Annotated in this window: 48 protein-coding genes and 1 pseudogene (1 of these 49 running past the window's edge); 33 read left to right on the top strand and 16 right to left on the bottom strand. The window is 68.7% G+C overall.

The annotated features are described in order from the left end of the window. A protein-coding gene (locus tag ACIHFD_RS35945) for a GntR family transcriptional regulator (RefSeq protein WP_397370752.1) crosses the window boundary here: on the bottom strand, window positions 1-19 show its 5' portion. 752 nt of this gene lie to the left of the window's left edge; only the first 19 of its 771 coding nucleotides appear in the window; the start codon lies at window positions 17-19; the stop codon falls past the left edge of the window. Window positions 20-166: 147 nt separating this feature from the next. On the opposite strand from ACIHFD_RS35945, the gene ACIHFD_RS35940 reads away from it, so the two are divergent. The 10 genes from ACIHFD_RS35940 to ACIHFD_RS35895 all read left to right on the top strand — a co-directional run bounded on the left by ACIHFD_RS35940 (window position 167) and on the right by ACIHFD_RS35895 (window position 11,855). Further along, complete coding sequence (locus tag ACIHFD_RS35940) at window positions 167-1,450, top strand: ABC transporter substrate-binding protein (protein WP_397370751.1); 1,284 nt, start codon at window positions 167-169, stop codon at window positions 1,448-1,450. An 83-nt stretch (window positions 1,451-1,533) separates the two neighbouring features. Further along, window positions 1,534-2,394: a carbohydrate ABC transporter permease gene (locus ACIHFD_RS35935; protein WP_397370750.1), complete on the top strand. Its 861-nt coding sequence runs from the start codon at window positions 1,534-1,536 to the stop codon at window positions 2,392-2,394. Continuing rightward, a complete protein-coding gene (locus tag ACIHFD_RS35930) occupies window positions 2,391-3,212 on the top strand; it encodes a carbohydrate ABC transporter permease (RefSeq protein ID WP_397370749.1) in 822 nt (273 codons plus the stop codon). The genes ACIHFD_RS35935 and ACIHFD_RS35930 overlap by 4 nt, the downstream gene beginning before the upstream one ends. Then, entirely contained in the window at window positions 3,209-4,129 is a 921-nt protein-coding gene (locus ACIHFD_RS35925) for a BadF/BadG/BcrA/BcrD ATPase family protein (RefSeq protein WP_397370748.1), read from the top strand. The genes ACIHFD_RS35930 and ACIHFD_RS35925 overlap by 4 nt, the downstream gene beginning before the upstream one ends. Before the next feature lie 164 nt (window positions 4,130-4,293). Further along, a complete protein-coding gene (locus ACIHFD_RS35920) occupies window positions 4,294-5,364 on the top strand; it encodes a hypothetical protein (RefSeq protein WP_397370747.1) in 1,071 nt (356 codons plus the stop codon). Next, a complete protein-coding gene (locus ACIHFD_RS35915) occupies window positions 5,351-6,100 on the top strand; it encodes a sugar isomerase domain-containing protein (protein ID WP_397370746.1) in 750 nt (249 codons plus the stop codon). Before ACIHFD_RS35920 ends, ACIHFD_RS35915 begins: the two co-directional genes overlap by 14 nt. 384 nt (window positions 6,101-6,484) lie before the next feature. Beyond that, window positions 6,485-7,612, top strand: coding sequence for a sensor histidine kinase (locus tag ACIHFD_RS35910; protein WP_397370745.1), 1,128 nt, complete (start codon window positions 6,485-6,487; stop codon window positions 7,610-7,612). Then, a complete protein-coding gene (locus ACIHFD_RS35905) occupies window positions 7,605-8,714 on the top strand; it encodes a hypothetical protein (protein WP_397370744.1) in 1,110 nt (369 codons plus the stop codon). Before ACIHFD_RS35910 ends, ACIHFD_RS35905 begins: the two co-directional genes overlap by 8 nt. After that, window positions 8,696-9,373, top strand: a complete 678-nt coding sequence (locus ACIHFD_RS35900) for a response regulator (protein WP_397370743.1) — start codon at window positions 8,696-8,698, stop codon at window positions 9,371-9,373. Before ACIHFD_RS35905 ends, ACIHFD_RS35900 begins: the two co-directional genes overlap by 19 nt. A gap of 508 nt (window positions 9,374-9,881) precedes the next feature. Then, window positions 9,882-11,855 (top strand): BTAD domain-containing putative transcriptional regulator, encoded by a 1,974-nt coding sequence (locus ACIHFD_RS35895; RefSeq protein WP_397370742.1) that lies wholly within the window; start codon window positions 9,882-9,884, stop codon window positions 11,853-11,855. Between the two features lie 241 nt (window positions 11,856-12,096). Here the strand turns inward: ACIHFD_RS35895 and ACIHFD_RS35890 are convergent, their stop codons facing one another. Continuing rightward, window positions 12,097-12,750: a hypothetical protein gene (locus tag ACIHFD_RS35890; protein ID WP_397370741.1), complete on the bottom strand. Its 654-nt coding sequence runs from the start codon at window positions 12,748-12,750 to the stop codon at window positions 12,097-12,099. 758 nt (window positions 12,751-13,508) lie between these two features. Next, the gene (locus tag ACIHFD_RS35885; RefSeq protein WP_397370740.1) at window positions 13,509-14,093 is read right to left on the bottom strand and encodes a tyrosine-type recombinase/integrase; all 585 of its coding nucleotides are present in this window, start codon (window positions 14,091-14,093) and stop codon (window positions 13,509-13,511) included. 147 nt (window positions 14,094-14,240) lie between these two features. On the opposite strand from ACIHFD_RS35885, the gene ACIHFD_RS35880 reads away from it, so the two are divergent. Both ACIHFD_RS35880 and ACIHFD_RS35875 read left to right on the top strand, forming a co-directional pair. Further along, window positions 14,241-14,669: a hypothetical protein gene (locus ACIHFD_RS35880; protein WP_397370739.1), complete on the top strand. Its 429-nt coding sequence runs from the start codon at window positions 14,241-14,243 to the stop codon at window positions 14,667-14,669. Continuing rightward, window positions 14,666-17,581: a hypothetical protein gene (locus tag ACIHFD_RS35875; RefSeq protein ID WP_397370738.1), complete on the top strand. Its 2,916-nt coding sequence runs from the start codon at window positions 14,666-14,668 to the stop codon at window positions 17,579-17,581. Before ACIHFD_RS35880 ends, ACIHFD_RS35875 begins: the two co-directional genes overlap by 4 nt. A gap of 749 nt (window positions 17,582-18,330) precedes the next feature. On the opposite strand, the gene ACIHFD_RS35870 is transcribed toward ACIHFD_RS35875, so the two are convergent. Next, window positions 18,331-20,256, bottom strand: coding sequence for an FG-GAP-like repeat-containing protein (locus ACIHFD_RS35870; protein WP_397370737.1), 1,926 nt, complete (start codon window positions 20,254-20,256; stop codon window positions 18,331-18,333). Window positions 20,257-20,469: 213 nt separating this feature from the next. On the opposite strand from ACIHFD_RS35870, the gene ACIHFD_RS35865 reads away from it, so the two are divergent. Beyond that, complete coding sequence (locus ACIHFD_RS35865; protein ID WP_397370736.1) at window positions 20,470-23,259, top strand: BTAD domain-containing putative transcriptional regulator; 2,790 nt, start codon at window positions 20,470-20,472, stop codon at window positions 23,257-23,259. 199 nt (window positions 23,260-23,458) lie between these two features. Here ACIHFD_RS35865 and ACIHFD_RS35860 read toward each other — a convergent pair whose 3' ends face one another. Then, window positions 23,459-23,914 carry a hypothetical protein gene (locus ACIHFD_RS35860; RefSeq protein WP_397370734.1) on the bottom strand — a complete coding sequence of 152 codons (456 nt, stop codon included), beginning with the start codon at window positions 23,912-23,914 and terminating at the stop codon, window positions 23,459-23,461. A gap of 157 nt (window positions 23,915-24,071) precedes the next feature. On the opposite strand from ACIHFD_RS35860, the gene ACIHFD_RS35855 reads away from it, so the two are divergent. The 5 genes from ACIHFD_RS35855 to ACIHFD_RS35835 all read left to right on the top strand — a co-directional run bounded on the left by ACIHFD_RS35855 (window position 24,072) and on the right by ACIHFD_RS35835 (window position 29,610). Beyond that, window positions 24,072-25,709, top strand: a complete 1,638-nt coding sequence (locus ACIHFD_RS35855; RefSeq protein ID WP_397370733.1) for an FG-GAP-like repeat-containing protein — start codon at window positions 24,072-24,074, stop codon at window positions 25,707-25,709. 37 nt (window positions 25,710-25,746) lie between these two features. Beyond that, entirely contained in the window at window positions 25,747-26,370 is a 624-nt protein-coding gene (locus tag ACIHFD_RS35850; RefSeq protein WP_397370732.1) for a BTAD domain-containing putative transcriptional regulator, read from the top strand. 172 nt (window positions 26,371-26,542) lie between these two features. Next, window positions 26,543-27,538, top strand: a complete 996-nt coding sequence (locus ACIHFD_RS35845; protein WP_397370731.1) for a hypothetical protein — start codon at window positions 26,543-26,545, stop codon at window positions 27,536-27,538. Further along, the gene (locus tag ACIHFD_RS35840) at window positions 27,535-27,930 is read left to right on the top strand and encodes an HIT family protein (RefSeq protein WP_397370730.1); all 396 of its coding nucleotides are present in this window, start codon (window positions 27,535-27,537) and stop codon (window positions 27,928-27,930) included. The genes ACIHFD_RS35845 and ACIHFD_RS35840 overlap by 4 nt, the downstream gene beginning before the upstream one ends. Window positions 27,931-28,326: 396 nt before the next feature. After that, complete coding sequence (locus tag ACIHFD_RS35835; RefSeq protein ID WP_397370729.1) at window positions 28,327-29,610, top strand: FG-GAP-like repeat-containing protein; 1,284 nt, start codon at window positions 28,327-28,329, stop codon at window positions 29,608-29,610. Window positions 29,611-30,495: 885 nt separating this feature from the next. On the opposite strand, the gene ACIHFD_RS35830 is transcribed toward ACIHFD_RS35835, so the two are convergent. Then, complete coding sequence (locus ACIHFD_RS35830) at window positions 30,496-30,927, bottom strand: cation:proton antiporter (protein ID WP_397370728.1); 432 nt, start codon at window positions 30,925-30,927, stop codon at window positions 30,496-30,498. Window positions 30,928-30,929: 2 nt separating this feature from the next. Here ACIHFD_RS35830 and ACIHFD_RS35825 point away from each other — a divergent pair, with 2 nt between their 5' ends. Beyond that, window positions 30,930-32,030: an integrase core domain-containing protein gene (locus ACIHFD_RS35825; protein ID WP_397370727.1), complete on the top strand. Its 1,101-nt coding sequence runs from the start codon at window positions 30,930-30,932 to the stop codon at window positions 32,028-32,030. Here the strand turns inward: ACIHFD_RS35825 and ACIHFD_RS35820 are convergent. From ACIHFD_RS35820 to ACIHFD_RS35805, 4 genes are all read right to left on the bottom strand, one after another. Further along, a complete protein-coding gene (locus ACIHFD_RS35820; RefSeq protein WP_397370726.1) occupies window positions 32,016-32,387 on the bottom strand; it encodes a hypothetical protein in 372 nt (123 codons plus the stop codon). The two genes, ACIHFD_RS35825 and ACIHFD_RS35820, sit on opposite strands and share 15 nt — an antisense overlap. Next, the gene (locus ACIHFD_RS35815; RefSeq protein ID WP_397370725.1) at window positions 32,384-33,391 is read right to left on the bottom strand and encodes a permease; all 1,008 of its coding nucleotides are present in this window, start codon (window positions 33,389-33,391) and stop codon (window positions 32,384-32,386) included. Before ACIHFD_RS35815 ends, ACIHFD_RS35820 begins: the two co-directional genes overlap by 4 nt. A gap of 91 nt (window positions 33,392-33,482) precedes the next feature. Continuing rightward, entirely contained in the window at window positions 33,483-33,710 is a 228-nt protein-coding gene (gene rpsR, locus ACIHFD_RS35810) for a 30S ribosomal protein S18 (protein ID WP_185074864.1), read from the bottom strand. Then, window positions 33,707-34,849, bottom strand: coding sequence for a CobW family GTP-binding protein (locus tag ACIHFD_RS35805; RefSeq protein ID WP_397370724.1), 1,143 nt, complete (start codon window positions 34,847-34,849; stop codon window positions 33,707-33,709). The genes rpsR and ACIHFD_RS35805 overlap by 4 nt, the downstream gene beginning before the upstream one ends. 74 nt (window positions 34,850-34,923) lie before the next feature. Here ACIHFD_RS35805 and rpmG point away from each other — a divergent pair, with 74 nt between their 5' ends. Genes rpmG through rpmF form a run of 5 tightly spaced genes read left to right on the top strand, consistent with a single transcriptional unit; the run spans window position 34,924 to window position 36,035 of the window. Further along, window positions 34,924-35,088, top strand: coding sequence for a 50S ribosomal protein L33 (gene rpmG / locus ACIHFD_RS35800; protein WP_132630004.1), 165 nt, complete (start codon window positions 34,924-34,926; stop codon window positions 35,086-35,088). Continuing rightward, complete coding sequence (locus ACIHFD_RS35795; RefSeq protein ID WP_397370723.1) at window positions 35,085-35,330, top strand: type B 50S ribosomal protein L31; 246 nt, start codon at window positions 35,085-35,087, stop codon at window positions 35,328-35,330. Before rpmG ends, ACIHFD_RS35795 begins: the two co-directional genes overlap by 4 nt. Then, window positions 35,330-35,566: a 50S ribosomal protein L28 gene (gene rpmB, locus ACIHFD_RS35790; RefSeq protein ID WP_397370722.1), complete on the top strand. Its 237-nt coding sequence runs from the start codon at window positions 35,330-35,332 to the stop codon at window positions 35,564-35,566. The genes ACIHFD_RS35795 and rpmB overlap by 1 nt, the downstream gene beginning before the upstream one ends. Beyond that, window positions 35,566-35,865, top strand: a complete 300-nt coding sequence (rpsN, locus tag ACIHFD_RS35785; RefSeq protein WP_397370721.1) for a 30S ribosomal protein S14 — start codon at window positions 35,566-35,568, stop codon at window positions 35,863-35,865. Before rpmB ends, rpsN begins: the two co-directional genes overlap by 1 nt. 2 nt (window positions 35,866-35,867) lie before the next feature. Beyond that, a complete protein-coding gene (gene rpmF / locus ACIHFD_RS35780; RefSeq protein ID WP_397370720.1) occupies window positions 35,868-36,035 on the top strand; it encodes a 50S ribosomal protein L32 in 168 nt (55 codons plus the stop codon). A 57-nt stretch (window positions 36,036-36,092) separates the two neighbouring features. Here rpmF and ACIHFD_RS35775 read toward each other — a convergent pair whose 3' ends face one another. After that, entirely contained in the window at window positions 36,093-36,551 is a 459-nt protein-coding gene (locus tag ACIHFD_RS35775; protein ID WP_397370719.1) for a Fur family transcriptional regulator, read from the bottom strand. A gap of 209 nt (window positions 36,552-36,760) precedes the next feature. Here ACIHFD_RS35775 and ACIHFD_RS35770 point away from each other — a divergent pair, with 209 nt between their 5' ends. After that, window positions 36,761-37,831, top strand: coding sequence for a serine hydrolase domain-containing protein (locus tag ACIHFD_RS35770; RefSeq protein WP_397370718.1), 1,071 nt, complete (start codon window positions 36,761-36,763; stop codon window positions 37,829-37,831). 8 nt (window positions 37,832-37,839) lie between these two features. On the opposite strand, the gene ACIHFD_RS35765 is transcribed toward ACIHFD_RS35770, so the two are convergent. Continuing rightward, window positions 37,840-38,019 carry a hypothetical protein gene (locus ACIHFD_RS35765; protein WP_397370879.1) on the bottom strand — a complete coding sequence of 60 codons (180 nt, stop codon included), beginning with the start codon at window positions 38,017-38,019 and terminating at the stop codon, window positions 37,840-37,842. 326 nt (window positions 38,020-38,345) lie between these two features. Next, window positions 38,346-38,609, bottom strand: a pseudogene (locus tag ACIHFD_RS35760) (5-methyltetrahydropteroyltriglutamate--homocysteine S-methyltransferase); the annotation flags it as partial. On the opposite strand from ACIHFD_RS35760, the gene ACIHFD_RS35755 reads away from it, so the two are divergent. From ACIHFD_RS35755 to ACIHFD_RS35735, 5 genes are all read left to right on the top strand, one after another. Beyond that, on the top strand, window positions 38,550-38,918 hold the full coding sequence (locus ACIHFD_RS35755; protein ID WP_397370717.1) for a Tn3 family transposase: 369 nt from the start codon (window positions 38,550-38,552) through the stop codon (window positions 38,916-38,918). The pseudogene ACIHFD_RS35760 and the gene ACIHFD_RS35755 overlap by 60 nt on opposite strands. A gap of 48 nt (window positions 38,919-38,966) precedes the next feature. After that, a complete protein-coding gene (locus tag ACIHFD_RS35750) occupies window positions 38,967-39,338 on the top strand; it encodes a hypothetical protein (RefSeq protein ID WP_397370716.1) in 372 nt (123 codons plus the stop codon). Window positions 39,339-39,585: 247 nt separating this feature from the next. Beyond that, window positions 39,586-40,728 carry a hypothetical protein gene (locus ACIHFD_RS35745; protein WP_397370715.1) on the top strand — a complete coding sequence of 381 codons (1,143 nt, stop codon included), beginning with the start codon at window positions 39,586-39,588 and terminating at the stop codon, window positions 40,726-40,728. A 314-nt stretch (window positions 40,729-41,042) separates the two neighbouring features. Continuing rightward, window positions 41,043-42,176: a hypothetical protein gene (locus ACIHFD_RS35740; protein WP_397370714.1), complete on the top strand. Its 1,134-nt coding sequence runs from the start codon at window positions 41,043-41,045 to the stop codon at window positions 42,174-42,176. A 476-nt stretch (window positions 42,177-42,652) separates the two neighbouring features. Next, window positions 42,653-43,432: a hypothetical protein gene (locus ACIHFD_RS35735; protein ID WP_397370713.1), complete on the top strand. Its 780-nt coding sequence runs from the start codon at window positions 42,653-42,655 to the stop codon at window positions 43,430-43,432. Window positions 43,433-43,783: 351 nt separating this feature from the next. On the opposite strand, the gene ACIHFD_RS35730 is transcribed toward ACIHFD_RS35735, so the two are convergent. The 3 genes from ACIHFD_RS35730 to ACIHFD_RS35720 are packed head-to-tail and all read right to left on the bottom strand — an operon-like array spanning window position 43,784 to window position 54,529. Next, a complete protein-coding gene (locus ACIHFD_RS35730) occupies window positions 43,784-44,062 on the bottom strand; it encodes a hypothetical protein (RefSeq protein ID WP_397370712.1) in 279 nt (92 codons plus the stop codon). A 26-nt stretch (window positions 44,063-44,088) separates the two neighbouring features. Continuing rightward, entirely contained in the window at window positions 44,089-51,030 is a 6,942-nt protein-coding gene (locus tag ACIHFD_RS35725; RefSeq protein ID WP_397370711.1) for a polymorphic toxin-type HINT domain-containing protein, read from the bottom strand. 46 nt (window positions 51,031-51,076) lie between these two features. Continuing rightward, the gene (locus tag ACIHFD_RS35720) at window positions 51,077-54,529 is read right to left on the bottom strand and encodes a LamG-like jellyroll fold domain-containing protein (protein WP_397370710.1); all 3,453 of its coding nucleotides are present in this window, start codon (window positions 54,527-54,529) and stop codon (window positions 51,077-51,079) included. Between the two features lie 280 nt (window positions 54,530-54,809). Here ACIHFD_RS35720 and ACIHFD_RS35715 point away from each other — a divergent pair, with 280 nt between their 5' ends. From ACIHFD_RS35715 to ACIHFD_RS35705, 3 genes are all read left to right on the top strand, one after another. Further along, entirely contained in the window at window positions 54,810-56,054 is a 1,245-nt protein-coding gene (locus tag ACIHFD_RS35715) for a sensor histidine kinase (protein ID WP_397370709.1), read from the top strand. After that, window positions 56,051-56,737: a response regulator gene (locus ACIHFD_RS35710; RefSeq protein WP_397370708.1), complete on the top strand. Its 687-nt coding sequence runs from the start codon at window positions 56,051-56,053 to the stop codon at window positions 56,735-56,737. Before ACIHFD_RS35715 ends, ACIHFD_RS35710 begins: the two co-directional genes overlap by 4 nt. A 219-nt stretch (window positions 56,738-56,956) precedes the next feature. Beyond that, window positions 56,957-57,475, top strand: coding sequence for a hypothetical protein (locus tag ACIHFD_RS35705; protein ID WP_397370707.1), 519 nt, complete (start codon window positions 56,957-56,959; stop codon window positions 57,473-57,475). Window positions 57,476-57,671 lie beyond the last annotated feature (196 nt).

The following is a 57,671-nucleotide window of genomic DNA, read 5'->3' as shown; positions in this document are numbered from 1 at the left end:
CGTGTCGCGGCCTTGGCACCCGCTGGCTCCTTAACTGTCGCGTCAGACGCCCCATCTTACGAGCAGTTCCGTGCCTAAGGGTGGCCGGGGCGAGGCATTGACATTCGGTCTATACCAGTATTAGCGTCCGCGCCATGGTGCGATCAACCGATCCAGGGAGACCCGAATGCTTCGCACTCGTCCCGGCGTGGTGGCCGTCTTCGCCCTGCTGACTCTCGGACTCACGGCGTGCGCGCCGAGTGCCCCCGAAAGCTCCAGTGGAGCTGCGCAGCAGGTCACCCTCGATGTCTGGGGTTGGCGTCAGGAGGACGTGGCCGCCTACAAGAAGATCTTCAAGGCCTACGAGGACGCCCATCCAGGCGTGAAGGTGAAGTATGTGCCCTACAAATCCACGGAGTACGACACCATCCTTCGCACAGGTCTCGCAGACGCCAACGGCCCCGACGTCGCGCAACTGCGCTCGTACGGCCTGCTCCAGCCACTCGTCGCCGCGGGCAGCCTGGTTCCCCTCGAAGGCGAGGTCAAGGAACTCCGCGCGTTTCCCGAGACGGTCCTGGACGGCGCACGTGGCGTGAGTGACAAGCGGGTCTACGGCGTGCCGTTCGCCATCCAGACCCTGCACGTCATCTACAACAAGGCCATATTCAGCAAGCACGGCCTCGCCCCACCGACGACCTGGGAGTCGATGACCGCGGCCTTCGACAAGCTGAAGGCCGCGGAGGTCGTCCCGCTCGCGGCCACGGTGACCGACACCTGGATGCTCCCGGTCCAGCAAGAGATCTTCGGCGCCACCACGTACGGGGGCTACGACTATCTGAAGCAGATGCTGGCCGGCCAGGCCAAGTTCACCGACCGCCCGTGGGTGGACTCGCTGACGACCTGGAAGGGCACGAGCAAGTACTGGGGCCCTCAGTTCGAGGGCACGAGCTACACCGACGCCCAGGCCCTGTTCACCTCCGGAAAGGCGGCGATGTTCCCGGGCGGGATCTGGGAGCTCGCGGCCTTCGCGAAGGCAGACCCCGGGCTGGAGATGGGCATCTTCAACGTGCCCGCGGCACCTGGCGCCGCGGCCACCGAGACCCTCGTTCCCGGCTTCGTCGACGGTTCGTTCGGCGTCTCGGCCAAAACGCCTGACAAGGCAGCGGCTCTGGACCTGGTCCGCTGGATGGCCTCCGCGGAGTTCGGGAAGGCCTTCTCCAAGGAACTGCGCCAGATCTCCGCGGTCCCCGATGTCGCGCCGGAGGACCCCCTTCTCGCACAGGCGCTCACCGCGTACACGGCCAACCCCAGCCCGTATGTCACCTACGCGTACTTCTCCGGAGGCACGCCGACCGCTTGGGACCTGGCGTCGGAATCGCTGTCGAAACTCGTCCTCGGCCGTTCCACCGCCGAGCAGGCGGCCAAGCACGTTCAGCAGGGTATTGACCAGTGGTTCAAGCCGACGCAGTGAAACCGGTCTCGCGGTCGCCGGCGCGTGGACGAGGGGGCTATCGCACCAACCGTGTCGCCTGGCGCTGGTTAGCGGCGTTCTGCTTGCCCGCGCTCGTGCTCTACGGGCTGTTCGTCGTCGTCCCCCTCGTGACCGCGTTCTACTACGGACTCTTCCGATGGGAAGGCATCCGCCAGACGGAGTTCGTCGGCCTCGGCAACTACGGCCAGGTGCTGACCCGTTATCCGCTGAGCGAGGAGATCCCCGCCGCTCTGTGGCACAACGCGCTCTTCTTCGCGGGCACCATGGCCATCCAGAACACCATCGGTCTCGGGCTCGCCGTCCTGCTCTACCGCAACCCCCGCGGCAAGCGGTTCTTCCAGACGGTCTTCTCCCTCCCATACCTGATCAGCCCGCTGATCGTCGGATACATCTGGTCGCTGCTGCTCAGCCCGGCCTTCGGCCCGATCAACTTCATGTTGCGCACGGCCGGGCTGGAGTCGTGGGCGCGACCGTGGCTGGGCGAGCCGGACACCGCGCTGCCCGTCCTCATCCTCGTCAACGCGTGGCAGTGGGTCGGCGGTCCCATGCTGATCTTCCTCGCCGCGCTGGGAGGCGTCCCGCGCGAGCTGGAAGAGGCGGCGGCCATGGACGGCGCGTCGGCTTTGCGGACCTTCTGGAGCGTGCGCTTCCCGCTGCTCATGCCCGCGGTGGGGGTCATCACGGTGCTGACGTTCATCGGCTGCTTCAACATCTTCGATTTGGTGTACGCCCTGGGCGGATCAGACGGTGGCCCCGGAGGCGCGATGGACGTGCTGGGCCTGCTCTACTACCGGACAGCCTTCGAAGGCGGCACGAACGCGATCGGTGAATCCTCCGCCATCGCCATGATGATCTTCGCCGTCGTCTTCGGGATCTCCGTCGTCCTGGAACGCTTTCTGCGCCGGCGGGAGGTGGCCCGGTGAACAGACGGGTGGCGCCGATCGGCGCTCAGCTCATGTTGTGGACGTACGCCGCGATCGCCTTCGGGCCGCTCGTCCTGGTGGTGCTCGGATCGTTCCGCTCCAACCCCGACATCCTGCGGACACCCGTGGGCCTGCCGGATTCGCTGGACCCGGCCAACTATCTCCGCGCCTGGGAGACCGCCTCGATCTCGACCTACTTCAGCAATTCGATCCTGGTCACGGTGGTCGCCGTCGCCCTGTGCGTGGCGGTGTCGGCGATGGCCGCCTATGCCCTGTCACGCTGGCGCTTCCGTGGCCGTGCGGTGCTGACGGCGTTCTTCCTGTCCGGTTTGATGATCCCGGCCAAACTCGGGCTGTTGCCCGTGTTCTACATGTTTCAGTCCATGGGACTGATCGACACCCGGCTCGGCCTGATCCTCCTCTACGCGGCGAGCGGCGTGCCGTTCTCGATCTTCGTGATCATGGGATTCATGCGTGGCCTGCCGGACGAACTGGAGGAGGCCGCCCGCCTGGACGGTGCGGGGGAGGGGCGGTTGTTCGTGTCGGTCGCGCTGCCTCTCATGCGGCCCGCGCTGGCCGTGGTCACGGTGTTCCAGTTCGCGCCCACGTGGAACGACTTCTTCTATCCGCTCGTCCTGTTGAGGGACAGTGACAAGTACACCGTCCCGGTGGGACTGACCCGCTTCTTCGGCGAGTTCGCCACCGATCGGGCGGCGCTCTTCGCCGGTCTGGTGATCGCGCTCGTGCCGCTCGCCCTGGTCTTCGCCTTCGCCACCAAGCAGATCATCGCCGGGCTGACGGCAGGGATGTCCCGGTGAGCACACACCAGACCGTTGTCTGCGTCGACGGCGGCAAATCCGAACTGCGCCTGCTGGTGACCGATGGGGTTCGCCGTGAGTACGGCGTTGGACCAGGTCTGACCTATCACCCCCACGAGGACGGTGTCGCCCGCATCCTCGACAGCGTCAAATACGCCGCGGCAGGCCTGGTACAGCCCCCGGCCCCGGCGGCCGTGGTCGCGGGCCTCACCACGGTGCCGGGCGATCCAGCTCAGCTGCGCCTGCTCGCCCGGGGCTTGGAAGAGCTCTTCGGCGGCCCTGCGCTGGTGGTGGAGGACGGCTTGCTGGCGCACGCCGGCGCGCTCGCCGGGGCGGGCACGGTGATCTGCGCGGGCACGGGCACCACGGTGCTGGGCATCGGAACGTCGGGCCGAAGGGTCAAGGTCGACGGCTGGGGTCCTGTCCTCGGTGACCGCGGCAGTGCGTACGCCGTCGGCCTGGCGGGCATGCGCGCGGCCACGGCAGCGCTCGACGGCACCGGACCGGCCACCCCGCTCGCCGAGCTGTTGACGCGTGAGCTCGGTGGCACCGACCTGCCGAGCCTGCAGGCGTTCTATCGCGACGCCGAACCGGTCGCGCGCATCGCGGGCTTCGCCCGCGCCGTCCTGGAGTCGGCCGATCGCGACGATGTGGCACGCGCGATCTGCGACGAGGCCGCGGAGCATCTCGCCGCGGCCGCGGCGAAGGCGGTCGCCCGGCTGCCGGACGCGGGCAGCCGGGTCTCGTGGAGCGGCCGGTTGCTCGAGCCCGGCGAGGTTCTGCACGCGAGGCTGGCTGCCGCGCTCGCCGGTCGCGGGCTGGCCCTGCTCCCGCCAGTGGCGGGTCCGCTGGAGGGCGGGACGGTGCTCCTGCGGCAGGAAGAGCCTTACCGATCATTGTTGCGTACCGAAAACTGAGGTCGAAGATGAGAGTTGGACACGGCGTCGATTGCCTGCGGATCGTTGCCGGCGAGGCGATGGGGGGATATGCCGACCGCCTACACGGGCTGTCCGGCGTTCTCGATCCCCTTGAGGTCCACGCCGTCACCTTCACGGACGGGCAGCACAGGTTCGCCCTCATCGTGGCGGACCTGGTCTGTGTGAACAGCGACGTCGTGGAACGAATCCGAGCCAGTGCGAGGGGCATGGGGATCGACTCGTGCTGGGTCGCGGCGACTCATACCCATTCCGGACCGGAAGCGGGCTGTAGCCCGGGCGGTGCCCCGTCACCTCCAGAGCTCTCCGAGCGCCTGGAGTCAGCCGCGATGCGCGCCACCTCCGCGGCGCTCGCGGACGAACGGGACGCCACGCTTCACACCAGCCGCGTACGGATTTCGGATCTTGCCAGCCGTCGCCACCTCCCGGAGTTGCGAGCGATCGACATACCGGTGGACGTGCTCGTGGTGAGCTCGGAGGGCCAGGTCGCGGGGATGATCGTGATCTCGCCCGTGCATCCCACGGTTCTCCCGTACGACAACCACAGCGCCAGCGCCGATCTCAGCGGAGGCATCAGGCGCGCGCTGCGCACCCCCACACGCTGGGTGGTGGCAGCCACCGGCCCCGCTGGAGACATCAGCACCAGGCACACCCGGCGTGGACGCGATGAGCACGAGATCGACCGGCTCGGCGCACTCGTGGCCGATCGTCTCCGCGGCAGAGTGCTTCCTGCGGACGCGCCGGGAAGCATGACCCTCATTCCTCCGGTGTCGGCAAGCGTCCGGCTCGCGGCGAAGCAGCCGGCAGAGGCGGTGATCCCGGGCGACGGCGGCGTCACCAGCGGGCGCAGTCTGAGCGTCCTCGAACAGGGACGGCGAATCGCACGTGATCTGATGGCTCGCGACCACTCCCATCCCTATGAGATCGAGGTGCAGGTGCTCGCTCTGGGCGCGGTCACGCTGGTGGCCGTGCCCGGCGAGCTGTTCCTGGAGTTGGGCGAGAGGATCCGAGCCGGGGCGGCGGCGCCGGGCATCGACGTCGTCGTCCTGGGCTACGCCAACGGCTATCTCGGCTATCTGCCGAGCCGTGACACGCCGACGAGCTACGAGACCCTGGTCAGCCCGGTCGCCAAGGGAAGCGGCGAACTCGTCGTGGCGGCCGCGATCGACGCGGCGGCGGAACTCATGAACCGGAGGAGAGGCGATGACCGCATCTGAGTTCGCGGCGCAGGCCCCGGCCCTGATGAGCCGGGTCCTGGACACGCAGATGCCCGCGATACAGGAGGCTGCTGCCTTGGTGGCCGACTCGCTGGCCGCGGGAGGTGTCCTGCAATCCTTCGCCACCGGACACTCGAGAGTCGTGGCCCTCGAACTCACCGGACGCGCCGGCGGGCTCGCGCCCGCGGGCATGCTGAGCGTCAAGGACCTGGTGATGTTCGGCGGAGTGGATCCGAAGGAGATTCTGGACCCGACCTACGAACGGGTTCCGGGTCTCGCCGAGCGGATCTACGAGCTAGCGCGACCCCACCCGAGCGACCCCTTCCTGATCGTGTCGAACTCCGGCGTGAACGCGGCCATCGTGGAGATGGCGCACCTGGCACGCGAACGGGGACACCGCGTGGTCGCCATCACCTCCCTCGCGCATACCCGCTCACCGTCGGCGCGGCACACTGCCGGTCCTCACCTGGCCGATCTCGCTGACATAGTGATCGACAACCTCGCTCCCGCTGGAGACGCGAGCGTGGAGCTGGCGCCGGGAATCCGGGTTGGAGCAGTCTCTTCGTTGACGGGTGTGCTCATCGCCCAGGTGCTCACCGAACTCGTGTGCCGCCGCCTGCTGGATCGGGGAGCCGAGGTGCCGGTGTTCGTGTCCGCCAATCTCGCTGCCGGTGACAAGGATAACGCGACGCTTTGGGAGCGGTACCGCAGTCGAGTGCGCTCCGTGGAACCTTGATGAGCAGCTACGTGGATCCTCCGCCCTGCCGGCACCGGCCGCGATTGGCTGACCTGAGTCCCAGGCGAGGAGACCGCCGCCACGATCGACTGGATCGAGGACCACTGCAGCGACCCGTCCGCTGGTCACCGCCGATCCCACCGGCGCGACAGCCGCCGTGGTGCACGACGGCCGCCTGGAGCTCCTCGACGGGACCGGTCGGGTCAACGGGCGACGCGACGGCGTAACCGCCGCATTGGCCAACTGGTCACCGTGAACCCCGAGGGCGAGGTCCGCTGCTCCGTCCCCTGAGGCCCTGGTGATCGCCTTCGTCCTCGGCTGGACGGCGCGACTCGTTAGGCTGCGTCACAGTGAGATCGCTAGCGGTGAGCTGAGAGGTGACGGTTGACTGGGGAAGCGGCGCGACTGCTGGTGCGCTTCGGCCGCCGGTACGCCGCCGCCGTGCGCTTGGCGACGCTCGTTCCGATCTGCGCGATCGCCCTGTTCCGCGCTCCTCCCGAGCACTTGACGAGCACCGCGTACGTGGTCGGGATCGCAGCCGCCTGGACCTGCGGGTACGCGTGGTGGCTGCGCTTCGGCCAGGGACGCATGCCGGTCGTCCTCGACGTGGTCGTCCTGCTAGGACTGTTCGCGAGCGTCTTCTGGACCGGCGCCGTCGAGGACAGGAACACCGGGTGGCTGCGACTTCTGGTCACTTTCGCCTGTGTGACGTGCCAGTGGCACACTCTGCCGCTGGCGGGCGGCGCGGCGGCGCTGGCCGCAGGGGGTGGGGCGGTGGCTTTCCTCACCGCGGCGGGAGCGGCGGACGTGGACGCGACCCTGGTCAGTGGGACGATGTGGGCGATCCCGGCGGCCGCGCTGTCCAGAGCGGCTTGGGTGCTCGTTCAGCGCGCGGCGCAACGGGCCGACCGCATGGCGGCCGAGGCCGTACGGGCGCGCGGCGAGTCGCTGGTGGCCGCGGCAGTCCGTGCGGAGGAACGCGAGCTCGGCAACTCGTTGCACGACACGGCGGCGACGACCCTGCTGATGGTCGGCATCGGACAGGTGCATTCGGACGCGGACTGGCTGGCGCCACAGGCGCGCCGCGATCTGGACAGGCTTCACTCCGACAGCAGGCGGACCCCGCAGCACGCGGACCTCGTCGACCTGCTGCGTGCCGACCTAGACGCCACGCATCTGACCGTGGAGTTCGACGCCCCCGCGCGGTTGCCGCTTCCGTTCAACGTCGCCAGGGCGATCGCCGACTCGGCGCGGGAAACCCTCACCAACGTACGCCGCCACGCGGGCACGACGCGCGCGACCGTCCGGCTGCGCGGGGACGAGAGAACGCTGTGCCTCGACATCGCCGACCAGGGGAAGGGATTTTCGCCGACGGACGTGCCGGCCACCCGGCGCGGCATACGCGAGTCCGTACGCGGCAGGATGAGTCGCGTCGGCGGCACGGCCACGATCATCTCCGCCGAGGGAGAGGGCACCCTGGTACGGCTGGAATGGCGGGCCGGCCATGACTGACGCCGTCGAGGAGGCGACGCGAGCGCAGTTGCGGCACGGCCTGCGGATCGCGACGTTGATCGTCGCCATGGCGATCGTGTTCGGGCTCGGGCTGGCCAACCTGCTCGGCCACCGGGATGTCCACGAGTCACTGAGTACACAGCTGGCCGCCTTCGCGGCGCTGGGGACCGTGCTCGTCGGCGAGGCCGTACTGCTCGTCCGGGGGCGTTCGTGGGGCCGGCTGCGTAGGCCCGCCATCGCCGTCGTGCTTGGCGCGTCCGTACTGTCGTACGCGGCCCTGCCGGAGGGACGCACGTCGACGGGCGTGGACTGGATTTTCGGCGCGGCCAACTGGGTGGGCATCGTCGTGCTGCTCGACCGTCCGCTGCGGGCGGCGGCGGCGTTCTTGCTGGCCCACGAGCTTGTTGCCCTGCTCCACCTGGTCCTGTTCGACAACCTCAGCCGGGGGGCGCTGGCCAGGTTCGCCACCGGCTCGGTGTCCGTGATCGGCTTTCCGCTGTGCCTGGCCGTGGTGGCGGCCGTTCTGCTTCGTCTCAGTGCGGCGGCGGCGAACTCCCAGAGGGAGATCGAGCAGGTGCGCATCGCCGAGGCCGTCGCCGCGGAGTCCCACCGTCGCAGGCAGCAGCGGTTCGCCGAGCTGTCGGCCACCACAGTCCCGCTCCTGGAAGGGCTCGCGGACGGCTCGTTGCGTCCCGAGGACCCGGTGGTCCAGCGGCGTTGCGCCATCGAGGCGGCCCGGATGCGCAGACTGTTTGCCGAGGCCGACAATGTCGCGAATCCCCTGCTGCACGAGCTGCGCCATTGCATCGACGTGGCGGACCGTAAGGGCGTCGTGGTGGAGCTGGACACCCGCGGCCAGTGGCCCGAGCCGCCCCTGGCCGTACGGCGCGATCTCACCGAGGCGGTGCTCATCGTCCTCGCCACCACCGTCTCCTGGGCACGGGTCACCGTCATCGGCGGTGCTGACCTGGTGTCGGTGAGCGTGGTCGCGGACTGCGGTGAGATGAACATGCCGAGCCCGGCCACACCCGGCGTGCAGGTCGAGGCATTGAACAACGACGACACAGTCTGGGTGGAGGCCCGATGGCAGCGGACGAGCTGATCACGGTGGTGATCGTGGACGATCATGCGGCCATCGCCGCAGGTGTGCGTTCCTGGTGCTCCCAAGCCGTGCCACCGATCGATCTCATCGACGCCGGGGACCGGCTCGCCGATGTCTGGACCGGACCCGGCGCCGTCGCCGACGTGGTGATCTTCGATCTGGAGCTCGTGCCGCGCCGACCGGACTTCGGTGAGCTTCGCAGGCTGGTCGACAACGGCAGGCGCGTGATCGTGTACTCCCAGCACACCGACAATGCGACCGCGATCAAATGCATCGACCTTGGCGCCCTCGCCTATCTGACCAAGCGTGAGGGGCCCGATCACCTGGTGCCCGCCATCCGCGCGGCCGCGAGTGGTGAGCCCTACACCGCGCCGTCGCTGTCCGGGGCGTTCATCGCCCATGACGATCCTGGTCGGCCGCGCCTGTCCCAGCGCGAAACCGAGGTGCTACGGGCGTGGTTCGTGTCCTCGTCCAAGGAACTCGTCGCCGCGAAGCTCAACATCACGGTCAAGACCGTCGACACCTATATCGCGCGGGTGCGGGTGAAGTACGCCAACGTGGGGCGGGCCGCTCGTACCAAGAGCGAGCTCGTCGGCCGCGCGCTCGACGACGGGCTCATCACGCTCGCCGAGCTCAACCAAACGGTGACCTCCTTGTAGGGCGTTCACCGGACACCGGCGCGTCCTGGGCCTTCATAGAGTGACGATCAGTCGCGGGGAGGCCGCGCGAACATCCCCTGCGGTGGGCAGTGGGGTATCAGGAACGAATGTGAAAGCGGTGGAAAGGTTTCCTGTCTCGCAGTCGACCTTGTGCGACGGGCGTGCACATGACTGCTCATGCATCCAGTGAGGATTCGTACGCGCGGGGACGTACACCAGCACCCAAACGGGGGCTGGCGGTGGCGTTGACAACGACCGCGCCGCCGCGTGGCTATGACGCCGTTCCGGCCTGAGCCGTCCGCCAGACGCTACGGGCCCGCCTGATCGTCGGGATTGTGCGCGGCGCTTGAGCGTTCGCGCCTCGCGTCCACTCACCGGGCAGAGCAGCCGCTGCCCCGGCTTGGCTGCCCTGCTCCCGCATGCAGGTGTCACCTTCCACTCGCGTCGGCTATCCAATATGACAAGGAGAGCCCTGATGGGACTGGAGATCAAAATCCTGGGGCCGTGGGTGGCCACGGCGGACGGTGCGCCGGTGCGAGTTTCCGGCGAGCGGCGAGTCGGGGTTTTGACCAGGCTGGCACTGAGCGCTGGGCAGCCGGTCCCCGCGGACGAACTCCTCGCCCAGGTGTGGGGCCAGAGCACGGCGACGACAGCCGGCAAGCAACTGCACATCGTGGTGTCCAAGCTGCGGAGCTTGCTCTCGCCACACGAAGACGACGAAATCATCGCGACCGTCTCCGGCGGGTACCAGCTGAACCTCGCGTGTGAGCGCATCGACGCCCACCTGTTCACGCTCCTGGCCCGCCGGGCACGAGCCGCGCGAAATCACGGCGAGGTCGCGACGGCCGACGCGCTGTTCCAACGGGCCCTGGCGCTGTGGCGGGGTAACGCGCTGGCCGGCATTACCGCCTTGTGGGCTCAGGTCGAGTCCGCCCGGCTGGAGGAAGCACACCTGACCACGCTGGAGGACCACATCGACCTGCGCCTCGCAGCTGGTGATCATCACGCGGTGGTGCCGATGCTCACCGCACATGCCGGGGCCCAACCGCTGCGGGAACGTCCCCGGTCCCAGCTGATGCTGGCGCTGTACCGGGCGGGCCGGTCATCCGAAGCCCTTGCGGTGTACCAGGAGACTCGCCGCATCATGGCCGACGAACTGGGCATCGAACCAGGAGCGGCGTTGCGCCGGATGCAGCAGGCGGTGCTGTGGCAGGATCCCGCACTTCACCTCACCTCGCCGGCGCAGCGGACCACGCTCGCCAAGCCCGTCGTCCCGATCGAGCTCCCCGCCGGCACGCGGGCGTTCACCGCCCGTACCGCGGAAATCGCCTGGCTGCACCAGATGCTCACCGACACCGTGCCCGGGCTGCCGACCGTCGCCGCGATCCACGGTCCCGGCGGGATCGGCAAGTCCGCGCTGGCCATCCACGTCGCGCACGCCGTCGCCGATCGCTTCACCGACGGCGTTCTCTACCTCGACCTGCGCGCCGCCACCGCCGGCTGCCAGCCGCTATCGCCGTTGGAGGCCCTGAGCCGGCTGCTGCGCTCGCTTGGGCTGGACAGCACCGCCGTACCGACCACCCTGGACGAGGCCATCGCCCGCTATCGATCACTTACCTCGACGCGCAAACTGCTCGTCATCCTCGACGACGCCCTCGACGCGAGCCAGGTCCGGCCGCTCATTCCCGCCGGGCCCTCGTGCGCGGTCATCGTCACCAGCCGCCTGGTCATGGCTTCACTCGACAACACCAGCCATCTGCGGCTGACCGGCCTCGCCGACGCCGACGCCGCCGCCCTGTTCGCCGGCATCACGGATTCCGGCCGGGTCCGGGCCGAGCCGGAGGCGGCTCAGCAGATCGTTCGGCAGTGCAGCGGTCTTCCTCTCGCGCTGCGCATCGCGGCGGCGCGCCTGGCTGCCCAGCCCGATCGTACGCTGACTCATCTGGCCGATCAGCTCGCCGACCCCGACCGCCGCCTTGACGCTCTGGAACACGCCGACCTGGCGATCCGCGACAGCATCGCGGTCAGCCTCCAGCACCTCCCCGGAGAACCCGTGGGTCACGACGCCGCACACGCGTTCCTCCTGCTCGGCCTCCTGGAAACCCCCACCCACACTGCCGCTGCCGTGTCCGCGGTCGCCGACTGGCCGGAACACCGCGCGGAAACGGCGCTCAACCACCTCGTGGACGCCGGCTTTCTCGAACCCGCCGGGCCAGGCCGCTACCGGATGCACGACCTGATCTGTCTCTATGCCCGCGAGCAAGCCGCCCGTCACGTGCCTGAACCCGTGTGCATCAGGGCCACTCGCCGCACGTTCCATCACGGGATGCTGGGACTATTTCCTCAGCGAACAACGCTAAGGACTCTCAGCAGCTCAGCACAGGTGTGCTGCCAAGTGCCACGAGAGTGTCAGCGAGCATCGCCGCGAGACGTCAGTGACTCCCGCCACGAAAGTGTCAGCTGCGGATTGGCCCCCCTGTAGGGCTCGAATATTCGATTCATGCGCTGACCTGCAGTCCTTGGCAGGCTTGCAGATCTTGATCGTTACCGCATGAGCGGTTGCTCAAACCGGGGGAGCTGGAGATCCAGCGTGTCTATCGAACCCGCAGGTCGGACGCTGTGGCTGAGTAGTCGAGCCGCACACCATGCTGCGCGTAGCAAGGCACGCCACCGCAGTCAGGCGAAAGAGGAACTTGCCGACCAAGGGCGACAAGCCACGTGCGTTATGAGGTCTTATCCCTGCGCTGTCGCCAGGCGTCCGGCTCCGTCAGTACCACAGCGAGCGGTAGCGGTTCGTCAGCGATCGGAATGGACAGCTGACCTTGAGCAGTGCCGTTCATGCTGGTCGAGGTGGCCCACCACTGAGCGGTGATGACAGCTGGCGCAGGTGCCTCGACCACCAGCACGATCGGGTCCAGGCGGACCCGGTGATGGGGGCGCAGGTGCACGGCTGGGAAGGTGATGGTGGTCGACCGGCCGTTGTCGATATGCGGCATCGGAGGACGTGGCGCATTGCCCGGCATCGTGGTGAAGGGGGACACCCGGGCAATCGAGCCAAGGCCGGAGGAAATGCCTCCGTCGAGCAGTGAAACTGTTCGCGGGCCGTAGGGCCGAGGTGGATTCGGAAGGTTGACGAAGCTGTCGTTGGCCGCCATCGACGCCTGCGTACGGGGCCGGACAGCATGGACATTCCCGGGCACGTACAGGCGCACCTCGACCTCGGCCAGGTTGGCCGTCAGGAGATTGTGCAGCTCAAATTCGATGGGGGTCACGTGCGCGGCCGCACCGGGCAGTAGCGCCTGGCGCCAGCCGGCGGCGAGATGCAGATAGGCGCCGACTTGCTCGCGGTACTTCTGCGGTGTGCGATCTTCGGGCATGTACCTGACCAGCCCTTGTCCCACTAGTCCTTTGCCGAACGGCCTGCTCGCTGGTGTCGACCGGCCGGACCGGCGCTCCAGCCCGCATGACCACGTCAACCTCGACCTGCTGAGCTGCGCGACGTAGCCGCTCACCCAGCGCATCGATCTCGTGGGCCCTGGCCGGCCGGGTGGCTCCGTTTCCGCGGACGAAGACGGTGCCTTCAGCTACTCCACCAAGTTCTTTACGCATGCAGAAGATGGGATCGCCCCATCGTGGCGGTTCGACATCGATGATGAAAACCTGTGCCGTACCGGTCGGCAGCGTGACGGTGACGTAGGTGGGGCGCCAGCGCGGTCCCGGACTCCCTAGGTAAGGGGTGAGCCCCTTGTCCAAGTCGACCACGTCGACGGGGGTGATTCCGTCCGCCGCTCCCGGGCAGATGCCCGCTACGAAGTAGGCGTGGCCGCCGGTGAAGCGCTCGGCCACGTCGGGCATGCGGTTGGCGAAGCCGATGATGGCGCGGGCGATGTGATGCCAGCCGTGCTTACTGGTCAGATCCAGGGTCGACTTCCATTCCAGCCACCAACTCTCGTCTGCGGCGCTGGCCTGGAAGATGGCCTCTGCCAGGCCCACGAAGTCCGCGGGGCGCACGGGTGGAGAGCTGATGTCGAAATTCAACGCCATGGTGCCTCGCTTCGCCGCGATGTGGTGCGATCCAGGATGCCGTACAGCACCGACAGACAAACCCAAACACATGCCCCAGCCATGGGTTCAATCAGCGCACTGTCTGGTCTCGTCGGCGGCGTGCGGCGCGGGTCTCGGCGTCGGCGACCTTGTCGTCCAGCAGCGCGTACAACTGCGTCGTCTCGGTGGAGGCATGGCCAAGTCGGCGGCGCACGGCCTCGATGGACACGCCGGTGTTGATGAGCTCGGCGGCGTGGGCGTGGCGCAGCTGGTGAATGTCGATCTCGACTTTCGCGGCGGCGCAGTAGATCTGCCAGCGGTGGTGGGCGGCGTTGTAGGACAGCGGCCCGCCGCAGCCGTTGATGGAGGCGCGGAACAGCGGCCCCGCGGTGTAGCCGGCGGGGGTCAGGTAGAGCTTGAGCAGGGCGACGTAGCCGCGATCGTCCAGCAGCACGCTGCCACCCTTGCCGTGGATTCGGACGTGCTCATCGTCCAGGCGCAGATCCAGGTCCTCGACGTAAAGGCCCCAGACTTCGGAGGCGCGGGCGCCGCACACGTAGGCGGTCTCGAACAGCACCCGATCCCGCAGCCGGTCCAGCGGCGTCTCCTTGCGCGGCCGCCGCGAGCAGATCACCGCCAGCACCTTGGCGACATCGGCCGCCGCGCGTAGTCGCATGCCAGGACCCTGAACCTCGACCTTACAGAACCCGCCGGGCTGACGCGGGACAAGATCGCCCTCACCACCTGGCGGCTACTCAACGATTGAATGATCCTTCCCCGGGAGGGACACTCGTGGCAGGCTTTTACCCCCCGAGGAGATCCGATGCTCGCAGAGGCTCTGTCCGCTCTGGCCGCCACCGCAGCCACCACCCTGGTGGGCGCGATGGCCACAGACGGATGGGAGAGCGCCAAGTCGGGCTTCTCTCGCCTGTTTTCCAGGCGCGGCCAGGCCGAACTGGACAGGATCGACGCCCAGCTCGACACCAACGCGGGCCGGGTGGCGCGGAAGGACGAAGACCGGGTTCGCCAGGCGCTGATCGGCGTGTGGCAGCTGGAGGTCGAGGATCTGCTCGAAGAGCATCCGGAGCTGGCCGGCGAGCTGCGCGACCTGGTGACCGAGCTGCAGGCCGGGCTCCCCGAGAAGTCGATGACGTGGGTGCAGAACAACATCGCCCGCGACCACGGCAGGATCTTCGCCGCGCAGGGTGGCAACGTCATCATCCACGGCGACATCGACGACCCGGCTCGGTGAACGAGCCGCTCTTCCAGCAGACGGTCCAGGCCGAGGCCGGCTTCGCGTACGGCGTCATTGGCGCGGACCTGCACGTCTTCCAGGACGCGGGTCCCGTCTACACGCTGATCGAGCGGGCAGGACCACCGGCCGTGGACGCCGCCTGGCTGCTCGAACAGCCCAGCAGGCTGCTCGACGCCCGCTACGAGGTCGTCGCCTTCGACGGGCGCGAGGCTGAACTTGCCGACCTGACCTCGTGGCTGGAGGGGCCGCAGCTGGCGGCGCGCTGGTTGCACGGCCCGGGCGGCCAGGGCAAGACCCGCCTGGTGTCCGCGTTGGCCGACCTTGCGGCTGAGCGCGGCTGGAAGGTCGTGACCGCCGTCCACCGTGCCGTCCCCTCTCCCGGCAGCCAGGACCTGCTCCCCGGGGCGGCGCCCGGCCTGCTGCTGATCGTCGACTACGCGGATCGGTGGCCCCTGTCCCACCTGAGCTGGCTGTTCGCCAACGCGCTGCTGCACACTCCTCGAAGCGCGCGGGTGCTGCTGGTGGCCAGGTCGGTGCGGTCCTGGCCGGCGCTGCGTGCCGTACTGACCGAACATGGCGCGCGAACCGGCGACCTACCGCTCGGACCGCTGCCCCGGACGGCGACCGACCGTGAACGGGTGTTCGCCGCCGCTCACGACTGCTTCTGCGAACGGTACGGCCTGGCCGTACCGGATGCGGTTGCCCCGCCTCGCCTCGATGGCCCCGGATTCGAGCTCGTGCTGACCCTGCACATGGCCGCCCTGGTATCCGTCGACGCGCGTGCCAGAGGCGTCAGCCCGCCCGGCGATCCGTCGGAGTTCTCCGCCTACCTGCTCGACCGCGAACGCCGCCACTGGACAGAGCTGCATGGCAACCAGGCCCTGTCGACACCTCCGCAGGTGATGGCCAGGACGGTGTTCACCGCTGTCCTGACCGGCGCCCAGAGCTACGAGGCGGCGGCAGGGGTGCTGGGCGGGCTGGGCCTGCCGGGGCACCCGCACGAGCTGATCGACGATCATGCCGTCTGCTACCCGCCGGCCGAGCCGGATCGGGTCCTGGAACCGCTCTACCCCGACAGGCTGGCGGAGGACCTGCTGGCGCTGGCCCTGCCCGGCCACGCGGCCGGCGGCGGCGCCGACCCGTGGACGCCGGGCGCGACCGCCGGGCTGCTGGCCCATGACGGCGACCCACCCGCCTACGCGGGACGGGCCATCACCTTTCTCGCCTCGTCGGCCACGAGGTGGCCGCACGTCGGCAAGAGCCTGGCCGACGTCCTTTCCGCGGATCCGGCCCTGGCGCTGGCTGGAGGTGGAGCGGCGCTCACCGCGCTCGCCGAGGTACCGGGCCTCGATCCGGCGGTGCTCGACGCGGTCGAGAGGCTCTTCCCCGAGCGCAGGAACATCGACCTCGACGCTGGAATCGCTGCCGTCGCCGAGCGCGTCGTCGCCCACCGCCTGGCCACCGGCGTCGACCCGGCCATGCGAGCTGATCTCCACGCCACTCTCGCGCGCCGCCTGCTGGTCGTCGACCGCACGCAGGACGCGGTCACCCACGAGGAGCGGGCGATCGAGGGCTACCGCGCCCTCGTGGGAGAGGACCCGGCGCGGTTCACGGGCCCCTTGGCCATCAACCTGAACAACCTCGCCAACCTACTCATAGGCACCGATCGCGACGAGGAGGCCATGTCGGCCGTGGAGGAAGCGGTGGACCTGCTCCGCGGCCTCGACGACCCGTTCAACCTGGCGATGGCACTGGGCAACCGCGCGATGCTCGCCTACCAGCTGGACAGGAACAGCGAGGCGATCGAGTCGGCGCAGGAGGCCGTGCAGAACCACCGGCTGGCCGCGGCCGCCGACCCCGACGACCTCGACTTCCAGGGCGGCCTGGCCATGGCCCTGGGCAATCTCGCGTACCTGCGGATGACGCTGAAGCGGGACGAGGAGCAGGCGATCGAAGCCTCGCAGGAGGCGGTGACGCTGAGCAGGCGGCTGGCCGAGGCGGACTCTGACGCGTTCGGGCACCGGGTGGCGGCGATGCTCGGCACGCACGCCGTCCAGCTGTTCACCGTGGGACGCCACGACGATGGGGTGCGGGCCGCGATTGAGGCCGTGGCGCTGGCGCGTGAGACCGTCGCCAGACACCCGATCCGCTCCTTCCAGTCAGCGCTGGCCAGGAACGTGGTGAGCGTGATGGGCATGTACCAGCGGCTGGAACGGTGGGAGGAGGCCCTCGCCATCGGCCAGGAGCACCTGGTCGCCGTCCGAGACTTCGGCGGTCCCCTGCTCACCAACGTGCTAGCCGGGATGGCGACCATATTCACCGCGCTGGGCAGGCAGGAGGAGGCCCTGCCCTACGCGCGGGAAACAGCGGAGCGGCTGCGCGCGGCCGTCACGGAGGCGGATCCGGCCGATCCGGACGCAGAGGCAGCGGCCAGGCTGGAGCTGGCGCAAATGCTCAGCCAGTTCGTCACACTGCTGGTCGCGCTGCGCAGGAAGAAGGAGGCCGTGGCCGCGGCCGGCGAGAGGGTCGCGCTCTACGAACGGCTCGTCCAGGACGTCGGCGTGCTTAGAGCGGTGATCGACCTGCATCTGGCCCGCGAGCAACTGGCCAGTGTCCAGGGCAAGCGCAGGCGTGCTGCGGCCGAGGCACGGGAAGCGGCGCGGCTGCAGGACCAGATCGACAACATGTTCCCCAACCTGTTCGCGAACCTCCTCGGCCTTGGCCAGGACGAACCGCGAAGGCACGCCATGGACCTGCGCACCAAGGTCAACCTGGTGACTGCGCCCGCGCTGGGGGCGGTCGCCTTCGTCCTCAGCTTGACGGCCGGGAGGGGGCCACTGGAGGCGACGCTCAGCGGGGTTGCGGTGGCGGTCCTGTTCTGGCTAGCCCGGCTACGTCCTCGAGGATGAGGCTGGCGCGGCTTCACGACCTTCGCAGGTCGGCCTGCATGTTGAAACGGATGTTCTGGCGACGTCGTTCTCTGCGTGGCCCGCCTGGTCACCTGGAGAGCGAAGCCGAGGCGGTGGTGCCCCGCGCCGTTCGGTGACCAGCGCCGGTCCGCGTCGTCCAGGAAGAACAACCACTCCAGCTCCGCCTGTAGCACCCGAGCACCGGCCGTACCACCTTGGCCGCCCCTCGGCGCCGCTGTTCATCCGAGACTCTCCGTTTACCTGCCTGATCACACTCTGCTACTGACGTTTAGTGTCGCGAACCGCTGACACTCTCTTGTCGCTCAACACCTCCGCCGCGCACCTCAATGGTGATCGTCCGGCCCGCCCACACGGGTCCGATCCACATGCTCTGGCTGGGGGAGGCGAGGGCGATGCCGCCGCTGGAGGCTCGGCGATCAGGAACTCCAGAACGGCCAGCCTCAGTTCGTCCGTCGGCCGGCCGTAACCGGGCGGGCCGCTGCCGCGAACCCGGAGCCAGCCAGATGAGCCTGGAACAGATCACCGGAACGCCGGTTCGCCATCTGCATGTATCGGGCCCTCTGATGCCGACTACCTTGAACGCCGTACGCCCACCCGCATCTGGAAGGATGTCCTGGCTCGCGTGCGGCCAAGGCGCTGCCGACTCAAGGGCCGCCGGTCCGGGGGAGACCACGCGGCCCCCTCGACTCGCGTGGTCTCCCCCGGGGCCGGAATCTCCGGGAAGCCGGTCAGAAGTACGGTTTCCAGCCGGCGCTGACAGCGATGGCCGCCCCGAACTGGTTGCCGCCCTTCCCGTTCCAGACAGTCAGTGTCCCCGTCTCGGCGTGCACGGCGCCGATGTCAGGCCGCCCGTCCCCGTTGACGTCCCCCAGCGACATCAAGGTGGCGGCGTACGGCTCCCAGCCGGGCCCGAGTTCGACGGCCGAGGAGAACTCGTTGGCGCCTTCGCCGTTCCAGACGTGCAGCCTGCCGCTGTCGTTCTTGACCGCGAGCAGGTCGCTGATGCCGTCCCCGTTGAAGTCCCCCGCGATGGGTCGGCTGAAGGCCTTCCAGCCTCCGCCAACCGTGACGGCAGCTCCGAACTGGTTGCCGCCCTTGCCGTTCCAGATGGTCAGCGTTCCGGTTCCGGCGTGGACGGCGCCGAGGTCGGTGCGGCCGTCCTCGTTGACGTCCCCGAGTGATATCAAGGTGGTGGCGTACGGCTCCCAGCCGGGCCCGAGTTCGGCGGCTGAGGAGAATTCGTTGGCGCCTTCGCCGTTCCAGACGTGCAGCCTGCCGCTGTCGTTCTTGACCGCGAGCAGGTCGCTGATGCCGTCCCCGTTGAAGTCCCCCGCGATGGGTCGGCTGAAGGCCTTCCAGCCTCCGCCAACCGTGACGGCAGCTCCGAACTGGTTGCCGCCCTTGCCGTTCCAGATGGTCAACGTCCCGGTGGTGGCCGAGAAGAGGTCGCCCACGCCGTCGGCGTCGAAGTCGGGTGTGCCGGACATGCCCGTCCCGGCGTAGTGCGGGTTCTGCGCGTGGGTGAGGGTTTCCCAGCCCAGGAAGTGCGACACCCCGACGGGACGCTTCTGCTCGACCCACTGCGTGGCGTACGGGAAGTCGTCGTACCCGAGACGGTGGTGCAGCGCGTTGTAGCCGACCTCGAAGTGTGCCCCGAGGTCGCGGGTGACCTTGCCGCCGCACAGCCACGACGGCACCGTCCCGCCCAGTTGCAGGCGGGCATGGAGGTCCATCGCGCGGCGCAGCCGGTGTTTGGCCGTGGCGTACAGGTCCACGCCCTGGTGGGCGGCCGTCTCCGCGACGTGGGAGATGGCGGCGAGACCCCAGCCGGTGTGCCAGAAGTCCCGGCAGGTCTCCTGGGTCAGGCCGTCCACGAACGTGGTTTGCCCGTGCCAGTAGTCGATGATCTCGGCTTTGGTGTTGTACGTACTGTTCGGCGGTGCTTTGGGCAGCGAGCCGTCCGTCTTGAGGTAGATGTAGGCGGGCAGCCTGCCGCGCCAGGTCGCGACTGCCCGGTCGAAGGAGGCACGGTCGTCCAGGTGCACGGCGATGCCGATGGCGGCATCCGTCATGATCAGTTCCCAGTTGCCGTTGTTGTTCGGCGCGCCGGCGATCACGGTCGGCAGGTACACGGTGCGGAGCTTGCCGGCGAACCGGCTCGCCTGGGCCCAGCCGGAGTAGGTGTGCTTGATGAGCTCGGCGGCGCGGGAGAAGTTGGCGCCCGCCCAGCCGGTCTGGAGCGGCGCGTTGCTCCCGGTGTGGCTGGTGATCGCGGCTGACCAGGCGTCCATGATCTGGATCGCCTTGTCGGCGTAGCGGGAGTCCTTGGTGAGGTACCACTGCAGGGCGTGCGTGTAGGCCGCCATGGAGTCGTTGCGTTCGTCCGAGCAGCCCTGGTCGGGGTTCGACGACGGGCCGCAGTTCACGACGGCGCGGGGCTTGGCCGTGTAGGACAGCGAGGCGTGGGAACTGCCTCGCAGGGAGTTCCAGGCCGACTTCCAGGGCTCGTTGCCGAGGTTGGCTCTGACGAAGTCGAGCTGAGCTCGGCTGACCAGGACGCTGGGGTGCTTGAACACGGCGGCCTGCGCGGGCTGCGGCACGGATAAGGCAGCGGCCACGAGCACGGCGACGGCGAGAGGACGGGCGAGACGCACGGGTTTCCTTCCGGAGGCAGGGAGGACGCCTATTCCGCCAGTCGCCGGTTCCGGTTGTCAATGTTGTCCGGCCACGAACATAGCCGCGATATACCCGCTGCATACCGCGTGCGGAGTTAAGGAAAATCGCCCCACTGAATTGCCGAAACCTGCCAGCGAACAAATCGGCCGGATCGCTAGAATCCCGGATTCGCTGACGACGGGAGCGTTCGCTTGAGGCTGGAGATCAGGTTGCTCGGCCCGCTGGAGGTCGAGGCCGACGGCAATGCGATCAAGATCATCGGAGAGCGACGGATCGGCGTGCTGGTCCGGCTCGCCCTGAACGCGGGACAGGCCGTACCCGCCGAGTTGCTTCTCTCCGACGTGTGGGCGAGCAGCTCCGCCGCGACCGCCGCCAAGCAGTTGCACATCGTGGTCTCGAAGCTGCGAGAGGCGTTCGCCGCCCACGGCGACGCGGAGGCCATCGAGACCGTTCCCAGTGGTTACCGGCTCGCGATCAAGCGGAATCACGTGGACGTCCACGCCTTCGCCCGCCTGTCCAGGCAGGCCCGCGCCGCCCGTGCGGAAGGCGCCACGGCGACCGCGGACGCGTTGTTCCGCGGCGCGCTGGAGCTGTGGCGGGGGCCGGCGCTGGCCGAGGTGGACGCTCCCTGGGCGAGGATCGAGGCCGAGCGGCTGGAGGCGGAGCGGCTGACCATACTGGAGGACCATGCCGAGCTGCGCCTGGTCGCAGGTGACCATCGAGCCCTGGCCGGCGACCTCGCCGGGCACGTCCGAGGGCACCCCCTGCGGGAGCGTCCTGCCGCCCAGCTCATGCTCGCCCTGTATCGCGACGGGCGGGTGCCCGAGGCGCTCGAGGTCTACCAGCGCCTGCGTCGCGTCGTGGTCGGCGAGCTGGGCATCGAGCCCGGCGCCGAAGTACGCCGGATGCATCAGGCCATCCTCGTCAAGGATCCCGTACTCGACCTGCCTCAGGTGCGGCAGATCACGCCCGCCGCTCCGGCGGAGCTCCCCGCCGATGTCCAGGCGTTCACGGCGCGGACGGCCGAAGTTGAGCGGCTGCGCGCCGACCTGGTGAGCGACGCCGCGGTCACCGTGATCGACGGGCCCGGCGGCATCGGTAAGTCGGCGCTCGCCGTACATGTCGCTCATATCGTCGCCGAGCGCTTCACCGATGGCGTCATCTACGTCAACCTGCATGGTTCCACCGCCGGGCTCGCCCTGCTGGCCCCGATCGAAGCGCTCCGCCACCTGCTGCGCTCCCTGGGGCTGGACGGCGCCGCCGTACCCGCCGGCACCGAGGAGGCCGCCGCCCGCTACCGCTCGCTCACCGCCGCGGGCGACGTGCTGGTCATCCTCGACAACGCGCGCGACGTACGCCAGGTCCGCCCGCTCATCCCGGCCGGGCGGGGCTGCCGCGTCCTGATCACCAGCCGGGATCCGCTGGCCACCCTGAACAACGCCCGGCACCTGCACCTCGGCAGGCTCGACGACGCGAACGCGGCCACGCTGCTCGCCCGGATCGTCGGATCCGGCCGCGTGGACGCCGAGCCGCGGGCGGTGGAGGCGATCGTCCGGCTCTGTGGTGGTTTCCCGCTCGCCCTGCGCATCGCGGGGGCCCGCCTGGCCGCCCGTCCCGACCGGCCGCTCTCCGACCTCGCGGTACGGCTGGCCGATGCCACAAGGCGGCTCGACCTGCTGGAGTACGCGGACCTGGCCGTACGCGCCGGCATCGCGGTCAGCCACCAGCAACTGCGCGAGGAACCGGCAGGTCAGGACGCGGCGCACCTGCTCTGCCTGCTCGGCCTGCTGGATCTGCCCGTGTACACGCCCGTCACCACGGCCGCCCTGGCCGGCTGGTCCGAGCATCGCGCCGAGACCGCCCTGGAACACCTGCTGGACGCCCGCCTGCTCGAACCCGCAGGATCTGGACGCTACCAGTTCCACGACCTCGTCGGGCTGTACGCGCGGGAGCAGGACGTCACCGAGGAGGAGCGGGCGAGCGCGGTCAGGCGCGTGCTGCACCACTACCTGGGCACCGCGCAACGCGCCGCCGGCGTGATGAACAGCAGCAACGCGCGGGCCGCCGTGTTCGCCCTCGAGCAGGCGGGAGAGGAGATCACCACCCTGGAGGCCGCCAACGACTGGCTCGACCGCGAGCGGCACAACCTGCCGGCCGCGGTGCGGCAGGCGGCGCGGGAGGCCGACCGCTCGGCGGCGGGGCTCGCCGACGCGACCTTCTGGCTGTTCAACCGCCGGGGCTGGTTCGCCGAGGTCATCGGGGTGAGTGAGGAGGCGCTGCGGGTGGCCAGGGACGAGGAGGACTGGGTCTCCCAGGCCTGCCTGTTGCAGGGGCTCGCCTCCGTCCACCAGCAGCTTGGGCGTTTCCAGGAGTCGGTGTCCTTCATGGAGGAGGGTCTGGCCTGCTGGGACCGGGCGGGACTGCTCGACAGGAAGGCGGGGATCCTCAACGACCTCGGCGTCACGTACACCGTCATGGGCCGCTGTGACGACGCGCTCGCCGCGCTGGCGAACGTCCTCGCCATCACCGAGCGGACGGGACGCAGGGACCACGAGGCCGCCGTCCGCAACAACCGGGCTCAAGTCTTCAACCGCCAGGGGAGATATGACGAGGCCACGGAGGAGGCGCGGCGTGCCCTGGCCCTCATGGAGGAGCACGGCGACACCGGTGGCATCGGCCTCGTCTGCGACACGCTCGCCGACGTCCTGCGAGCCCACGGCCTCCTCGGCGAGGCGGTCGAGGCGTACTGGCGGGCGATCGGGCTCCAGCGCGAGGCGGGCTACACCATGGGCGTCGCCGTGTCCCATTGGTGGCTCGGCCACACCTTGAACGACCTGGGTCGGCACGAGGAGGGCAGGGAGTCCTGGCGGGTGTCGCTGCGGCTCCTGCGCGAGGCCCGGCTGCTCACTCCCGGAGAGGAGGCCCGCTACCTCGCACAGCCGGTCCCGGACACGCCGGAAGCGATCAGGAACCAACTGTGACCAGCCGGCCCGCGGTGGCCTTGGCGTAGTGGAACACCTCGGGCGGGAGCGGGTGGCACCGGCCTGCGCCCAGGCCACGGACCTCGCGCGAGTGCGCTCGTCCAGACGGCCAAGCAGCGGTACGGCGTGGTCGACATCCTGGTCGACCACGCCGCGGTCACCTACTTCACGCCGGTGGAGTGGCGCGGGGAGCGGTGGATCAGGCGTTGTAGGTGGCTATGCCAAGGGTGTAGCGGGAACTCGTCTTCACGATTCGCCCGGTGTACTGGCAGCTTGAGTCCAGCGGAGCGGCGGCGGTGTAGGTCGTCGTGTTGATGTCTTTGATCTTCGTGCCGCTGCCGAGCTTGCATCCGATCCCGGCGACCGTGAACTGGAGCTCATATCCGCTGTTGAGCTTCGACGACGGGCTGGCGACGCGTCCCCAGACGTACCACTTGCCGTTGTACTTGCCCTTACGGACTTGGAGGGTGCCGTCGTTCGGCCCGGTCGCGCCGATCCGGACGTCGTCGTACGCCGGGGTCGAGACGCTGGTGGCGTTGCTGGGCGCGCTGCTGTTCCAAGAGATCGCGGAAGCGGAGGTGGCGAGGAGGATCGTCACCGCCGTTCCCGTGGCTCCGACGAACGCCGCGTTCCGCAGGATATTTGCCAGTCGCATAGTGCCCTCTCATATGGGGTGATTCGTACTTGGATGAAGGACGTTAGTGAGAGGGGGTATGTCGGGAGTATGTTCCGCGGGGGATCGGTTTTCACCACCTGCCCGGCCTGATGAGACGACATACCGGCGCCATACCGTCGTTTCCTACTCTGCCGCCGTGCAAAGACCTACGACCCGGACACCGATCGGCGCGGGCAGAGCGCTTCGCCTACGTATTCTCGTCGCGGCGGCCCTGGGCGCCTCGACGGTGTGCCTTCCGAACCCGGCCACGGCGAGTTCCGCCGGCCTGAGCGCCTACGACGCGCTGGTGCTCTCGCACGGCCCGGTCGCCTATTGGCGACTGTCGAACCCCTCAGACGGTGCGGAGAGCGACCGCACCGGCAACGGCCATAAGGGGACCTTCCACGGCGTCACCAGCACGGTCCGCCTGCCCAATCAGGACGGCGCCGCCGTCTTCAACGGCTCGTCCGGATATTTCGAGATTCCCACCGCCAAGCAGTTCCATATCTCCACCACGGGCGCCTTCACCATGGAGGCGTGGATCAGGCCGCACACTCTCCAGTTCGCCGACGAGGAACAGGCCGGCTACGTCTACTTCATGGGCAAGGGCACGAAGTCGGGCAGCGGCGGCGATCGCGAGTGGGCGGGTCGCATGTACTCGAAGGAGAATGAGGAGAACCGGCCCAACCGCATCTCCGGCTACGCGTGGAACCTCGACGGCGGCTTCGGCGCCGGGGCGTACGTCCAGCAGCCGGTCAAGGTCAACGAGTGGATCCACTACGCCGTCACGTTCGACACCTCGGAGGGAGCGTACGGCAAGGTGCGGATCTACCGCGACGGCGTGCTGGCGGGCACGGACAACCTGGCCTACCGCCCAGGCACGGACGACGAGGTCGTCATTAAGCCCAAGCCGGGTCCGGCACCCGTCCGGGTCGGCACCCGCGACGGGGCGTCCTACTTTAAGGGGGCGATCGGAAAGTTCGCGCTCTACAACCGCGAACTCTCGGGAGCGGAACTACGCTCGCACTACGCCGCGATGACCGGACCGGCCACGCCGGACTTCAACTCCGACGGCGTGGGCGACATCTTCTCGGCCGCCACTGGGACGCTGACCGTCTGGAATGGTCAAGGCGGCAACAAGTTCGGGCCCGCCACCACGATCGGCGGCGGCTGGGCCGCCTTCAGCCGGCCGATCGCGGGGGACGTCAATGCCGACGGCACCAGCGATCTACTCGCGGTCAAGACGGATACCGGCACGCTGCACGTGTGGAACGGCGAAGGGGGCAACGAGTTCGGCCCGGCCATCGAGCTCGGTCCGGGCTGGGAGCCGTACGCGAGCACGTTGATGTCGCTGGGAGACGTGAACCAGGACGGTCACACCGACATAGGCGCCGTGCACGCCGAGACCGGCACCTTGACCGTCTGGAACGGCAAGGGGGCCGACAAGTTCGGCCCGGCCACCACGATCGGCGGCGGCTGGGCCGCCTTCAGCCGGCCGATCGCGGGCGACGTGAACGGCGACGGCATCGGAGACCTGCTCGCGGTCAAGAAGGTCACAGGCACGCTGCACGTGTGGAACGGCGAGGGGGCCAACGAGTTCGGCCCGGCCATCGAGCTCGGTCCGGGCTGGGAGCCGTACGCGAGCACGTTGATGTCGCTGGGAGACGTGAACCAGGACGGTCACACCGACATCGCGGCCACGCGTGACGGCACGCTGTACATCTGGAACGGCAAGGGCGGCAACAAGTTCGGCCCTGGCACCCCCATCGGCCCCGGCTGGACACCATATTTCTGAAGAGCGGGAGAAGCCGCCACGGAGTCGTCGCGTCGCCGTGCTGACGCGCCTGGCGCTGGACGCCGGCCGGCCCGTCACGACGCGTCAACTCGTCGCCGACGTCTGGGGGCAGGCCTCGACCACCACGGTCGGCAAGCAGCTCCACATCGTGGTGTCGAAGCTGCGTGACGCGCTCACCCCCGGCACCATCGTGACCGTGCCCGGCGGCTACCTGCTGGACCTGCCGCGCGACCAGGTCGACGCGCACAACTTCACGCTGCTGGCCGGCGTCGAGTCCAGGCGCCTGGAGGAGGAACGCCTGGCCGTTTTCGAGGACCACATCGATCTACGGCTGGCCGCGGGTGACCATCACGCGGTGGTGGCCGACCTCGCTCCGCACGTGCAGGCCCACCCGCTACGGCAGGGACCGCGCGCCCAGCTCATGCTGGCGCTCTACCGGACGGCCCGGCCGGCCGAAGCACTCACGGTCTACCAGGAGGGGCACACCGCCATGGTAGAGGAGCTCGGCCTCGAGCCGGGCGCGCGGCTACGCCGGCTGCAGGACGCCATCCTCACCAGGGACCCCGTACTCGACCTCGCCGCACTGGCGCAGTCCGGCACGATGTCCCCGCCGAGCTGCCCGCCGACACCCGGTCGTTCACCGCCAGGCAGGAGGAGGTGAAGTGGCTGCGTGAGGCGCTGCTGCACGCGGACGTGGCCGTCATCGACGGGCCCGGCGGCGTGGGCAAGTCGGCCCTCGCCGTTCATGTCGCGCACACGATATCCGGACGGTTCCTCGACGGCATCATCTACGTCAACCTGAACGGTGCCACCCCGGGCTGCAGCCCCTGCCCGTGCTCGACGGTCTGGGCCACCTGTTGCGGTCGCTGGGGCTGGACGGCTCCGCCGTACCGGCCGATGTGGAAGGGGGCGGTCGCCCGCTCCGCTACCGGTCGCTCACCGCGGCGAGCGAGTTGCTCGTCATCCTCGACAACGCGCCCGACGCCCACCAAATACGGCCGCTCGTCCGGGCGGGCGCGCGCTGCCGGGCCGTCATCACCAGCCGCGCCGCCCTGACCACGCTCGGCGGCGTCCATCACCTGCACCTGACCGGGCTCGGCGACGTTCGTCATCTGCACCTGGCCGGGCTCGTCGACCGGGATGCCGTCACGCTGCTCTCCAGGATCGCCGGTCCCGACCGCGTCCAGCGCGAGCCGGAGGCCGCCGCGGAAATCGCCGGGCTGTGCGGTGGTTTCCCCTGGCCGTCCGGGGTCGCCGGCGCGCGCTTGGCGGCGCGGCCCGACTGGCGGCTGGCCGACCTCGCTGACCGTCTGGCCGACGCCACCCGGCGCCTGGACGCACTGCAGTACGACGACCTGGCGGTACGCGCCAGCATCGCGGTCAGCCACCGGCACCTGCGCGAGGAGCCCAGCGGCCACGACGCCGCGTACGTTCTCCCGCTCCTGGGCCTGCTCGACACGCCGACCCACACCCTGGCCGCCCCGGCCGGCTGGCCCGGGTCACGGGCGGAGGCGGCTCTCGAACTACTCCGCGACGCCCGGCTCCTGGAAGCAGTGGGCCGCGACCGGTACCGCTTCCACGACCTCATCCGCCTGTACGCCAGAGAGCAGGCCGCCGGCGAGCTGTCCGAGGTGGAACGCGCGGCCGCGCTCCGCCGCGGGTTCCGGGGTTCCACCACTACCTGGCCACGGTCAACACCGCCACACAGCACGTGTACCCCCAGGTTCAGGAGCCCTATTACAGGGCGGAGCAGCCCGGCGTCGCGCTCGCCGACGCACGGGAGGCCGGTGAGTGGACCGAGGCGGAGCGGGACAACCTCCCTGCCGTGACCCATCAGGCGATCGAGTCCGCCGACCCGCCCGTCGCCATCGGACTGGCCCTGGGACTGCACATGCCGTTCAACTACCGCGGATGGGTCACGTACCTGGCCGACGTCCACCTGAACGCGATCGCGGTGGCCGCGCGGTGCGGCGACTGGGCCGGTCAGGCGCAGGCGGGGAACTACCTTGGGAGGGCGGCTCGGGCCATCGCAGCCGCCTACGACCCCGGGGGCATCGCCGTCTGGCAGAACAACGGAGCGCCCGCGCACCAGACCGTCCCCCATGTTCACTTCCATGTCGCCGGCACTCTGCCCGACGGCGGCACGCGGTGGGGCGAGGTCCCTCGTCTGGACCTCGATGAGACCGACGGGATCGCCAAGCGCCTCAGCCTTCATCTCTGAGCTGGCCCGCCTGGCGATGACATTCCGTGCGCCCTGAAGTGGCGCCTCCACCCTCCGTGCTCGCCGCCATACCGTGACCGGCTTGCGCTCTTGGCGGCCGAGCCGAGGGGCCGCTCAAGTGGCGCTGACGCTCCTGCGCGAAGCCGGACACCGCATCGGCCACGCCGTCTTTTCGGACCTGCGGGCGCCTTCGGTACCCGACGTCGGGTCGCTTGCGCTTTCCGCCTCCTGCGGCTCTGACCGAGGCATTGCCGCAACATACCAGGCCTATACCGCCTAAACCTACTCTCGAGTAGCGCTTCGACAGAGCACGACGGAGTCTCCTCCGCGTGTCAAGCCTTCCGAACCTTGTGTGAAAGGAACGACGTGCTGAAAACGCGCTTAGCACACGCGGCCATGCTCCTGACCGTCTTTGCCGGTGGCATGGTCGCGACATCGGCTCCCGCCGCAGCAGCCCCGAACTACCAGCTGCCCTTCCCCTGCGGTCAGAAGTGGCGGCTGAACACCTGGGACTCCTCGCACGCCCCCGCCCTGGACATGGTCCGTGAGCCGCAATCGGGCACCGAGGGCTCGCCGCTGGTCGCGCCGGCGTCCGGCACGGTGAACCAGTCGTACTACCACAGCAACGCCGGCAACATGATCCAGATCAACCATGGTGGCGGCCACTTCACCACCTACGTTCACCTGCAGTCGCGCGCCGTGAGCGTGGGCGAGAGAGTCACGCAGGGACAGACCATCGGGCGGGTGGGGCACACGGGTCCCACCTCGAACGGAACCCCGCACCTGCACTTCGAGCAGGGCTATGACGCCGACGGAGACGGGGCCGTCTCCTGGGGTTTCGAGGGCGCTGAGCGCGTCACGGCCAGGTTCGACGGCAAGGCATACGGCCCCGCCCCCGGCGGCGAGTGGCGCAACGTGGAGAGCCGGAACGGCTGCAGCAACCGTATCGGCGCGGATTTCAATGCTGACGGTATCGGCGACATCTTCTCCGAAACCACCGGCACGTTGAACATCTGGAACGGCAAGGGCAACAACAACTTCGCCACCCGGCAGGAGATCGGCGGCGGCTGGTCGGCCTTCAGCAAGCCGGTCGCGGGAGATTTCAACGGTGACGGCGTCAGCGATCTGGCCGCCATCAAGAACGGCAGCACGCTGCATATCTGGAACGGTGAGGGCGGTAACGAGTTCGGTCCCGCGGTCGAGATCGGTGGTGGCTGGGCGCCCTACGATGGCACGCTCACGTCTCTCGGCGATGTCAACCAGGACGGCCACGACGACATCGCGGCCATCACCGATGGCACCTTGTACGTCTGGAACGGCGAAGGCGGTAACAAGTTCGGCCCCGCCACCCGCGTCGGCGGCGGCTGGTCGGCCTTTAGCAAGCCGGTCGCGGGAGATTTCAACGGTGACGGCATCGGCGATCTGGCCGCCATCAAGAACGGCAGCACGCTGCATATCTGGAACGGTGAGGGCGGTAACGAGTTCGGTCCCGCGGTCGAGATCGGTGGTGGCTGGGCGCCTTACGATGGCACGCTCACGTCTCTGGGTGATGTCAACCAGGACGGCCATGACGACATCGCGGCCATGACCGGTGGCACCTTGTACGTCTGGAACGGCGAGGGCGGCAACAAGTTCGGGCCCGCGACCGCCATCGGCCCCGGCTGGACCCCCTACTTCTGACCCGCAGTCCGCCGCCGGACAGCTCCGAAGGCAGAAGCGGGGGGGGGGGGCCCCCCCCGGGGGGGGGGGGCGCCGGGGGGGCGGGCGGGGGGGGGGGGGTTTGGGGGGGGGGGGGGGGGGGGGCCCGGCGGCCCCCCCCCCCCCGCCCCCCCCCCCCCCCCCCCCCACCCCCCCTACCCCACCCGGCCCCGGCCCCCCCCCCCGCCCCGCTTCGATCCATCCGGGGACCGTCCTTGTGTCTGCGTTGTCGCGCTGCAGTGTCCTGGGGCCCACGGAAGCGACCGAGCACTGGAGCGAATCCCTCGGACGTCAGTACGCGCATCCGGCACGAAAGGTCGACGCGGCGGCCGACCTGCTGTGCCGTGGGAGAGGCTGATGCCATCGGGGATGGCACGAGGGCCGGAACGCTGGCGCAACGCACCTTGCTCGGAATACTTTTGGGCCGGGTGAACCACCGGATCAGCATGGCGGAGATCGTCGACATCATGTGGGGGAGAGCCCTCCGCCCACGGCGGTGAACGTCATGCAGCAGTACATCGGATCACTGCGCAGACTGTTCGAACCCGAATTGGGCCCCCTCGTCCAGGGCAGATGGCTGACGCGACTCGGTGACGGCTAGCAGCTGTCGTTGACCGAGGACGCACTTGACCTCATGCGCTTCCTGCTCCCCAGCCGCTGGACCCGGACAAGCCTCGACCCGAGCGCGGCGGTCCTCCCATACCCGAAAACACGCCCCCACCAGCAGAAACGGCTGTCGTCGAGGAATTGGACCCAAAAATGATCAACGAAATTCACGCGGTGGATCCAAGCTGAGGAGCGGTATGGTCGCTCTCCTTTGGCTGGAGGGCCCTACAGGCCGCTGTACTCGCTGTTCTCCACAAATGCTCACCTACGGGTTGAATCGCACCGATGGGGTTGTCGGCAGAGGGACCGTCGAGTGACGAAGGAGTAGAACGGCCCAGCGAGAGCAGTGGACAACAGCGCCATCGTCACCAGGTTCAGGTAAAGCTTCGACGTGAGAATTCCGGCCTCGCGTCCTGCCTGCAGCACCACCAACTCGGTCAACCCGCGGGTGTTCAACAAGGCTGCGGCGCGCATCGCGTCCCGAGATGTTCGGCCGCCCAGCAGCGCTCCGGCATAGGACCCGAGCGTCTTACTGTATACGGCGACGGCAGTGATCAGTGCGGCCATCAGCCATGGCATGGCATTGTCCCTACCAATAATGTCATCCGTGCAGGTCATCGGGCTCCCCTGACCGCGACCGACATGCGCCGGCTCTGGCGTTCGAAAGGGGCAGGGCAACGGCAGGATGATCACTTGTGCTTCTTCGCCTGGCCTACCTGGCCGTCACGAACGTCTTTGCCGCGCTGAGGTTGTTGCCGCTGGGCGATCGGGACAAGGACGTCGAGATTCTTGCCTTGCGTCACCAGATCACCGTTCTTGAACGGCAGCTCGGCGCGGACACCAGGGTGAGGTTTGCTCCCGAGGACCGAGCCTTCCTCGCCGCGCTCCTGTCATCGTTGCCCCGCGAGGTCTTGTGCTGGCTGCGGCTCCTCGTTCGCCCGGACACCGTCCTGCGCTGGCGCCGCGATCTGCTCAAGCAGCGGCACGCCCGCACCTGTCGGCCGAAACGACCTGGGCGTCCGCCCACCGTGCGGTCCATCCGCCTGCTCGTTCTGCGGTTGGTCCGGGAGAACCCCTCGTGGGGGTACCGCCGGGCGCACGGTGAACTCGCGACCCTCGGCATCAAGGTTGCGCCCTCCACCGTCTGGGAGATCCTCAAACAGGAAGGCATAGACCCGTCCCCTGACCGGATGTCGGTCACGTGGGCAGACTTTCTGCGGTCGCAAGCCGATGCGCTCCTGGCCTGCGACTTCATCGAGACCATCACCTTGAACGGGCAGCGCCAGTACATTCTGGCGGTCATCGAGCACGCAAGTCGGCGCATCCGCGTGCTGGGCACCACCGCCCACCCAACCGCCGCCTGGGTCACCCAGGCGATCAGGAATCTCGTCATGGATCTGGAGGAAGCAGGCTGCCGGGCGCGCTTCTTGATCCACGACCGGGACGGGAAGTTCCCGGCCCCGACGGAGGAACTCCTCGCCGACGTCGGCATCCAAACCGTGCTCACCAGTATCCGGATGCCGCGGATGAACGCGGTCATGGAGCGATGGGTGCAGTCGTGCCGTCGAGAGCTCCTGGATCGATGCCTGCTCTGGAACGAGCGCCATCTGCGGCATGCCTTGCGCGAGTATGAGGAGTTCTACAACCGGCACCGGGCCCATCAAGCCCTGGACCAGGCGGCTCCACTCCGCGCCGTCCCCGATCCGATCACTGATCCAGCCGGAATCGTCGACCTGAAGGTTCGCCGACGAGATCGGCTCGGCGGAGTACTCCACGAATACTCACATGCTGCTTGAGCTGGGTGGATGAGGTTTTCGGCAGGCGCACGTCCGGAGCGGTGCGGGGGCGCCGTCGTCGCGTCCGGCCGCGTAGGAGCCGAGCGCGGGAGGGGCGATCAGGACCAGGGCGAACACCGGCACGGCGAGCAGCCAAGCCACGCGATGGCCGTGCCCGGCCCCGTGCGCGTCGGCCCGGCCGAGCCATTCCTGGGCGACGGACGCCAGCCCGAGGGCTGCCAGCACCACGCCGGCCGCGATGATGAGCGGCCGGAAGCCGGGTCTGACGTAGTTGACGTACGTCGCGGAGAAGGCGGAGATGCTCAGCAACGTCGCGCCGAGCGTCAGCAGGAGGGCCCCCTGCGTCTGACGCCTCACAGCATCACCCAGCCCGCGACGAAGCTGACGCCGATCGCCAGCGCGAGCGTGAGAGGAGCGAAGCGCCACGCGAACGCGCGGCCGAAGGTGCCCGCCTGGAGCGCGATGAGCTTCAGGTCGACCATCGGCCCCACCGCGAGGAACACCAGCTTGGCCGTCGGGGAGAACGCGGTGAGCGAGGCGGCCACGAACGCGTCGGCCTCCGAGCAGATCGACAGCAGCACCGCCAGGAACGCCAGCACCAGCACCGACATCACTGGCACTCCGGCCACCGCGGTCAGCCACGCGCGGGGGATCGCCACGTTCAGCGTCGCTGCCGCCAGGGCGCCGACGACCAGGAACCCGCCGGCGTGCATCAGGTCGTGCCGCATCGCGTCCAGGAAGGCGCTCCACCTGCCCTGCCCGTGCGCGACCGGGTGGCGAGGGGTCGGGAGCCAAGCGGCCCGCCCGAACCGGGCCCAGATCCACCCGGCCAGCACGGCCACTGTCAATGAGGCGCCGAACCGCGCGACCACCATCGCGGGGTCGTCGGGGAAGGCCACCGCGGTGGCCACCAGCACCACCGGGTTGATCGCCGGCGAGGCCAGCAGGAACGCCAGCGCCGCGGGCGGCGCCACACCCCGAGCCATCAGCCCCGAGGCCACCGGCACCGACGCGCACTCGCAACCGGGCAGCACCGCACCGGCCACTCCGGCCACCGGCACCGCCGCGTAGGTGCGGCGGGGCAGCGCCCGGGTCCAGAACGACGCGGGCACGAACGCGGTGATGGCCGCCGACAGCGCCACCCCGAACACCAGGAACGGCAGCGCCTGCACGCACACCGCCACGAACACCGTCGCCCAGGTCTGCAGCGCCGGAGCCGTCAGATACGGCGCCAGCAGGAACCGGCCCGCCGCCAGCAAGGCCACCAGGACGATGAACGCCCATGGCAACCGGATCCCGCCGGCGTCCCGGCCCTGCCCGGCATGGGGCGCGAGGTGGTCCGTCGCGCTCGTCTCGGTCACCGCCCTCCCCGCCCGTGCTGGCAGCAGAGTAGCGGTTCACGCTGCGACGACAGAGCCGTTTTGGCCGCTTTTGGAGGGTGCGGCGGCTGGGTCAGGCGTCGGGCCGGGAGGTGTAGGGGAGCAGGGCCATCTCGCGGGCGTTCTTGATGGCCTTGGCGATCTGGCGCTGTTGCTGCACGGTGACGCCGGTGACGCGGCGGCTGCGGATCTTGCCCCGGTCGGAGACGAACTTGCGCAGCAGGTTGGTGTCCTTGTAGTCGATGCGGTCGACGTACAGGAGCGGGTTGGGCTTCTTGCGCGGGGTGCGGCGGTTCTTCATACGTTCTCCTTGATGGTGAGGATGGGGGCGAACGGGTCGTCGTAGCCGGCCCAGGCGTCCGGGCCTGCTGCTTCCTCCTCCTGGGTGAGCAGGCAGGAGTCGAGCAGGGCGCGGAAGCGGGCGGGGTCGAGGTCGGGGCCGGTGAAGACGAGGTGCTGGATACGGTCGCCGCGCTCGGGGTGCCAGTCCAGGGCGGCGGCGAGGCGGCGGGCGGGGGAGACCAGGTCCCAGGCGGCTTCGGGCAGGGCGGCCAGCCAGGGGCCGGCGTCCTCGACAGAGACGATGCCGGCGACGGCGTCCCAGGCCAGCAGTTGGCCGGGCCGGGTGGCCAGCCAGAAGCGGCCACGTGAGCGTACGGACTCGGTGACCAACTCGTCGATGGCCTCGAACAGGCGGGCCGGATGCAGCGGGCGGCGGCTGCGCCAGACGGCGGTGACGATCTCGCCGGTCTGGGCGTCGCAGGGCAGTTGGGCGGTGGCCGGGTCGACGCGTTCGGCCAGCTCGCCGGTGCACACGGCGGCGCCGGTGACCGGCGGCAGGCAGGAGACGGTGTGGATCGGGGTGACGGGGGCGAGGTGGGCGAGGATGGCGCGGGACAGTTCGTGGTCGTCTTCGTCGCCGCCGTGCAGGGTCAGGCCGGTGGGGTATTCGAGCTGGCGGGCCAGGACCTCGGCCAGATAGCGCTGGTCGCCGGCGGCTGCGGGTTTGCCTACCTCGATGAGACGTTCGCCGCGGGTGATGTCGTCGGGCATGGCCTCGGCGTCCAGCGCGGTGAGTACGGCGGTGAGCCGCAGGATGTCCCGGGCTTCGGCGCAGTCGACGGCCTCGGCCACCGATCGGGGCTCTACCGAGTCCCACAGGTCCGCGATCAGCAATGGTGCGCCGGGCGCCAGCAGGACGAGCTGGGGCAGCAGGTCTTCGCGCACGGTGCAGGTGACGCAGCCGTGCGCGAGCCGCACGTCGGCCGTGTCCAGCACGCGGGTCACATCGCGGACGCTGCGCCGCACGTGTCCCCGGGCGACGTCGCTCAGGTCGTGGTGGATGGCGAGCGATCCCGGGTGCTCGGCGAGCAGCCGCTGGACGGTGGCGGCGCGGGACGTGCCGTGCAGGCCCGCGACGAGGACGACGGGGGTGGACACTGACGCCTCCAGGAGTTGAAGTGAAAACCGTTTTCGTTATCATTGCATGGCTTCGCCAGTGGAAAGGAACCGCTTTGGCCAGAAATGAGGTGCGACCCGTGATCAAGCTGCGATCCACGGCAGGCACCGGATACACCTACGTGACCAGGAAAAGCCGCAGGAACACCCCCGACCGGCTCACCCTGCGCAAGTACGACCCGACCATCCGACAGCACGTGCTGTTCCGGGAGGAACGATGAAGAAGGGCATCCACCCCGACTACCGCCCGGTCGTCTTCCGCGACCCCGGCGCGGACTTCGCGTTCCTCACGCGCTCCACGATCAGGAGCGACAAGACCATCGAGTGGACCGACGGCAACACCTATCCGGTCGTGGACGTCGACGTGTCCTCGGCGAGCCACCCCTACTACACCGGCCGCAACCGCGTCCTGGACACCGCAGGCCGCGTCGAGCGGTTCAACCAGCGCTACGGAAGGACCTGATGTCCGCGCACTGCCAGCTCACCGGCGTCAAGCCGGTCTTCGGCAACAACGTCTCCCACTCCCACCGCCGCACCCGGCGGCGCTGGAACCCCAACATTCAGCAGCGCCGCTACTGGCTGCCCTGTGAGGGCCGCTACGTCCGGCTCACGCTCAGCGCCCGGGCGATCAAGACCATCGACCGGATCGGCATCGACAGGGCGATCGCGCAGATCCGGGCCCGGGGAGAGAAGGTCTGATGGCCAAGAAGAGCAAGATCGCCGCCAACGAGCGACGCAAGGCCGTGGTCCTCCGTTACGCGCAACGGCGGGCCGAGCTGAAGGAACTCATCCGCACGGGCACTCCTCAGGAGCGGGCGCAGGCCGCACGGGAGCTAACCCGACAGCCGCGTGACGCCAGCGCCACCCGCGTGCGCAACCGCGACTCCGTCGACGGCCGTCCCCGTGGGCACCTCACCAAGTTCGGGCTCTCCCGCGTCCGCTTCCGCGAGATGGCCCATCGCGGCGAACTGCCCGGCACCACGAAGGCGAGCTGGTAGCCATGGCCGTGCCCAAGCGCAGAACCTCGCGCAGCAACACCCGGCACCGCCGCAGCCAGTGGAAGGCCGCCATGCCCGACCTCGTCCCGATCATCGTGAACGGGCAGGAGTTGCGCGTCCCCCGCCGCCTCGTCCGCGCCTACCAGCGAGGGCTGATCACGATCGACTGAGGCCATGCCGGCCACCGGGCACGACGACGTGCCCGGTGGCCCGTGCATGCCGTCGTCTCATCGGGTGGGTGGCGCGATCTTGCCAGGCTCTCCGGCGAGACGGCAGATGCCGCAGGTGCCGTAGACCTCAAAGTGGTGACGTTCGGCCTGAAAGCCGTGCTCGGTGTCCAGACGTCGTAGCCACCGACCCAGTTCGGGCACTGGAGGCCCCTCGATCACCGTGCCGCAGGACTGACAGACCAGGTGATGATGGTGGTTCGGGCCGCACAATCGATAGGTCGTTTCTCCGTGATCTTCGAAGACATGCGCGAGGCCGTTCTCCGCCAGGGCGTTGAGTGTCCGGTAGACCGTCGTCAAGCCGAGAGACGCGCCGTTTGCCTGGAGTTCCTCATGCAGCGCTTGCGCGCTCACGGGCCGTTCCAGCCCGATGAGCCGCTCTACGACGACGCGCCGCTGACGTGTAGGACTCAGGCCGACGTTCTTGAGCAGCGCCGTCGTGGTGGACGAAGGGGTCACCGCCTCAAACTATGACAAGGGCGGTGAATCTGACAATCATTTTCATTCTATGCGGTTAGACAGTCCGTGTCCATGGCACTCGTCCAGGTGCCGCTCGGCGAGGTGTCTTCTCTTTGTCGCAACGGTAGCGGGTGAGCTGCGGTTTTCCGCAGTTGATCGTACGGTCGCCCGCATGGCCCGGCACTTCCGGCCTTCCTAGCGTTGCCTCCATGATTCTCATGAAGACCCTGGCCGTCACGCTCGCCCTGACCAGCCTCAGCCCGACGCACGACTCCTTGGAGCGGCAAGTGAACGACCTGGTGACGTCGAAGGCCATGTCCGCCGTGCTCGTACGGGTGAGCGAGGACGGCCGAGACTGGACGGCCGCAGCCGGCTACAGCGACGCGGTCTCACGCAAGCCTGCCGACGCCTCCGGCTATTTCCGGATCGGCAGCGTCACCAAGTCGTTCGTGGCCACCGTCGTGCTCCAACTCGCCGACGAGGGCAAGCTGTCCCTCGATGATCCGGTTGGCAAGTATCTGCCCGGCGCCCTGCCCGAGGGTAGTCCGATCACGGTGCGGCAGGTGCTCATCCACGCCAGCGGCCTGTTCGACTACGCGGGAGCGGGCATCCCCGGCTGGTCGGTCAAGGACTACCGGCCGGTCGAGACGCTGTACGACCAGACGCCGCAGGAGCTCCTGGCGGTCGGCCTGTCCAGGCCGGCCTACTTCAAACCCGGCGCGGGCTGGCACTACTCCAACACCAACTATGTCGTGGCGGCCATGCTGATCGAGAAGCTGACGGGCGGCTCGTACGCGGACGCGATCAAGACGAGGATCCTGCGCCCGCTCGGCCTCACGCACACGCTTCTGCCCGGCCACGCGAAGGCGATGCCCAGCCCGCACGCGCACGGCTACGCCACCTACAACGGCAAGATCGTGGACGCCACGCGGATGAACCCGTCGCTGGAGTTCGGCGCCGGCGAGATGATCTCGACGACGGCCGACCTGGCCCGCTTCTTCGATGCCCTCCTGGGAGGCAAGCTCGTCGGTCGATCCGCGCTTGAGCAGATGCGTGCCACGAAGACGGCGGGCGCGGGCATGGGGTACGGGCTCGGTCTCCAGGAATTCAAGCTGACCTGTGGCAAGAGCGTGTACGGGCACAGCGGCGGCACCTTCGGCTACCTCACCTACGCCCTCAGGTCCGACTCGGGCCGCACGCTCGTGATCTCCGCGAACCCGTACACGGGCAACGCCCCGGCCGACACCCTGCAGAAGGCTCTGACCACGACGTTCTGCTGACCAGCGGGTCAGGTTTCGAGCAGCACGCGACAGATGCGGGTGACCTCGTCGAGCAGCCGCCGTTGATCCTCCGGGGCGTCCGCGCGAGCCCGCCAGATCTCCTCGGGCTGGGGGAAGGAGCCGATCGTGGTGGTGGGCAGCGCCGGCAGCCGGAAGGCGCGTCGCTGGGCCGTGGATCGATGCGCCATTCCGTCCGCGGCCGGCCGTCGCCCATCGCGTCAACCCGGGCACGCACCCGATGGTCGGGGGCGTCCGGAGCGGCGTCACAACGCGGAAACGCCGACTGTTCCTGGCGCAGCGGCTGGCCGAGCTGGACCACCTCCTCGACCTTCTGCCGGGCGAAGGAGAGCCGGGAGCGCAAGCCCGGCTCCAGGTCGGCTTCGGCGTTGAGGTCGAGGGGGACGTGCTGGAGGGAGCAGGAGGTGCTCACCACCACCTCCCCGGCCAGGCCCAGCAGGGAGGCACACGTGGCCAACGCCTCGCGCGGGTGGGTACGCCGCACGTTGCGGCCGTCCACGACCCCCGCCGCCAGCGTGCGCCGCGGTAGCCCGCCGATCGAGGCCAGCGCCTGCAGGTTGCCCGGCCCGGCGACGAAGTCCAGGCCGATCGCCTCCACGGGAGTCGCGGCCAGGACAGGCAGCGTGTCGCCGATCTCCCCGAAGGCCGTGGCCACCAGCAGCCTTGGGCGGGACGGCAGACTGGCGAGTCTGCGGTAGGAATGGTCCAGCGCGGCAAGTTCGTGCAAGGTGAGGTCAGTGGCTACGAGGCCGCCCGGCACATCCCCGGGGTCAGCGGGCACGAGCTGTCCATGGCCGCCAACCGGCACTTCTCCATCGGCAAGCTGAACGAGACGATCGCCGATGTGGTCAACGCGCACGCCCGGCTGGACATGTCCCAGGAGTGGGGGAACGGCACCACCGTGGCCGCCGACGGCACCCACATGGACACCTACCTCAACAGCCTGCGGCCCAGCGCCAGCTCGGTCATGGCCGCACCGCGTCGTTCCCCATCGATGCTCCCCGCCTCCTCAACGAATACTCAACAAGTTCTCAACACCGCCCGGCGCACCATGTGGATCGCCAGTTGATAACAGGACCAAGGGGGCAACATGCGATTCGGGGCCAAGGCGGTAGGAATGCTGGTTACGACCGGCGCGATCATGGCGGCGACACTCGTGAACGGGCCGGCCGCGTCAGCCACCCCGTCTCCGTGCTACGCGTACAACTCCTCCATCTCCAACCTGGACGGCGGCTACGGCGTGATGAAGGGCTCCTACAACCTCAAGAAGGGGCCCTACGCGGACCGGTGCGGGAACGTGACCAGGCTCGGCAGGGGCCGGGTCATCTACTTCCACTGCTGGGTTCGGAACGGGCGCGGCAACCTCTGGGTCTATGGCCGGGTGAAGGGGACGGGGACATACGGCTGGATGTCCGTCGACAACTTCAGTTCCATCCGTCACTCGAACTACGAGACGTGCAGGCCGGACGCCGATCGCGACCACTCGTAGAAGAACTCCTTGGCAGAATCAAGAACCAGCGGCCATCACCTCCATCCTGGCGGCGGGTCTGCTCACCCCCGGACCAGGAATGCCTGGGCTTGCGGCAAGCGGAAAGCGGCGCAGGTGCGCCTTTCCGACCGACGCCGCAACCTCGGCCTTGTCTCGAACCACTCGCTTTCATCGGCGACTTGATGAGGTGACGGCGTGTCAAAGCCCTTTGTGCGAAGCGGGCCGAAATTGGATAGGGGACAGACGAATGGTTGACACGCCGAGAGCAACGGCGTCCCTTCTCTCGCTGGTCTTGGCAGCAAGCCTCGCTGCCTGTTCATCAGACGGAGACCAGCGCGGGGCGGGAGCGGACGCCGGCCACAGGTCTTCGGAGACCGGCACCAGTGAAGACTTCACCCAGCAGAACATGATCATTACGGCTGTCTGCTCGCGGGAGAACGGCAGCGGCGCAGTCATCAACCTCGATGGCTGGAACCCGCAAAGCTGGAAACGCATGGCGCATGCGGAGTTCCAACTTCCGGACACGGCGATTGTCGAGTACGACAGATCCGAACCCAACACCGCCGTGAGGCAACTGTGCGAGCCCGATGAACTGCCCGCTGATGCCGAGGATGTGACAGCCATCCGATCACTCTTCGACCAGGACTTCACGAAGATGGCCGTGGTCACCCAGGACCCGCAGACCGCGGCCACTCATGTCGGCTACGTCGACCGTGCGGGCAAGTTCACCGATCTGACCGGGAACGAGGACTTCGGCAACACTCCGCACGAGCAGAACGCGGCCTTCTCCCGGGACGGGAGCGCGGTCTGGTTCACCTACGAGGTAACCGACCAGCCTGGGATCTCCACCAAGGACCGGATCGCGAGCCGAGCGCTTGCCGGGGACCACAAGGCGGTCGACCAGTTGGAGGTCAGGACTGCCCAAGAGCTCATCATGGTGGGGAGAACTCCGAGCAGGGCCGTGGTGGCCAGCAGCGCCTTCCTCTCGCCGGACGGCAAACGCCTTCTGGCGAGAGGTTACGTCCTGGACGTCCCGGCGGAGGGCCAAGGTGTGAGCCCGGACCTCGTGGACAAGGGCAGATACATCTCTTGTGGTGATGGCTGGCTCGACAACGACACGGTGCTGTGCAGCGCGGACGGCAGGTTCGCCGCGCTCGACATCGCCTCGGGGGCGAAGCCTGGAGCGCCCATACTCCCCAGCAACGACCACGACAACCACGCCATGGTGATCTCCCCTGACGGTCAGAGATTCGCGTTTCTCTCCCAGAGGGGGGCCGCGATGGATTACTACCTCTGCGACACCAAGCCGGGATCCACGCCCCAGAAGGTCGAGCGAACCGGGGAGTTCTCCGCGCTCGGCGACACTGCCGCATTCATCGAATGGCGCTGAAAGCGCACGCCTCCGGCGGGGACCGTCACCATGATCAACCACGTCACCGTGGCCCGTGCGTGGCAGTGGGCAAGGGTGCGAGCAATCGCGCCGGATCCGGAACCTTGCGGCGATCTCGGCAGCCGAACCGACCGACGCGTTCTGCTGAATGGAGGATTGGTGTGAATCGGCCCAGGTGCGTACTCGTGGCGGTGGTGGCCGCCGGCCTTCTCACTTCCTGCGGAGGAGGTGCGGGAAGCGATGGCTCGGGAGGGTCGCACGGGGCCCGGGCCGGCACAGGGACGCCGTCCTCGTCCGCCTCGCCTGAACGTGTGGTGCCGAGAACACAGCTGTCGGTGCCCAGCCTCTATGACACCTCCCGCGGGTGGGAGTCAGATCTGCCTGGGGACCAGCTCACCCTGCCGCACTCCGGGGCGGTCGCCGTCTTCCGGCAGGGCGGCAAGAACGACGGCACTTTCACCGTGCTCGATGTGACCAGCGGCAAAATCTTGTGGAAGGCCGAGGTGAAGGGCCCCGGCATGATGTCAGCGTTCTCGGTCACCGTGCAGGGGAAGGACTACCTGGTCGCCTCCGCGTCCGGCTTTCAGGGCGCCGATGTGGTCAGCAAGGGCCGGCAGGTCACGACGATCGACATCTTCCCCGCCCGTGCCGCTGGAGACGGCGTCAAGCCGGCTCACCATCTCGAACTGGACGGCGAGGGAGCGGTCAGCAACGGTGGTGGCGGACTGCTGGTGGAGCTGGACAACGACGTGGTGGTGACCGTGGATCCGGCCACTGGCGCGACGAAGACGTACGACCTGAAGAAGATGGAACCCCCAGCCAGCGAGTGCAAGCTGTGTTTCGCTTCGACCGAGGCCGTAGCGGTCACCTCGCGCGGGCCGCTGCTGGCCACCAACACCCGGCCCCGCCGCCACTACTGGGTGCCGGGAGCCTGGTCAGGCGGAACCATCACCACCGACAGCGATCACAAGCTCTTCATCGCCCCGGTCAAGGACTCCCTCGTCGCGCAGTGGCGCGACGAGGGCGCGCCCAACGACACGTGGGCCGTCCTGGACCCCGCCACGGGAAAGGTCCGCGCCAAGGTCGACTGCGCGCCGGATCAGCGCGTGACGGCCGACGACTCCAAGGGAGCCTCCCTGTCTGCCGACGGACGCTATCTCGTCCGCAGCCACACGGCCTTCGACCTGGACAAAGGCACCGGCCACTGCTTCGAGGAGACCGACCAAGACAAGCCGGTCCATCTCACCGGCGTGACCGACGCCGGCGTCGCCTTCGGTATCGGCGCCTCGACTGCCGACCAGGCCGACCCGCGGGTCACCATCGACCTCGCCACAGGCCAGGTCCAGCTCGGCGACTACGTCGTGGCTCCCTTCGGCGACTACTCCGGATACGGTCTGTTCTGGGACGACTCCACAGACACCATGGTCGCCTATCCACACGCCAAGTGACCTCACATGTAGGAGACCGGTCACGCTCAGTGGTGCAGGCGACCCAACGGGGGCTACACCCGCGTCCGGCGCAGGTGATCCGTAGCGCGGCTGGAGCGAGCCGGTGGTCGGCTACCGCTTCTCCTACTCGGAGTCGAAGCACTTCATCGACTGGTACGTGAGCTTCGACATGCCGAGGATGCCCGCGTGCGGCGCGTGCCCCTGGGCGCACCGCACCTTCTTGATCACTGGCAGCTCCCCGCGTGAGGTTCGTGCACGCGGGGGTGATCTTGTCGACGATCGGCTTCCCGCAGAGCCACCTGATGCTGGGCATCAGCCCGCGAGCCTGAACGCCGGCGACGGCGGTGATCGGCGCGGACCGGACGGGTGCGGACGACCCCGCCGTCCAAGAGCAGATGATCTGCGGGCGAACCGGGCGAACCGGGCGAAGACAGGAACCCTGCGCGAAGGCCGCTGCACACGCGAAGGAGCAGTCCGTGAACGAACTAGTTGACGTCATCGCCGCGTGGTTCGACGGCCATTCGACCACGAGCATGGTTGTGTGGGGGTGGCCCATGCTGGTGTGGGGCCGTGTCGGGAAGGTCATGTTGTACTTCGCCGCGCTGTCCATCGTGTTGGACCTTCTCGACCCACACAAGCTGCGGATGCGGGGCGGCGAATTGAAGGTTTGCGCTACCGACGCTCTCGTCCGTGCCCGGCTCAGGTTGTCGCAGGCTGGCGTGGCCCGCCTTCATACGACTGTCAGGGAGCACTTCGTCTCCGTAGGCGTGTATGAGCAGACGGGCCTAGCAGCCCGCATGTGGGCCGTACGTAGTAGTCCGGGCTACGTCCCCCGCGCGCTGGGCTGCTCGCTTGAGGAGTACCAGGCCTTCCATCAGAGCATCATCGCAGAGTTGTCCCGCGTCCACGCGAGGGGCGACGGCAATCCATGCGACCGCGAGCACGACGCTCTGTGCGCCGGACAGCATCGTCACATTTCTATGCGGATCGACGCGTTCCTGACGGAACATGTGCCTGATGAGCGGCAACGATTCTTGAAGGGGGGACAGGAGTCGGCTGCTCGCCAAGGCAGCATGGTGGGCTGTGAGGGGCGCTTTCGAGATGCTTCTCGGCGCGCTCCTGCATCGCACTCGGCCGCTGCATCTGTTCCGCTGGGCGGCGTTCGCCCTGGTGCTTGTCGGCGGACCGCTCGACATGCTTGCCGCATGACTGCTGGTCAGGGAATTAGCCCCATGCCCACCAAACCGGAGTGGTGATCATGGCACGGCGAGCGCCTTCCCGTGCCCGCGTCACTTTCACTGAGTCGCATCAGATTGTCTGAGATAACGCATCAGATCCGCCGATCCGCCGCAGCTTCGCTGAGTCAGGACACCGCCCTGCCCTACGTGCTGAGAACACGTCCGGCAGAACTTCCGAGAAGGGCCGGTGGGCTGTCGTCGGGCTCTTCTCGCCGACGTCTATGCCCACGTCCGACTCCGCCTCCAGTGCGACGCATCGAACGCATGTCAGGCGCCCTCGGCGACGATCGCGAACCGTGGCCGTCAGAAAACGATCACGATCGCCATAGTTGTCAAGCACGCAATGGGACTCTCTTGCCCCGAAAACGCTCATAGCGGAAAGTTGTTATGCCATGGCGCATCGAGATCCGCAGGGTTCACACCGGCTTCTCGGACAGCTTCGTCTATCCGGTCGACGGTGTCCACGATCTTCAGGTATGGCGTGTAAATGTCCTCTTCGAAGAAGCATTTGTCATTATCGACGAGCTGCTTCGGAACTTCGATTGCGGCAACCCTGAACCGCCCGTCCGGAAGAGGCAGGACCCACACCCACGAGTACCTATCCACAGACTCGCTCTTGCGCCTGGCTGACACCAATGTCCTGGTCATAGTCAGACGATTCAGTGCCTCTGTCTTCATTTGCCACCCCAGAATATGCGGATGATGGGCCCGTCGAACGTATGGATCTGAAGGTGTGGTAGCGCGCCATCGGGATTGTCGATCCCGTGTCCCACCACGCGACCGTCTTCGCCGATGATATCGTCCCAGTGGTAGGTTCCCTTCTTGGCCCCGAAGTATTGCCCAGTTCCTACCCCATCAAAACCAGTCGCATTTCTATATCCAGCCCCTTGGAATTTTCCAAGGAACAGCTCCTCGGCCTGACTCCGTGATTGAACATGGATACTTCTGGCACCCTCATCAATAGCTTTAGCGGCCCTGGAAACGGTTCTGCTAGACCAAGGGATATCACACGGTCCAGAGTTATGGACGAGGATCGCTTGGTCGCCCGCCAGCGCATAGAACGTGTGGACGTCGGCGATGGTGAGGTCGTAGGCCGCGGGGCGGTCGTGCCGCGCGGACGAGCCGATGACCTCGACGGTGGCGCCTTCGGGGGTGCGAAGGCGGTCGGCGCTGGTCAGGTGGTCCGCCCGGACCCATGCCCGGTCCCGGGTGTCCCAGAAGAGGTGGTGGTCGGTGGCGAAGATGACGCCGGTGGTGCTGCCCTTGTTGCCGTCGGTGTCGACGGTGATCTGGACGAGGTTGAGGTAGGCGGAGCCCGAGAAGGTGGCGAGAACCGGCTTCGGCGCGGTGTTGCCCGTCAGCGGGTCGGTGGCCAGGACCTTGTCGCCGGGTCTGATCTGCTCGATCGCCTTGCTGGTGCCGTCCGCCAGTTTGACCATGGTGCCTGCGGCGAAGCTGTTGCAGCGGGGGCGCGCGCCGGCCGTGGCCCGTGCCTTGCCCGCTGTCCTACCCGCCGCGGCCTTGCCCGCCGCGGCGCCCGCGGATCCGCCGCCTCCGGCCGCTGCGCCGCCGCCGCGTCCAAGGGCATTCCTGGCTTTGCTGGCCGCCTTGCTCGCCGCTCCGGCGACGGCCCTGCCGGTCGCTGTGGTGGCGAGTTTGCCGAGTGCTGCGCCCACGCCCTTGCCGACGGCACCGCCTACTGCGCCGGAGATGGCGCCGACCGCTGCGGCCTTGAACGCGCCCCCGGCGCTCCATTCGTCACGCGGTGTCGAGACCAGGTAGCCCGCCAGGTTGCCTGCCGCTCCGCCCGCGGCGGCGCAGCCGATGCTGCCGACGCCTCCCGTTGCCACCTCGCAGCCGACCGTGACGACGACCGAGACGGTGACGTTGACGATGGTGGCCTTGTGCTCGTGCCAGATCTTCTTCGCCTTGCAGCCGAAGCTCCAGCGACCGCAGTGGGGCGGGCTACTCGGCGGAGGAGGTGGCGAGTAAGAGCCTCCTCCGCCACCGCCACCGCCACCGCCACCGCCACCGCCACCGCCGGAAGGCGGGTTGCACGGATTCGACGGGATGACACCGCACTGCGTGCCGCCGTCGTACATCAGGCCCGTGGGGTCGGAGCCGGTGACCGGGTTGTTGTCGGCGTAGGTGTAGCCGTTCCAGCTTTGCGGGTCTGAGGCGTCAAAGACGGGGTCGACGGAGATGAACCGGCCGGTTTCCGCGTCGTACTCGCGGGCGCCCAGGTGGGTGAGCGCTGTGGCCTCGTCGATGACACCGCCCACAAAGCCCTTCTGGCCGGGCCAGTACGCCGGTGCGAGGCCGCGTTGCTGACCGAACGGGGTGAAGCGGCGGCGGCTCGTCTCCTGCGTGGAGGTGTCATCGACCGAGGTGTCAGCGGTGCCGTGATGGTCGGCGCCGAGCCAGGTCACGCCCTTGCCGGTACGGGTGGCGATGGTCTGCCCGGCGAAGTCGTAGTAGCGGGTCGCGCTCTTGGCACCGGTCTTGGTGTCGAGCCGGATCTCCATGGCGGCGACGTAGAGGGTGGTGGAGGTGGGGTCGCGGCGGATGAGCCGTTCACCGCCGGCGTCGTAGACGAAGGTGCTGGCGCCGGAGGGGTCGGTCGATTTGGCGAGGTGGCCTTCGACGTCCCATTCTAGGAGGCGGTCTGAGCCGCGTTCGGTGGTGTTGCCGGACCTGTCGTAGGTGTAGGTGTCGATCTGGCCGTCGCGCGGGCCGCCCTCGTACGCGACGGAGGTCAGCGTGTGCGGTTGAGGTTTGCCCGGTCCGGCGTAGGCGTAGGTCTTGGTGATATCCCCGCTCGCCTGGTGGTCGATCTCCTTGGTGCGGTTGCCGACGGTGTCGTAGGCGAAGGACTGCCAGTACGGTGCGGGTCCGCCGATGATGTTCTGGGAGGGGCCGGTGGCGCAGTCGCCGCTGGTCGTTGTCCAGGCGTCGGTCAGGCGTTGCAGGTAGTCCTGGCGAAAGCACTGCACGTCGGGCGTCTGGCCCGAGGGAGTGTCGGCGATCTTGGTGATGTTGCCGGACGGGTCGTAGGTGTAATTGGTGTCGGCCACCGAGACGGAGGCGGTCTCCTGCTCGAACACCGAGCGGGTGAGCCGGTTGGTGCCCTCGTCGTAGAAGTTGGTCTGCTTGACCCGCTTGAGGCCGGTGGTCATCGTCATGTCGAGGACTTGGCCGAGCTTGGAGTAGGTCGTCGAGGTGACGTAGTTGGTCAGGCCCCGCATGGTGGTGGGGTTGCCGAGCTCGTCGTAGTCGTACAGGAGGGTCTCGCCGAGCAGGCCGCCGGCGGCGGGCAGCACGGTGCGGTGGACGGTGCCGTCGGTGTTGTAGTCGGTTGTGGTCTTGTACGTGCCGGCCAGTCCGCCCTCGGCGGCGGGAATGACGGTCTGGGCGCCGGTGGGCCGGTAGGCGTTGTCGTAGCCGGTCACCGAGCTGGTGTAGGCGTCCATCGCGCCGGTGGCGGCGTTCTTCACGTACCGGGCCGAGGAGGTCGGCTGGCCTTTGATCGCGGTGCCGTCGGCGAGTTTGTCGAAGGTCCACTCGGCGAGCTTGGTTCCGGAGGCGGAGGTGCCGGAGTATTCGGCGGTCTTACGGCCGAGGGCGTCGTAGGTGTAGAACAGGCTGGAGCCGCGGGCGTCGGTGACGGTCGTGAGCAGGTCACTCTTGTCGTCGTAGGCGAGCTTGGCGGTGCCCTTGTCGGGGTCGTCGACCTGGATCATGCGGCCGCGCAGATCATAGTGGTAGGCCCAGATGTTGCCTGCGGTGTCGGTGATGGTGGCGGGCTTGCCTGCGCGGGTGTAGGTGTATTTGGTGGCGTCGTAGTCGCCGGTCGGGGCGTCGCCCTTGTACTGGCGGACCTCGATGGTCTCGCCCTGCCCGTTGAGGATTGTGGTGGTGGGGGTCGCACCGGCGGGCGGGTCGACGCTGATGCGGTCGCCGCCGTAGATCGTGGTGGTGCGCCACTGTTCGGTGCCGCGCTTGCGGAAGATCTGCGCGGTCGGCCACTCCATCCCGTTGTAGACGCTGACGTTCTGTCCGGGGACGTCGTCGTCGCTGGCCGGGACCCACAGCGTGCTGCCCGGGCCGCCTTCGGTGTAGTAGTCGCCGTTGGCCTTGTAGACCAGGCCGCGTGTGTCGTAGAAGGTGTCGTTGATGAGTCGGCCGCCGCCCGGTGCGGGCTCCTGCTTCTGCCGGGGGCGCAGGAGGCCGTCGTACAGGGCGTAGCCGGTGGTGTAGGTGGCGCCGTCGGCGCGCAACGTCGCGGTAGAGACGGCGGTGGGGCCGTCGGCGCGGATCTGGTAGCCGAACTTCATGTTCGGGGTCGCGGCGTAGCTCGCCTTGGCGTGGCCGGGCAGCCAGACGCCGGTGAGCCGGCCGAGTGGGTCGTAGGCCAGGTCGGCGCGTTTGCCGTTGGCGTCGGTGGTGGCGGTGGCCAAGCCCCATGCCGGTTCGATCTCGGTGGTGGTGACGTGGCCGAGGGCGTTGGTCTCCTGCTTGGCGGTGACCAGGCCGGTGGCCGGGGTGTAGGAGGTCTTGGTGGTGGTGCCGTTGGGGTCGTTGACCACCAGGGGGCGGCCGTAGGCGTCGAAGGTGGTGGAGCCGGCGGTGACGTACTGGGGACCGGCGTTCCAGGAGCCGAGTTTCTCGGTCCTGGTGACGTCGCCCTTGGACGGCGCGGCGCCGAACGCCTTGCCGTCGTAGTATTTGCGCACGTCGGAGACCACGTCGCCGGGACGCTCGGGGGTTGCGGTGCACGCCTTAGTGACCGTCTCCACGCGAGTGGCGTAGGAGACCATCCAGCGGGCGGCGTCGCGGGCGTAGGCGGTCCGGATGCACTGGTCATCTTCGTCGGTGGCCTCGTCGCCGAGGTCGTTGACCTGGCTGGGCAGCCCGTCGTTGTTGTAGTCGGTGTCGTTCGCGGTGTATCGCCAACCGCCCGAGGCCAGCGCGGTACGGGCGCGGGATTTGTCGGTGCGCACCATGTGCGCCGTAGTGGTGGCCCAGGAGCGGACGCGTTTGGCGGTCTGCTTGGACCAGTAGCCGGTGATGGTGCCGGTCAGAGCGAGCCCGGAGGGGCCGTCGTAGCGGATCTCCTCGCGGACCCGGCCCTGCAGCGGCTCGGCGTCCTCGACGGCCGTACCCGTGGAGTCGGTGACCTTGACGTCGCGGGTGCCGCCGCCGGACAACTCGTCGCCATCCATGCCGCGGAAGTAGGTGAACTCGGCCTTGGAGCGCTGCTCCCCTGGGGCGCCGCGCAGTACCCGCACCTTGCCGTAGCCGCGCCACTGGGACCAGGTCTTGTACTTCTCCTTGGTCAGCCCGTCGTCGTCATCGTGGTGCCAGGCGCCACCACCGAGGTATTCGTAGGTTTCCAGCACGTCGGGGGCGCCGCCGGTGCGGTCGATCTGCTGGACCTGGGTGACGACGTACTTGTGGAACCAGTCGAGTTTGGGTGAGGTGGCGCCCTCGGGCGACCAGTACTGCGGGTAGCAGCGGCGGGTGTTGGAGTCCGGGTCGGGGGTGTTCCCGGCGGTGCAGTCCTCGTCGGAGTAGGTGATGGACAGGGCGCCGCCGGTCTCGTTGTCGATCGCGGAGACGCGCCACTTGGTCAGCGGCGGTCTGCCTTCCAGGGCGTCGACCCGGTTGGGGCGCTGCACGCCGGCGAACTTCACTGGCGGCAGGGACGCTGTCCCGCCGACCTTGCCGGTGTGCTGGATCCCGGCCAGCCACAGCGCCGCCGCCGTGCCGTCGCCGGGCGCGCGCATCTGCTGGTCGAGGGTCCAGGTGTCGACGTCCTTGTACGCGCTTCCGGACAGCACCTGTGTGGTGACGGACGCCAGCCGTTTACGCGTCCAGAACGTGGGCGAATACCGGTCGAGGCATTTGTCGCCGGAGTCGCAGTTCTGGTCGTAGGGGACGTCCGGCCAGTACTTGGCGTTGTCCTTGGTGAACTTGCTGTCGGCGCAGTCGAAGCTGGAGGTCGGGATGCACCGCTCCTTGACGTCGAAGTTCACCCGGGCCGGGGCCGAGGTGGAGAAGATCGCGTCGGAGCGCTGGCCGTAGTCGATGCGCTTGAGGTAGCCGCCCCGGTCGTAGACGGTGGGGGTGCCGTTGGGAACCCCGTCGGTCAGGGTGGTGACGTCGCGGCGGTAGTAGTTGGTCTCGCGGCCGTACCAGAAGGTGCTGACGGTGCCGTGCGGATCGACGACGTAGTCGAGGTTCCACCGCCAGGCCTGCCGGCACCAGGAGTCGGAGAAGGAATCCTTGTGGCAGGGCTCCCCGTCGTCGTCGCCGAACACCGGGACCGTCCACGCCGACTGGGTCTCGGCCTTGCCGCTCGCCCAGCCCGGCAGGTGGTTGCGGCCGAAGTAGTACTGGGTGCCGTCGGGGGTCGTGACGCGCCAGTACTCGCCGTCGTCGTCGCCGTTGTCGGCGCCCGACAACTTTTCGATCTTGGAGCCGTCGTCGTCCTTCGGCTGCCAGGTGCCGGTGGCGTCGTCCAGGATCAGTTCGGTCGCCTGGCCGTTCAGTGACAGGGTGGCGTTGTGGTTGCCCCAGCACTGGTCGTTGCGCTTGGGCGTCACGCCGTCGTCGGCGCACGCCTTGTACCTGCGCTCGACGAATCCGGGCCAGTAGTCGAAACCCTCGCCGATCCAGGACGCCTGGTTGTTGGTGGCGACCGTACGGCCGTCGATGCTCCCGGAGGAGTAGACGAAGCCGATGTTGGGGGTCGGGCCGCCCGGGGTCGGGGGCAGCCGAAGTGGATAGGACCAGGAGAAGGCGCCGCTCTGGTTGCTGACGCTCCAGGTCGCCGACGGCGACAGCGAGGTGGCCTCGTACGTGCCCGCCGCGCCGGACGGGGCGGCCTCGGCGGCCAGCGTGGTCGCGCCCGCGGCGAGGGCGACGTCGGCGGCCAGCCGGCCGGTCTTGACGTCGTTGCTCGTCGGCAGGGGTGTGCGGGCCTGGCACTCGGGCAGGTCGGGCGTGGTGGCCGCGCACGCCGGGAGTTGGACCAGGCGCAGGCGGGAGGCCCAGTCGCCGCCGATGGCGTACCGGAAGGCCGAGTAGTCGACCTCGACGGATAAGCGAGCCGGGGCGTTCTGGGCGGTGAGCTGGATGCCGAGGCCCTTGATCTGCGATCTGTCGGCGGTGCGTGCGTCGAGCGTGCGCACCTGGACGGTGGTGGCCCCCTGCGCGCCCTTCGATCGGGTGGCGGGCACGGTCCGGCCCAGCCAGACGGGCAGGCTTCCGGCTCGTGACCTGGCCCGGCCGTCGCTCGGCGTGGTCGCGCCCGCTGTGGCGGGGTTCTCCGCGCTCTGGGACGGCGTGTCGCCGGACGCCGGGACGGTCACGGTCGCGGTGCCCGGTTGCGGCCAGGACACGGTGGGCGCGCCCTTGAGGTCGTATCCGGCGCCCGGGTCCGTCAAGGGCCCGCGTGCCTTGGCGGTGCGGCCGGGCACCGGATGTTGCTCCTGGGCCTGCTGCCAGGCCGGGTCGTCGGTCGCCTGCGCGGCGATCGGCGCCGTCAGCGTTGCCGGCACCACGACGGCCAGGATGGCGGCGATCTGGATCCAGCCTCGCCTAGAACCGGACACGGCTTTCCTCCCGAGGGGGCGTCGGTGAGCGTGTGGAGCGTGGGGTCTAGCCGTCGATGGGCAGGTTCATCGCGATGTTGATGACCTGCCGGTCGGTCAGGGTGCCGGTGTAGGCGCGGACGTCGTCGATGTCGCCGCTGAAGTAGTCCACGGCGGCGCTCTTGTACTTGGCGCGGCCGATCTGCAGGGCTCCTGCCGCCCATCCGCCGGTGACGGGACGCTGGTCGTTGAGCTGGCCGTTGACGTACAGGCGGATCTGCTTGGCTTGCTCGTCGTAGACGCCGGTCAGGTGGGTCCAGGTGTTGAGCGCCGAGCAGTCGATGGGCTCGGCCGAGGTGGCGTGCGTCAGGGTGCCGCTGGCGGCGTCCGGGGTGGTTGAGAACGACCAGTGCGGCACTGCGACGCCGTTTTCGGCGATGAGCCGGTAGCCGAGGTAGAAGGAGCTGTAGGTGGCTCCGTCCTGGGCCAGGACGGTCATCGCGTGGCTCGGCAGCACGCAGGTGTCGTCGCCTGACAGGCGCACCCAGGCCGTCACGGCGTAGCTGTGGTCGGTGCGGAGTGGCGCCGAAGGGGTGGCCGCGTAGCCGGTGGTGCCGTTCAGGCTGAGTGCGCCGCCGCCGTCGAAGCCGTCGCCGGTCCAGGCGGCGCCGCCGCCGAGCGCTGCGGGCCAGCGGCTGTCGGTGGAGTTGACCGCCGTGGTGCCGGTAGTCTCCTCGAACTTCCACCAGCCGCGCTGGATGGGCGGCTGTTTGGCCATGGCGGCGATCTCGTTGCCGAGCGCGGGGTCGTTGACGGTACGCGGGTCGTCGGACAACTCCCGCTGCCAGATCTTCACCTCGTCGATGTCGCCGGCGAAGTTCTCGATGTAGCTGCCGTGCGACTGCACCCGCCCGAGCTGCAGCGGTCCGGTCGCGTCCCACGGCGGGTACGGGAAGGCGCCTGTCGTCGTTTGCAGGATGCCGTTGACGTACAGCCGCAGCTGCCGTTCCGGCGCGTCCCACACCCCGGTCAGATGTGTCCAGATCCCGGTCGTCGGCTCGTCGTCGCTGATCGCCCGCACGATGGTCATGTCGTCGACGTCGGCGTTGAACTTGCTGAAGATCCACCGTTTGTAGCCGGAGGAGTAGTAGAGCTGGAAGCCCGTGCCTCGGACGGCGTTCTGGCTGATCACGGTGGAGTTCTTGGTCTTGTCGTTCAGCAGTACCCAGGCCGAGACGCTCATGCTCCTGTTGGTGTGCACCACCGGGCCGTCCGTGCTGCCGTACCCGGTGCTGCCGTCCAGGCGGACTCCGCCGGCCACGCGGCCGCCTGCCCAGGTGGTGCCACCGGCGAGCGTCAGGGGGTGGGTTGTCGCCGCGGAGTCGGCCGCCGTGGTGCCCGCGGTCTCGTCGAGCCGCCAGTGGCCCTCGGGGCCGAAGCCTGCGTTGACGTAGAAGCTGTAGACGGCGGGGGTCTTGCCGACGTTGCCCGCCCGGTCCACCGGGAAGACGAACAGGGCGTTGAGCCAGTCGTGGCGGGGTGCGAGCCGCATGTTGACGGAGGTCTGCCCGGCCGGGATCGAGATCTGGGTGGCGGGGGTGGCCAGCGCCGGGTCGTCGAGCGCCCATCGGAAGGCCGACACGTCGCTCTCGCCGTCGCCGGGAGCCAGCGTGAATCCGCCCGCCCAGCCCACGCTGCCCTGCCAGACATCCGGAGTGTTCGGCGGATAGTCCAGGGAGGTCACCTTGGGCAGGGTGACGGGGTCGACGGTGTCCACGGCGAACTCACACCACTTGCTCCACGCGCTGGAGTCGGTGCCGTCGTAGGCCTTGACCCGGTAGGCGTAACTGTGGCCGGTGACGAGCCCGGCCAGCTTGACCGAGTGGTCGGTGGCCGAGGTGGTGTACTTGTAGGCGGTCCTGCCGTCGCCCGGCATGGTCGAGGTGATGTCGTCCCACACGCCGGTGGCGGTGTTGTAGTGGTGCAGGACGAACTCCGCCCGTACGCCGTCGTTGGCCTTGTCCGGGTCGTAGATCCGGGCCTTGAGCTGGAGCGGATTGGCCGCGTCACCGGCGTTGACCGCCGGTCGGGCCGCTCCGGTGACGCAGGGCGTGGCCGGGTAGGTGCCGATCCCCGACGGTGCCGCCGGCGGGGTGTTGTAGTCGATGACCAGCTTCGGAGCGCTGCTGAAGCCCTTCCACCCCCACACGCCGCTGCTGCTGTCGTTGGAGTCCCTCAAGCCGAACGTCGTGTTCGACCAGCCGCTCTTGGCGGCCTTGACGATCGCGCCGGTGACGTTGAACTCGATGCCCTTGTCCGGGCAGGAGGAGCTGTAACCGGCGTCGGAGGCCACGCTGCCCAGATGGTCGCTCCAGGACGGCTGGCGGTTCCAGGTCGTCGAGGTGGAGATGCCGCCGGTGAGCCAGAGTTGCACGGCCTGCGGGTCAGAGGTGCAGCCCCAGGACTTGATCTGCGTGATGCGGAAGGTCGCCTTGAGGATGTGCTTGCCGTTGACGTTGTTGGAGTCCATCCGGAAGAACGACCGCTTGAGGCCGCTGCCGTAGTTGCCGGCTTCCGGCATGTGGCTGGAGTTCCAGTACTCCTGGGCGGGATAGGACTTGTCCACGTATGTCCAGGCCAGCTTGGAGCCCGACCACTGCGGGTCGATGTAGACGGGGAACGTCGTCTCAGGAGCGGTCAGCAGGCTCTTGTCCGGCGTGATCGCGAGACGGTCCCCTGCCAGGTCCACGCCCATGACCGCCTGCCTGGCCGGCTCGGCTTTCAGCGAGGCGGGAGCGGCCGTCGCGCCTGAAGAGTCCCACATGCGTGGCGCGGGCGCGTGGAACACCTCGGTCCCCGACTCGGTGACCGCGCTCAGGCCGCCGGTCGCCGTCTTGCGCACGTTCAGCCCGTTCGCGCGCAGGCCGAAGGCGAGCTGGTTCAGCGCGGGGTTGGCGGCGGCCTGCCTGGACTTGACCACGAGCACCTCGGAAAAGCCGAGCACCGACGCGGTCACCTTCAGGTCCACGCCCGGCAGCACCTCGGCATACGTCGCGGTGTCACCCTCAAGGGACGGCTTGGGCAGGCTTCCCGGCCAGGTCATCGCGACCGAACGCCCGTCCTCTCCGATGGCGGCCAGCGGGGCCCTCCCGCCGCCGGAGAACCTCAACTCCAGCGGCGTCGCCACCGTCCGCACGCTCCCGTCCGCGGCGAAGACCAGACTCGGGTCGACGTCGGCCCAGCCGGTCCCGCGCCGTACCCGCTCGGGCAGCGCCGAGGTCTGCGAGGTGAACGTGCCGTCGGGGTTGGCGAACACCTGGCGGTTCTCCGTACGCAGAGCCCAGACCTCGACTTGCTGCTTCGTGTCGCGTGCGCGGTCGAGGGCTTGCCGTTCCGTCTGCGCGGGGACATCCCCCGTCGCCGCGCGTACGGGCGTCGTCGTCACGGCTACGGCGACCAGACAACCGGCCATCAGCGACAAGACGACGGCAAGGAGACCACGACTGGTACGGCGGCGCATGAAGCCTCCAGAGAATCGGCGTGACGGATTTCCACGGAGTACTCATCGGTGCCCGCCGCAGGGAAGGTGCCGGCGATCCGAAACGCGACCATTCTGAAACAGGCCGATCGAACCGGCGTCAACCTGCCGGATGAAGATCGCTGCAACCTCTGCCGTAGGGCGCCGGCCCGGCGGGTAAACCAGCGCGGTAGGCAGGCCGCCGGTCTACCGCACAGGTCGTCGTTCTGATCAATCGGGGTGGTGCATGAGAGGTGGAGCGGTTGGCGGCTAGCATGCGCTGATGCACGCAAAGGTGCTGTCGTCCGTGCGACGGCTCGCCGTGAGGAATCCCTTTATCGTCGACCTGCTGTTCAGCCTGCTGGTCACCGGTGCCACGCTGGCCTTCGCGGCCGCGCTCAGGGCGGGGGCAGGCGACTGGGAGTACGCGCGGCGTGCGATGGACGCCGTGGGCGTAGGGCTGACCCTGGTGGGCAACCTCGCCTTGGCGTGGCGGCGGAAGGCGCCGCTCATTGTGCTGGCGATCTCCTGCACCGCGACGGCTGTCTTCCACGCGGCCGGCTACAACGCCAGGCTCAACGACGTGGCGCCGCTGCTGGCCCTCTACACCGTGGCCAGCCGCCGGCTCCCGGCCGTGTCGCTCCCGTGCGCGCTGGTGGTGGCGGGCCTGTGGTGGCACGCCGCCATCCTCGGCCCGGACGACTTCATCTGGCCGAACATCGCGCAGACGAGCGTCATGGTGGCGGTCGCGTGGTCGTTCGGCACCAGCACCCGGATGCTGGTCGAGCGCAACCGGCGGCTGGCCGAGCTCAGCGCCCGGCTGCGCCGGGAGCAGGAGGACCGGGCCCGGCGGGCCGTCACCGAGGAACGGGTGCGCATCGCCCGCGAGCTGCATGACGTGGTCGCCCACCACATGTCGGTCATCGTGATCCAGGCCGGGCTGGCCCGGTACGTCTTCGGTTCCGACCCCACCACCGCTCGTGGCGCGCTGGCCACCATCGCCGACACCGGCAGCGAGGTCATGGGCGAGATGAGACGGCTGCTGGCGGTCTTACGCGTGGACGCCGACGACGACCCTGACGCCGACAACTATGCCCCCGCGCCCGGCCTGCAACGGCTCGGAGCGCTGGCCGAACGGGTACGCGCCGCGGGAGTGCCGGTGGAGGTGTCGATCACCGGCTCGGTGCGCCCGCTGCCACCCGGCATCGACGTGTGCGCCTACCGGGTCGTGCAGGAATCCCTTACCAACGTGCTGAAACACGCGGCCCCGGCCACGGCGCGCATCCGCGTGCACTACGGAGCCGAACTGGAACTACGCATCAACGACGACGGAGCCGGGCCATCCGCCACCCCCGGAAGTGACGGCCACGGCTTGATCGGCATGCGCGAACGCGTCAAGCTCTACAAGGGAACGATCAAGGCCGGACCCCAACCCTCGGGCGGATTCGAGGTCGTGGTCACCCTGCCTCTGTCGTCCCCGGGCCAAGACAATCGGCCCGCCGAGTCGCACGGTGAGCCGAACACATGATCAACGTACTCGTCGTCGATGACCAGATCCTCGTCCGCGCCGGCCTGGCCGCGCTGATCCGGGCCGCGCCCGGCCTCGACGTCGTCGGGGAGGCGGCGACCGGTGAGGAGGCCGTGGCCCTCGCGGCGGCCACCCGGCCCGAGGTGGTCCTCATGGACATCAGGATGCCCGGCATGAACGGCGTCACGGCCACCGAGCACATCCTGGCGGCCGGCCCCGTACAGCCGCCGCGGGTGCTCATGCTGACCACGTTCGACCTCGACGAATACGTCTACCACGCGCTGCGAGCCGGCGCGTCGGGCTTCCTGCTCAAGGACACGCCGCCGGAGCGGCTCATCGCCGCCATCCACACCGTGGCCTGCGGCGACATGTTGTTCGCGCCGAGCGTCACCCGTCGGCTGGTCGAGGCGTACACGCAGCACGCCGGCCCGAGCACCGCCACCCGGCCCACTCCGATACTGGACCTCCTCACCTCGCGTGAGGCGGAGGTGCTCAAGCTGGTCGGGCATGCGCTGTCCAACACCGAGATCGCCACCCGGCTGTGCGTCAGCGAGGCCACGATCAAAACTCACCTCAACCGGGCCATGACGAAGCTGAACCTGAGCAGCCGCGCGCAGGCTGTGGCCATGGCGTACGAGTCCGGCCTGGTCACCCCGGGCCGGGAGACCGCCACGCCCGCATGACGTCTGAACTGCCAACTCTCCTCACCAAGCAGGACGACGGCGCGGCCGTCGGACCGGATGCCCATGATGGTGACCTCCGGGCCATGACGTGGACCCGGCCCCGGTTCTCCCCTGGAACACCACCTGAGCAGAGGCGTTCGCGGAGGTTGGCATCGGTTGGTGCCCGTGGCACGATCGAGCGCTGTCAGGGAGATCATGGCGTTCGGGTCCGGGAGGGGGATGAGCGAGTCATCGGCGGGGCCACGCGGCCATCAGAGCGGGGCCCATCGTGCGGCCCAGGTCGGGCTGGTGGCGGGGCTGTGCGCTGTGGTCGTTTCGGGATTGCTGCCCTGGGTCGCGCCGGCCCGGCCGGGAACAGCCGTACAGGCCGAGGGATTCCTTCCGGGTTTCGGCAAAGCCGTGGCCGGCCATCTGGGGCTGTCCTATCTGGACGTTCATCGCGCTGTTCCGGTGATGCTCCTGGTGACGTTCGGGTTCTCGGGTGGCGCGATCATCGCGTCGTTGCTGGCGGTGATCGCCCTGTTCCGGTCGTCAGGTGGCGTTCATGTGGTGGGCGCGGTGCTCGCTGCCGTGGACGTTGTCGCCTGCGGTGCGGCCGTCGTGCCGTCTCATGCCGATCTGGTCCCCGGTATCGGGCCGGTGGCGGGCGCGTTCGGATTCTTCGTTCTCGCGATCTGCCAGGCGGTGCTGGCGTGGGGAGAACCAGGCGCTCGTGCAGGTCGGCGACTGAGACCTTAGGGAGTGATCGACGGCGCCTCGACCCCTGGCCGACCATGCGTTCGAGCCTGGCACGTACGCTCTCGCCGTACCTGGGCTCCACGCCGATGTTCAGCAGCCCCTCCGGAGTTTCCCGAAATGGCACGCTTAATGGTTCCTCTCACCCCATCCGACCCGCGGCGTTTGGGTCGTTACTGGCTGGCCGGCCGGCTGGGCG

The organism is Nonomuraea sp. NPDC051941 (genome assembly GCF_044593615.1).
The sequence above is the reverse complement of the archived record's forward strand: the minus strand, read 5'-3'. Positions and strand labels throughout refer to the sequence as shown.

Excerpts from the sequence above, each read along its gene's own strand:
- ACIHFD_RS35710 (WP_397370708.1), top strand. The coding sequence starts at position 56,051 with ATGATCAACGTACTCGTCGTCGATGACCAGATCCTCGTCCGCGCCGGC.
- rpsR (WP_185074864.1), bottom strand. The coding sequence starts at position 33,710 with ATGAAGAACCGCCGCACCCCGCGCAAGAAGCCCAACCCGCTCCTGTAC.
- ACIHFD_RS35860 (WP_397370734.1), bottom strand. The coding sequence starts at position 23,914 with ATGCGACTGGCAAATATCCTGCGGAACGCGGCGTTCGTCGGAGCCACG.
- ACIHFD_RS35900 (WP_397370743.1), top strand. The coding sequence starts at position 8,696 with ATGGCAGCGGACGAGCTGATCACGGTGGTGATCGTGGACGATCATGCG.
- rpmB (WP_397370722.1), top strand. The coding sequence starts at position 35,330 with ATGTCCGCGCACTGCCAGCTCACCGGCGTCAAGCCGGTCTTCGGCAAC.
- ACIHFD_RS35835 (WP_397370729.1), top strand. The coding sequence starts at position 28,327 with ATGCTCCTGACCGTCTTTGCCGGTGGCATGGTCGCGACATCGGCTCCC.
- ACIHFD_RS35755 (WP_397370717.1), top strand. The coding sequence starts at position 38,550 with ATGGTCCAGCGCGGCAAGTTCGTGCAAGGTGAGGTCAGTGGCTACGAG.
- ACIHFD_RS35915 (WP_397370746.1), top strand. The coding sequence starts at position 5,351 with ATGACCGCATCTGAGTTCGCGGCGCAGGCCCCGGCCCTGATGAGCCGG.
- ACIHFD_RS35765 (WP_397370879.1), bottom strand. The coding sequence starts at position 38,019 with ATGGCGCATCGATCCACGGCCCAGCGACGCGCCTTCCGGCTGCCGGCG.
- ACIHFD_RS35745 (WP_397370715.1), top strand. The coding sequence starts at position 39,586 with ATGGTTGACACGCCGAGAGCAACGGCGTCCCTTCTCTCGCTGGTCTTG.
- ACIHFD_RS35770 (WP_397370718.1), top strand. The coding sequence starts at position 36,761 with ATGATTCTCATGAAGACCCTGGCCGTCACGCTCGCCCTGACCAGCCTC.
- ACIHFD_RS35880 (WP_397370739.1), top strand. The coding sequence starts at position 14,241 with ATGCTCGCAGAGGCTCTGTCCGCTCTGGCCGCCACCGCAGCCACCACC.
- ACIHFD_RS35940 (WP_397370751.1), top strand. The coding sequence starts at position 167 with ATGCTTCGCACTCGTCCCGGCGTGGTGGCCGTCTTCGCCCTGCTGACT.
- ACIHFD_RS35885 (WP_397370740.1), bottom strand. The coding sequence starts at position 14,093 with ATGCGACTACGCGCGGCGGCCGATGTCGCCAAGGTGCTGGCGGTGATC.
- ACIHFD_RS35750 (WP_397370716.1), top strand. The coding sequence starts at position 38,967 with ATGCTGGTTACGACCGGCGCGATCATGGCGGCGACACTCGTGAACGGG.
- ACIHFD_RS35905 (WP_397370744.1), top strand. The coding sequence starts at position 7,605 with ATGACTGACGCCGTCGAGGAGGCGACGCGAGCGCAGTTGCGGCACGGC.
- ACIHFD_RS35715 (WP_397370709.1), top strand. The coding sequence starts at position 54,810 with ATGCACGCAAAGGTGCTGTCGTCCGTGCGACGGCTCGCCGTGAGGAAT.
- ACIHFD_RS35705 (WP_397370707.1), top strand. The coding sequence starts at position 56,957 with ATGAGCGAGTCATCGGCGGGGCCACGCGGCCATCAGAGCGGGGCCCAT.
- ACIHFD_RS35795 (WP_397370723.1), top strand. The coding sequence starts at position 35,085 with ATGAAGAAGGGCATCCACCCCGACTACCGCCCGGTCGTCTTCCGCGAC.
- ACIHFD_RS35890 (WP_397370741.1), bottom strand. The coding sequence starts at position 12,750 with ATGCCCGAAGATCGCACACCGCAGAAGTACCGCGAGCAAGTCGGCGCC.
- ACIHFD_RS35720 (WP_397370710.1), bottom strand. The coding sequence starts at position 54,529 with ATGCGCCGCCGTACCAGTCGTGGTCTCCTTGCCGTCGTCTTGTCGCTG.
- rpsN (WP_397370721.1), top strand. The coding sequence starts at position 35,566 with ATGGCCAAGAAGAGCAAGATCGCCGCCAACGAGCGACGCAAGGCCGTG.
- ACIHFD_RS35730 (WP_397370712.1), bottom strand. The coding sequence starts at position 44,062 with ATGACCAGGACATTGGTGTCAGCCAGGCGCAAGAGCGAGTCTGTGGAT.
- rpmF (WP_397370720.1), top strand. The coding sequence starts at position 35,868 with ATGGCCGTGCCCAAGCGCAGAACCTCGCGCAGCAACACCCGGCACCGC.